The sequence below is a fragment of the Marinococcus sp. LNSP9103-4 genome (genome assembly GCF_056034345.1).
Window position 1 is genome coordinate 1 of the sequence record NZ_JBQLIA010000022.1, and the last position, 54809, is coordinate 54809.

At 44.9% G+C, this 54809-nt stretch carries 50 protein-coding genes and 2 pseudogenes; 9 read left to right on the plus strand and 43 right to left on the minus strand.

Going from position 1 to position 54809, the window contains the following annotated elements:
* Positions 1 to 79: 79 nt before the first annotated feature.
* The 3 genes and pseudogenes from istB (ACTRXG_RS13355) to istB (ACTRXG_RS13365) form a co-directional block, all read left to right on the plus strand.
* Positions 80 to 319: pseudogene (gene istB / locus ACTRXG_RS13355) on the plus strand (IS21-like element IS643 family helper ATPase IstB); the annotation flags it as partial.
* A gap of 108 nt (positions 320 to 427) precedes the next feature.
* Complete coding sequence (locus tag ACTRXG_RS13360) at positions 428 to 949, plus strand: hypothetical protein (protein WP_474285406.1); 522 nt, start codon at positions 428 to 430, stop codon at positions 947 to 949.
* Positions 946 to 1683, plus strand: a complete 738-nt coding sequence (gene istB, locus ACTRXG_RS13365) for an IS21-like element helper ATPase IstB (protein WP_474285408.1) — start codon at positions 946 to 948, stop codon at positions 1681 to 1683. Before ACTRXG_RS13360 ends, istB (ACTRXG_RS13365) begins: the two co-directional genes overlap by 4 nt.
* A gap of 110 nt (positions 1684 to 1793) precedes the next feature.
* Here the strand turns inward: istB (ACTRXG_RS13365) and ACTRXG_RS13370 are convergent, their stop codons facing one another.
* The 14 genes and pseudogenes from ACTRXG_RS13370 to ACTRXG_RS13435 all read right to left on the minus strand — a co-directional run bounded on the left by ACTRXG_RS13370 (position 1794) and on the right by ACTRXG_RS13435 (position 17431).
* Positions 1794 to 3353 (minus strand): ISL3 family transposase, encoded by a 1560-nt coding sequence (locus tag ACTRXG_RS13370; RefSeq protein ID WP_474285409.1) that lies wholly within the window; start codon positions 3351 to 3353, stop codon positions 1794 to 1796.
* A 278-nt stretch (positions 3354 to 3631) separates the two neighbouring features.
* Positions 3632 to 4378: a YveK family protein gene (locus tag ACTRXG_RS13375; protein WP_474285410.1), complete on the minus strand. Its 747-nt coding sequence runs from the start codon at positions 4376 to 4378 to the stop codon at positions 3632 to 3634.
* A gap of 90 nt (positions 4379 to 4468) precedes the next feature.
* A pseudogene (locus tag ACTRXG_RS13380) lies at positions 4469 to 4603 on the minus strand (DapH/DapD/GlmU-related protein); the annotation flags it as partial.
* 469 nt (positions 4604 to 5072) lie between these two features.
* On the minus strand, positions 5073 to 6629 hold the full coding sequence (gene murJ / locus ACTRXG_RS13385) for a murein biosynthesis integral membrane protein MurJ (protein ID WP_474285412.1): 1557 nt from the start codon (positions 6627 to 6629) through the stop codon (positions 5073 to 5075).
* Between the two features lie 36 nt (positions 6630 to 6665).
* Complete coding sequence (locus ACTRXG_RS13390) at positions 6666 to 7091, minus strand: FAD synthase family protein (RefSeq protein WP_474285413.1); 426 nt, start codon at positions 7089 to 7091, stop codon at positions 6666 to 6668.
* Between the two features lie 5 nt (positions 7092 to 7096).
* Positions 7097 to 8278, minus strand: coding sequence for a CDP-glycerol glycerophosphotransferase family protein (locus ACTRXG_RS13395; protein ID WP_474285414.1), 1182 nt, complete (start codon positions 8276 to 8278; stop codon positions 7097 to 7099).
* A 12-nt stretch (positions 8279 to 8290) separates the two neighbouring features.
* Positions 8291 to 9484: an O-antigen ligase family protein gene (locus tag ACTRXG_RS13400; protein WP_474285416.1), complete on the minus strand. Its 1194-nt coding sequence runs from the start codon at positions 9482 to 9484 to the stop codon at positions 8291 to 8293.
* 74 nt (positions 9485 to 9558) lie between these two features.
* On the minus strand, positions 9559 to 10623 hold the full coding sequence (locus ACTRXG_RS13405) for a glycosyltransferase family 4 protein (RefSeq protein ID WP_474285418.1): 1065 nt from the start codon (positions 10621 to 10623) through the stop codon (positions 9559 to 9561).
* Complete coding sequence (locus ACTRXG_RS13410) at positions 10613 to 11740, minus strand: glycosyltransferase family 4 protein (RefSeq protein ID WP_474285420.1); 1128 nt, start codon at positions 11738 to 11740, stop codon at positions 10613 to 10615. The genes ACTRXG_RS13405 and ACTRXG_RS13410 overlap by 11 nt, the downstream gene beginning before the upstream one ends.
* 34 nt (positions 11741 to 11774) lie before the next feature.
* Entirely contained in the window at positions 11775 to 12371 is a 597-nt protein-coding gene (locus tag ACTRXG_RS13415) for a sugar transferase (RefSeq protein ID WP_474285422.1), read from the minus strand.
* Between the two features lie 24 nt (positions 12372 to 12395).
* Positions 12396 to 13592, minus strand: coding sequence for an ATP-grasp domain-containing protein (locus tag ACTRXG_RS13420; RefSeq protein WP_474285424.1), 1197 nt, complete (start codon positions 13590 to 13592; stop codon positions 12396 to 12398).
* Between the two features lie 11 nt (positions 13593 to 13603).
* On the minus strand, positions 13604 to 14293 hold the full coding sequence (locus ACTRXG_RS13425; protein WP_474285426.1) for a formyltransferase family protein: 690 nt from the start codon (positions 14291 to 14293) through the stop codon (positions 13604 to 13606).
* Positions 14286 to 15563: a DegT/DnrJ/EryC1/StrS family aminotransferase gene (locus tag ACTRXG_RS13430; RefSeq protein WP_474285428.1), complete on the minus strand. Its 1278-nt coding sequence runs from the start codon at positions 15561 to 15563 to the stop codon at positions 14286 to 14288. Before ACTRXG_RS13430 ends, ACTRXG_RS13425 begins: the two co-directional genes overlap by 8 nt.
* A gap of 56 nt (positions 15564 to 15619) precedes the next feature.
* Positions 15620 to 17431, minus strand: a complete 1812-nt coding sequence (locus tag ACTRXG_RS13435; RefSeq protein WP_474285429.1) for a polysaccharide biosynthesis protein — start codon at positions 17429 to 17431, stop codon at positions 15620 to 15622.
* A gap of 477 nt (positions 17432 to 17908) precedes the next feature.
* On the opposite strand from ACTRXG_RS13435, the gene ACTRXG_RS13440 reads away from it, so the two are divergent.
* On the plus strand, positions 17909 to 18955 hold the full coding sequence (locus ACTRXG_RS13440) for an NAD-dependent epimerase (RefSeq protein ID WP_474285430.1): 1047 nt from the start codon (positions 17909 to 17911) through the stop codon (positions 18953 to 18955).
* A 261-nt stretch (positions 18956 to 19216) separates the two neighbouring features.
* Here ACTRXG_RS13440 and ACTRXG_RS13445 read toward each other — a convergent pair whose 3' ends face one another.
* Positions 19217 to 20272 (minus strand): sugar-transfer associated ATP-grasp domain-containing protein, encoded by a 1056-nt coding sequence (locus ACTRXG_RS13445; protein ID WP_474285432.1) that lies wholly within the window; start codon positions 20270 to 20272, stop codon positions 19217 to 19219.
* Positions 20273 to 20346: 74 nt separating this feature from the next.
* Positions 20347 to 21243 carry a glycosyltransferase family 2 protein gene (locus ACTRXG_RS13450; RefSeq protein WP_474285433.1) on the minus strand — a complete coding sequence of 299 codons (897 nt, stop codon included), beginning with the start codon at positions 21241 to 21243 and terminating at the stop codon, positions 20347 to 20349.
* A gap of 215 nt (positions 21244 to 21458) precedes the next feature.
* Here ACTRXG_RS13450 and ACTRXG_RS13455 point away from each other — a divergent pair, with 215 nt between their 5' ends.
* Both ACTRXG_RS13455 and ACTRXG_RS13460 read left to right on the plus strand, forming a co-directional pair.
* Positions 21459 to 22760 (plus strand): TolB family protein, encoded by a 1302-nt coding sequence (locus tag ACTRXG_RS13455; protein ID WP_474285435.1) that lies wholly within the window; start codon positions 21459 to 21461, stop codon positions 22758 to 22760.
* 51 nt (positions 22761 to 22811) lie between these two features.
* Complete coding sequence (locus ACTRXG_RS13460; RefSeq protein ID WP_474285436.1) at positions 22812 to 23858, plus strand: NAD-dependent epimerase; 1047 nt, start codon at positions 22812 to 22814, stop codon at positions 23856 to 23858.
* Positions 23859 to 23930: 72 nt separating this feature from the next.
* On the opposite strand, the gene ACTRXG_RS13465 is transcribed toward ACTRXG_RS13460, so the two are convergent.
* The 16 genes from ACTRXG_RS13465 to ACTRXG_RS13540 form a co-directional block, all read right to left on the minus strand.
* A complete protein-coding gene (locus tag ACTRXG_RS13465; protein WP_474285437.1) occupies positions 23931 to 24449 on the minus strand; it encodes a winged helix-turn-helix domain-containing protein in 519 nt (172 codons plus the stop codon).
* Between the two features lie 232 nt (positions 24450 to 24681).
* On the minus strand, positions 24682 to 25449 hold the full coding sequence (locus ACTRXG_RS13470; protein WP_474285439.1) for a YveK family protein: 768 nt from the start codon (positions 25447 to 25449) through the stop codon (positions 24682 to 24684).
* Entirely contained in the window at positions 25434 to 26600 is a 1167-nt protein-coding gene (locus ACTRXG_RS13475; RefSeq protein WP_474285441.1) for a glycosyltransferase family 4 protein, read from the minus strand. Before ACTRXG_RS13475 ends, ACTRXG_RS13470 begins: the two co-directional genes overlap by 16 nt.
* Positions 26601 to 26630: 30 nt before the next feature.
* Complete coding sequence (locus ACTRXG_RS13480) at positions 26631 to 27308, minus strand: sugar transferase (protein ID WP_474285442.1); 678 nt, start codon at positions 27306 to 27308, stop codon at positions 26631 to 26633.
* Positions 27309 to 27335: 27 nt separating this feature from the next.
* Positions 27336 to 28613, minus strand: a complete 1278-nt coding sequence (locus tag ACTRXG_RS13485; RefSeq protein WP_474285444.1) for a glycosyltransferase family 4 protein — start codon at positions 28611 to 28613, stop codon at positions 27336 to 27338.
* Positions 28610 to 29716, minus strand: a complete 1107-nt coding sequence (locus tag ACTRXG_RS13490; protein WP_474285445.1) for a glycosyltransferase family 4 protein — start codon at positions 29714 to 29716, stop codon at positions 28610 to 28612. The genes ACTRXG_RS13485 and ACTRXG_RS13490 overlap by 4 nt, the downstream gene beginning before the upstream one ends.
* A complete protein-coding gene (locus ACTRXG_RS13495; RefSeq protein ID WP_474285446.1) occupies positions 29616 to 31031 on the minus strand; it encodes a hypothetical protein in 1416 nt (471 codons plus the stop codon). Before ACTRXG_RS13495 ends, ACTRXG_RS13490 begins: the two co-directional genes overlap by 101 nt.
* 13 nt (positions 31032 to 31044) lie before the next feature.
* Entirely contained in the window at positions 31045 to 31950 is a 906-nt protein-coding gene (locus ACTRXG_RS13500) for a glycosyltransferase family 2 protein (RefSeq protein ID WP_474285447.1), read from the minus strand.
* Positions 31951 to 33252 carry a lipopolysaccharide biosynthesis protein gene (locus tag ACTRXG_RS13505; protein ID WP_474285449.1) on the minus strand — a complete coding sequence of 434 codons (1302 nt, stop codon included), beginning with the start codon at positions 33250 to 33252 and terminating at the stop codon, positions 31951 to 31953.
* Entirely contained in the window at positions 33206 to 34204 is a 999-nt protein-coding gene (gmd, locus tag ACTRXG_RS13510) for a GDP-mannose 4,6-dehydratase (protein ID WP_474285450.1), read from the minus strand. Before gmd ends, ACTRXG_RS13505 begins: the two co-directional genes overlap by 47 nt.
* On the minus strand, positions 34201 to 35157 hold the full coding sequence (locus tag ACTRXG_RS13515) for a GDP-L-fucose synthase family protein (RefSeq protein ID WP_474285452.1): 957 nt from the start codon (positions 35155 to 35157) through the stop codon (positions 34201 to 34203). The genes gmd and ACTRXG_RS13515 overlap by 4 nt, the downstream gene beginning before the upstream one ends.
* A 273-nt stretch (positions 35158 to 35430) precedes the next feature.
* Positions 35431 to 36819 carry a sugar phosphate nucleotidyltransferase gene (locus ACTRXG_RS13520; protein ID WP_474285453.1) on the minus strand — a complete coding sequence of 463 codons (1389 nt, stop codon included), beginning with the start codon at positions 36817 to 36819 and terminating at the stop codon, positions 35431 to 35433.
* 42 nt (positions 36820 to 36861) lie between these two features.
* On the minus strand, positions 36862 to 37620 hold the full coding sequence (locus ACTRXG_RS13525) for a tyrosine-protein phosphatase (protein WP_474278411.1): 759 nt from the start codon (positions 37618 to 37620) through the stop codon (positions 36862 to 36864).
* 51 nt (positions 37621 to 37671) lie between these two features.
* Positions 37672 to 38595 carry an NAD-dependent epimerase/dehydratase family protein gene (locus tag ACTRXG_RS13530; RefSeq protein WP_474278409.1) on the minus strand — a complete coding sequence of 308 codons (924 nt, stop codon included), beginning with the start codon at positions 38593 to 38595 and terminating at the stop codon, positions 37672 to 37674.
* Positions 38596 to 38610: 15 nt separating this feature from the next.
* Positions 38611 to 39105, minus strand: a complete 495-nt coding sequence (locus ACTRXG_RS13535; RefSeq protein ID WP_474285454.1) for a winged helix-turn-helix domain-containing protein — start codon at positions 39103 to 39105, stop codon at positions 38611 to 38613.
* 26 nt (positions 39106 to 39131) lie between these two features.
* Positions 39132 to 39872, minus strand: a complete 741-nt coding sequence (locus ACTRXG_RS13540; RefSeq protein ID WP_474285455.1) for a tyrosine-protein phosphatase — start codon at positions 39870 to 39872, stop codon at positions 39132 to 39134.
* 219 nt (positions 39873 to 40091) lie between these two features.
* Here ACTRXG_RS13540 and ACTRXG_RS13545 point away from each other — a divergent pair, with 219 nt between their 5' ends.
* Complete coding sequence (locus tag ACTRXG_RS13545; protein ID WP_474285457.1) at positions 40092 to 41264, plus strand: sensor histidine kinase; 1173 nt, start codon at positions 40092 to 40094, stop codon at positions 41262 to 41264.
* A gap of 60 nt (positions 41265 to 41324) precedes the next feature.
* Complete coding sequence (locus tag ACTRXG_RS13550; protein WP_474285459.1) at positions 41325 to 41996, plus strand: response regulator; 672 nt, start codon at positions 41325 to 41327, stop codon at positions 41994 to 41996.
* 318 nt (positions 41997 to 42314) lie between these two features.
* Here the strand turns inward: ACTRXG_RS13550 and ACTRXG_RS13555 are convergent, their stop codons facing one another.
* The 5 genes from ACTRXG_RS13555 to rpiB are packed head-to-tail and all read right to left on the minus strand — an operon-like array spanning position 42315 to position 46230.
* On the minus strand, positions 42315 to 43205 hold the full coding sequence (locus ACTRXG_RS13555) for an NAD(P)-binding domain-containing protein (protein WP_474285461.1): 891 nt from the start codon (positions 43203 to 43205) through the stop codon (positions 42315 to 42317).
* Positions 43206 to 43260: 55 nt separating this feature from the next.
* Positions 43261 to 44085: a sugar phosphate isomerase/epimerase family protein gene (locus ACTRXG_RS13560; RefSeq protein WP_474285462.1), complete on the minus strand. Its 825-nt coding sequence runs from the start codon at positions 44083 to 44085 to the stop codon at positions 43261 to 43263.
* A 2-nt stretch (positions 44086 to 44087) separates the two neighbouring features.
* Positions 44088 to 44735, minus strand: a complete 648-nt coding sequence (dhaL, locus tag ACTRXG_RS13565) for a dihydroxyacetone kinase subunit DhaL (RefSeq protein ID WP_474285463.1) — start codon at positions 44733 to 44735, stop codon at positions 44088 to 44090.
* A gap of 18 nt (positions 44736 to 44753) precedes the next feature.
* A complete protein-coding gene (locus tag ACTRXG_RS13570; protein WP_474285464.1) occupies positions 44754 to 45758 on the minus strand; it encodes a dihydroxyacetone kinase subunit DhaK in 1005 nt (334 codons plus the stop codon).
* 19 nt (positions 45759 to 45777) lie between these two features.
* Positions 45778 to 46230 (minus strand): ribose 5-phosphate isomerase B, encoded by a 453-nt coding sequence (rpiB, locus tag ACTRXG_RS13575; RefSeq protein ID WP_474280979.1) that lies wholly within the window; start codon positions 46228 to 46230, stop codon positions 45778 to 45780.
* 233 nt (positions 46231 to 46463) lie between these two features.
* On the opposite strand from rpiB, the gene ACTRXG_RS13580 reads away from it, so the two are divergent.
* A complete protein-coding gene (locus ACTRXG_RS13580; protein WP_474285467.1) occupies positions 46464 to 47255 on the plus strand; it encodes a DeoR/GlpR family DNA-binding transcription regulator in 792 nt (263 codons plus the stop codon).
* 78 nt (positions 47256 to 47333) lie between these two features.
* Here the strand turns inward: ACTRXG_RS13580 and ACTRXG_RS13585 are convergent, their stop codons facing one another.
* From ACTRXG_RS13585 to ACTRXG_RS13610, 6 genes are all read right to left on the minus strand, one after another.
* Positions 47334 to 48026, minus strand: a complete 693-nt coding sequence (locus tag ACTRXG_RS13585) for a CpsD/CapB family tyrosine-protein kinase (RefSeq protein WP_474285469.1) — start codon at positions 48024 to 48026, stop codon at positions 47334 to 47336.
* A gap of 125 nt (positions 48027 to 48151) precedes the next feature.
* Positions 48152 to 48940, minus strand: a complete 789-nt coding sequence (locus ACTRXG_RS13590) for a hypothetical protein (RefSeq protein ID WP_474285471.1) — start codon at positions 48938 to 48940, stop codon at positions 48152 to 48154.
* Between the two features lie 115 nt (positions 48941 to 49055).
* Positions 49056 to 49886 carry a glycosyltransferase gene (locus ACTRXG_RS13595; RefSeq protein ID WP_474285473.1) on the minus strand — a complete coding sequence of 277 codons (831 nt, stop codon included), beginning with the start codon at positions 49884 to 49886 and terminating at the stop codon, positions 49056 to 49058.
* 128 nt (positions 49887 to 50014) lie between these two features.
* Positions 50015 to 51793 carry an SLC13 family permease gene (locus tag ACTRXG_RS13600; protein WP_474285475.1) on the minus strand — a complete coding sequence of 593 codons (1779 nt, stop codon included), beginning with the start codon at positions 51791 to 51793 and terminating at the stop codon, positions 50015 to 50017.
* 84 nt (positions 51794 to 51877) lie between these two features.
* Positions 51878 to 52687, minus strand: coding sequence for a 3'(2'),5'-bisphosphate nucleotidase CysQ (gene cysQ, locus ACTRXG_RS13605; protein ID WP_474285477.1), 810 nt, complete (start codon positions 52685 to 52687; stop codon positions 51878 to 51880).
* Between the two features lie 230 nt (positions 52688 to 52917).
* Positions 52918 to 54809, minus strand: a 1892-nt coding sequence (locus ACTRXG_RS13610; protein ID WP_474285478.1) for an N-acetylmuramoyl-L-alanine amidase, incomplete at its 5' end; no start/stop codon positions are given.

The window sequence follows — 54809 nt, forward strand, 5'->3', positions numbered from 1 at the left end:
CAAGTGGTCTATCTTAATTGGTGAACGTTGATCTATCTTATTTGGGAGAAAGTGATCTATTCTACTTGACGGTTACACCATGGATCAGCGAGAGGCCAATTTATTCTTTCATTTGGTGAATCATTTATACGAACGAAGTTCGATTATCCTTACATCCAACAAGAGTCCTGAGGAATGGGGCCATTTAATTGGGGACCAAGGAATTACGACGGCTATTTTGGATCGATTACTTCACCGTGTGGAAGTCATTCATGGCGGGGAGAACGAAGAAAGCCACCGGATGAAAAACCGGCAGCGAATATTTTCAGCAGAAGTGTAAACGGCAAATGAGCAAAAAGTGTAAAATTCGACTTGACGTCTACATGCCGATTATTACGGGTTTATTCCGAAGGCCTGCCGGCCCTACCGGGCCCAGACGAAAGGCAAGGTGGAACGATCGATTCAATACCTGCAGAACCATTTTCTTCAGGGCCGACCGATCACGTCCCTGGATCAGACGAACCTGGAGCTTTTACGATGGCTGGATCAGACCGGCAATCGAAAGATCCATCAAACAACGGGGATTTCGCCGCAGGAACGCTGGGCCGAGGAACAGCTGCAGCCGATACATACCGTGAAACGGTACGATACCAGTTACCATACGTACCGAAAATCGCACTGGGACAGCACGTTGTCTTACCGGGGAGAGAAATGGATGCTTCCCTCCGCCTACGCGGGCAAAGATATTTTGATTAAAGAAACGCTTCATGGCGACCTGTCGATGTTTTGTCAGGGCTCACCGGTTTCCTTTCAACGATTCGGCCCGTCGGCTTCCCGATGGGAAGACCACAGCAAAAAGAAACAGACGGCCCCGGCTGACCACCGGCCATCTGTTTCCCTATCTTCGCTGGATGTCGACACGCGTTCGTTAACGTTTTATGATCGGTTCTCGTTGGGAGAACAATCATGAACAAGCGTCTTGAAGCCATGTGCCGCACCTTGAACCTGCCGGTCACGGCGGACCGATGGTCCGCCATGGCCCAACAGGCTTCCACCGATAATATAGCCTATTCGACGTTTTTATACAACCTCCTGGAAGAAGAAGTGGCAGCCAAACATGCCCGGTCGGTGCAGACTCTCCTCAAGTTTGCCCGCCTGCCATTTCGAAAGACCCTGGATGATTTTGATTTTCCGGCCCAGCCCTCGGTGGATCACCGGCGTATGCAGGAATGTGCCACATTGTCCTTTATCGAGGCGAACGAAAATCTGATTTTCCTTGGCCCTCCGGGCATCGGAAAAACGCATCTCGCTGTTTCGCTGGGGCTGGAAGCCATCGCTCATGGCTACAAAACGTATTTTGTGACAGCGCACGAGCTCGTCCTTCAGTGCCAAAAGGCAGACGCCGAAGGCCGGCTGGAGAAAAAGATCCGCAGCCTGATCAAACCATCGGTACTCATTATTGATGAAATGGGCTATATGAAGCTCGATCCAGGCAGTGCTCATTATCTGTTTCAGGTGATTGCCCGTCGATACGAACGCGGACCAATTCTCCTCACGTCGAATAAAGCCTTTGGCGAATGGGGAGAAATCATGGGCGATTCCATCATCGCGACAGCGATGCTTGACCGGCTGCTTCACCACTCCCATATCTTCAACATGAAAGGGGAAAGTTACCGAATGAAAGAAAAACAGAAGGAAGACTGAGCTTCCTTCTGGGGAATTTTATTCCGTCGTTTTTGGGGAAAGATCGGGTTCTCCCGATCTTTTGGTGAGGGAAAACGTGAGCGTATGTAAGATCAGAGATTATTTTTTCGCTATACCTTGGGCCAGGTGTAGAGGACTTTCTGACGCAACAGATCGACATTGGCCCGACCATACATTTGTCGTTTCATCACTTTAATACGGTTCACATGGCCTTCCACCAGCCCGTTACTCCAGGGGAAATGATAGGCATTGGCCACGGCCTTCCAGTCCGAAATCAAATAGGTGCTGACGTTTTGCATTTCGGGAATGGAACTTTGAGCCGCCTGCTGGACCCAGGCTTCAAAGGACGGCCAGTCGGTGCGATGCTGCATTCGCTGCTGAAAGGTTGCCACCAGAACTTTCACTTCCCGGAGGGAAGGATGTTGGTCCTCCAATACCTTGACGGCAGCTGCTTCCTGCGACGAAAGCGCTGACGGGGACCAAAGATACGTATGGAGACGATTGCGCGACAGAGGAAACACATAGGGAGAGGCGGAGCCGGCCGGACTAGCGCGTACACGAGCGAGAAAATCCTTCAAGGTCGAGAAGGATTTTTGGTAGCCTCGGGCTTGAATGACCGTGAAAATATGGGTAGCAGAAACTCCCTTCTTGACTAAGGGAAGGATGACCGATCGATACGGTTCTACGCTATGGGACCGGTGACGTTCGTGGCTCATCGGGGTTCGGAGCGAACAGTATTTCCGGACCGTCTTTCGATCCAGAGACAAATTCCGACTGATGCGGGAGATCGAAATGCCCTGGCGGTGCTGGGCCTGCACCTGTTGGATCACCTGCCATTTTTGTTTTTCCTTTTCGGTCAACGGGCGCGAGGTTGGGTCGCTGGCTGTGGATGTGGAGGAAGCGATCGAGACCGAAATGGTCCCCTTTCCGGGAAAGACTCGTTTCAGCCAGTGATCGACCGACCGGTTCACATGATGAAAAAGGTGCCACCGGTCCGTGATTTGAAGGGCCTCGGGACGAGCTTCCGCAATGGCTTTGGCGTATTCCCGGGAGCCGTCCCTGGTAACCATGCGAATCGAAGGATAAGGAGCCAGCCATGCTTTCACGGATTCCGTCGTTCGTCCGGCAAAAAGACCGATCGGTCTTTTGGTTTCCAAATCACAAACCAGGGTGCCATACTGATGCCCTTTTTTCATCGCCCAATCATCCAGGCCAATCACAGTAGGAGCCTGAAAGGCACGAAGGGGCTCGCTTCGCACCAAAGCTAAAAAGGTATCCGCACTTACTCGAACGCCATAAAAAGGAGCCAACCGGCTAGCGGCTTCGGCAGCCAGGGAAAAAGCCAGTTTGGTGAGGAAGGATCGAAGTCGATCGGTTTTTCGGGCGTACGGACGACACCAGGCCGGATGCCGTTCCGTAAATATACGCTGGCTGCAGGCCTGCTGACGGCAAAAGAATTTTCGGCACCGAAGGTGAAGAATTACCGCACGCTCGCCCATTGGCGTATCAGTTAGGGTTCGCCAATAATAGCTGTGAATACGTTCCGATGCATGGCTGCAAGACGGGCAGACACCGTCAAGGCTCGGCCTTTGGAGGTAGACATTCATTTGGCTCAACGACAGACCAACATGTAAACAGTCCCAACCAGGATATAAGCAGGACACGTTCATCCAACCGCCTCCTCTTCCTTGTGATACTATTCCTATTCCCCGAAAACATCTTCACCAAAAGATCGGGAGAACCAAAGATCGACCGGCCTTGACAAAGTCTTATTTACATTTTCTTTTCAACTTAATTTAAATAGTAATCATTCAATAGTCTTTGAGTATTTTATTTTTTCAAAATAAAAAGTGTTGTAATTCTAAATGAACTACAACACTCTGTTTCTTAATTTTGTCAATTTTAACTTTTAAGCCCTTACAATTGAATTTTTTAGTACAAGTGTAATTTAAGAAGGTTTCCTACCACTTTCTCTACTATCTATACGAGTTGATTTTTGAGCAGTATTTTTGAATTCATTTTCTTGAATAGTTGGCACGGTTCCAAGAATAGGTAAATCAAGTTCTTTCTCGATGTCTTGTTCGCTTTTCAAAGATTTATCTAGGAACTCTAATATAAAAGCAATAGCTAAACCAATTATACTGCCTATTACTAAGCCCATTATTAGATTTAAAAAAGGTTGTGGTGATACGGGGCTATTACTATCCCCCAATTCCGCTTCTGATAATATACTAACATTATCTACATCCATAATCTCTGTAACTTGTTGCTCAAATGTATTTGCAATTTCGTTAGATAAAGCAACAGCTACTTCAGGGCTGGAATCTCTAACGGTAACATTTGCTACTTGCGATTCTTCTTCAGTCGAAACACTCACTTGCTCACGTAATTCATTTATAGATTTATTATATTCTGTTTCTTCAACCACTGATTCGAGAATGATAGGGCTTGTCATGATCACGCTGTATGTATTTATTATTTCTCTATTTGACTCTAGTTCTCCAGAAGTAATTGGTTCATCACCATTTTGAGCTTGATTTACTAAAACTTGCGTAGAAGCCTCGTATTGAGGAGTTATTATAAAAAAAGTTATTATAGAACTTAAAATTAAAGCAATCAATGAAACTATAAAAATTAAATTTAATCTTTTTTTAACTGTTTGAATAATTTGTTTAACAGTAATTGATTCTTCCATATTAACCTCCAACGTTTATTATTTAAGCTGATAAGAAATTTTGCTACGCTAAACTCAAATAAGATTAGTATAACTTTTCAATTGTTTAGAAGGATTACCACCATTTAAAGTATACGGTTCTACATTTTTAGTAACGACACTTCCTGCTCCTATTACACTACCTTCTCCAATTGTTACACCGGGGAGAATTAAAGAGTTGGCCCCTATCCAAACATTGTCTTTTATATTTACTGGATTAGTTTTTGTTGATGTTTTTAACCTTTTAGAAGGGTCCTCAAAAGAGAGTTCGTGCCTATTAGTATCAACAATTTGACAGTTAGCAGCAACCAAACAATTCTTTCCTATGGTAATTCTATTATAAGCATGAATGCAAGTCCCATGTATTCGAGTATTTTCTCCTATAGAAACAATTGCGTTTGGAGCACTAGTACACAATTTCATTGGAGAATGCATGTTTATAAAATAATAAGTATTTTTCGAGTTCAAAGTTACATTTTTATTTATAACTATTCTTCCTTGATTAGCATTAATAATTGGAATACCTTTAATTTTAACTTTTTCTTTTAAAATTAAATTTTTTTGCCTTTTAATAAAAATTTGTATGTATATTTGTTCAATAAATATTTTTAGCCTTCGAAACACCTTTAACAAAAACATTTTCAAATCTCCTATTAAATATTTTTTAGCTACAATATCAACTTTTATTTTTAAACTTTTTTATTAATAAATTTAAGAACCATTCAAATTCTTCAATTCTTAAAAAATAAATAATTATCGCGTATACTAAGCCCCCAATCAACGAAACTAAGAATAAGGAAGAATATTCTTTTAAAACTAACCAATTTAGGTCTATTGCTATATTATAATAAAGGAGGTATATACAAATTCCCATAATTACAGAAGCTAGTAAGGATTTAGTTGTACAACTTATAATTTTTTTAATTTCTAAGGCACCTATTTTCTTTTTTAAACCGATTAATAATAATATAGCTGTTAGAGTAGCAGAAATTGAGGTAGCTAATGCTAATCCCCTATGATCCATAAACTGCACTAATATGAAATTTAAAATAATATTAGTAGAAACAGCTATAAAACCATTTTTCATCGGAGTAGTAGTATCTTGTAAAGAAAAATAAACTTGGTTTAAAAAAGTTCTAATAGACATTCCAACTAAACCTAAAGAATAAAAAAGCACTGCACCTGAAGTCATAAAAGTAGCATTAGAATTAAAAGCTCCTCTTTCGAATATAACACTTACTATTGGTTCTGCAAGCACCATCATCACTACCGTAGCTGGGATAGTAATAATTAAAACAACGTTTATTCCCTTTATAGTTAACTTTTTTAATTCTCCATAATTATTTTTATTAGCTGCTTTCGAAAGCATAGGATATATTATAGTAGCAATAACAGTAATAAAAATCCCCAATACCAAATCTTTTAATCTCTCAGCGTAGTTTAAAGCTGAGACACTTCCTTCTTTTAAAGTGGAAGCTAAGGATTTATCTACTATTTTATTTAAATCATTTATAGCAACAGTTAACAAAATAGGGGGCACAAGATATGAAACCTTTTTTATGTATTTGTCTTTAATATTCAATATAGGCTTATATTTATAACCGTTCTTTTTTACTGCTGGAGCTTGAACTAAAATTTGAGAACCAACGGCAAGAACACTCGCCACCATAAGACCTTGAATACCAAAAGCACTTGACATAAATAATAAGAAAAAAATGTACACCAAATTATAAGGTAATTGAGAAATGGCAGATTCATTGAATCTTGATTCACTTTGCAAATAGCCTCTCAACACTCCAACAATTCCTGCGAAAAACAATGTTGGTAGCCCTATTCTTAATAATTTTACAGCTAATTCAAATTGTTGCCCCTCAAATCCGTAAGCCAAAACTTTTATAAATAAGGGAGCTATAAGCCACCCCACTATAATCATCAAAACAGAAACTAAAATAACTAAGTTCATGAGATTATTTGTGAAAGGATCTTTTGATGATTTTCCTTCTTTTGCTTCTATTTCTGACAAGACAGGAATCATAGAAACTTTAATCGCATGACTTAATAGTAACATCAATAAAGTAATGGCGGTAAAAGCTATAAAAAATGTATCAGCCGCGCTTCCAGTTCCAAATTTTGCTGCAATCAATACTTCTCTCATTAGTCCGAACACTTTACTAAGAATAGCAAATATAAACAATAGAAAGAAGGACTTTATTGCATTATTAGATTTAGTCAAATTTAATTCCTCCAAATAAATAAGCTATTTGCTTATTTATCCGATTACTTTACTCAACACTTCACGCAACTGAGTTGAAGAGGTTCCTTTGGTATAAGGGAAATATTCAACTTTAACGCCCCTTTTAGCAAATTCTTTTTCATACTTTATCCATTGAGGAGACCCTTTCCAATCATCTCCTTTAAAAATCACATCAAATTTATGTTCTTCCCATGCCAATAGCTTATCAGTATTATTTTCGGCAACTGTAAAATCAACGTATTCAAGCGATTCTACTATTTGAATCCTTTCTTCAAAAGGTATTATTGGCATTTTGTTTTTTTTTCGAAATACCTCTTCATCTGTGGTAACACCTACTATTAAATATTCACATTTTTCTTTAGCCTTCTTTAGTATGTTTAAGTGGCCTATGTGGAATAGATCATAAACTCCCGTGGTATAGCCTATCTTATATTTTTCCATTTTTTTCACTCCTTAATTTTTGTTTTAGAAATAATATAATTAACGACACTTCTAGAGGCTTCGCCATTTTCATAAACTCCATAAAAATTCATTATATCTTCACAATTTTTTTTAGCGACACCTTTATTTAAAATCAAGAAATTTTTTATTAATTCTTCTTGATTTTCAGCAGTATAAAAAGGCGATTCACTTATATTAAACGAAAACTCTCTTTCTTTAGACTTATATTCTTCTTTATCTGGTTGATACAAAATTATTGGTCTTTTAGTTAGTATAAAATCTCCTGCTGAGGAAGAGTAATCTGTAACAAAGAAGTCCGCTACTAATAACAGCTCTGACATATCTTCAAAATCAGTAACATCGATAATTAAACTAGAAGTCTCCCCAAACTCCAAACCTTTAGAAAGACTATGAGCCCTCACTAAACACACCCAATTCTCCTCAGTTTCTTTATTTAATTTTTTTATAGTTTCCTTTAAATTGAGATTATTTAAGCTTTGCTTATCATTCTTTTCTTCACTTCTAAATGTAGGAGCGAACAAAAAAATTTTTTCATTTTTGTTAAGCCCTAGATCTATTTTTATTTTATTTTTTTTTCTTTCACTATTCTCAATCAATAAATCATTTCTCGGAGAACCATTCTTGAGGAACTCACCTTTGAAACCAAATGCGCTTCTTAATTTTTTTTCACCAAATACAGACCCTACTGTCATTACATCACAATTATCTTCTTCAAAAAGTTTACCTTCTAAATAACTCCCTCCGGTTGGTGATAGCGTCCAGTGATTGTATAATATTTTTTTAAAACCTCTATCTCCATGCCAAGTTTGAATATAAAATTGATCTTTCTTTTTTTTCGTAGCTATAGTTTTTTGTTTATTGTCTATCCAAAATTTTGAGGATACTAACATTTTCAGGGCTTCAAAAGAACGATGTTTTACTTTCTTCACATAGGGAGGAACCAAGTGCTCTTTAGCATCAGGATTATTGAACAACCAAACTATTTCGAAATCAGGATCTACAAAGTGGAGCATTTCTGAAATCGCTCTCGGATTACACGAGTAAGATGCCCCACTCCAACTACTGAAAACTGCTTTTTTTTTCTTTGTTTTAAAAATAACCCCTAAAATTGTAAACGACGTTTTCAATAAATATTTTTTGAAGTTTTTCTTTAATATTTTTAACATCTACTCAGCTCCTTAAACGTTCACTTCTTCCTTTTTAATTACAAATAATGCAGCATAAGCTGTAGCTAGTATTACTTGATACATTTCAATATAATACGTTACCTGCCCAAACTCCATAACAAATATACCTATAATTAATGCCAAGAATAGTATTGCGTATCTATTCTTTTTTAATTCAAGTAATAACCTAGAGACTAAATAAAAATACATGCTATAAAATATAATAGTTCCTAACAAACCGACCCCTACTAAAAGCTCTATGAAATTATTATGAGCATATGAGTAGCTAGTCAATACGCCACCATAATTATCTACACCATACCCTAACAAAGGTCTTTCTTTAAATAACTCTATCCCTATTTCAATCATATTGATTCTAGTTGTAGTACTGTTATCTACTTCTCCTTGACCTAATATTCCATTTATCATTAATTGCATACGTTGCCCTAGAACATTATACAATTCTGGAACACTCATAATTAGCTGCCAAGAGGTAAAAATTAATATTGCCAACAAGGGTAAAGCAAATACTATCCAAATTTTGTTTTTCAAATTCAATGTATACATTAATATTAGCGCAAGGGCAATCATAAAAATGGCTTTTCTTGAGCCAGTCATCACAGTTACAAAAGTGAATAAAAAAGCTAAAAGAAAAAAGAGCATTTTCTTCTTTTGTTGACCAAAATATAAAGCAATGACAGATGATATAGCCATCTTCAGTGCCAAGTCATTTTCGTTTAAATTTATGCTTTCGCCTAATCTTTCTGTACCCAAAGTACTAATAGGTGTGTTCATTAACAACAAAAATGAAGTGTAAACAGCGCTAATAATTATTGAATATAATACAAAATTCAGCTTTTTATTTTCATAGCTAATAAATAATATTATTGAATTACCTATCAAAAGCACTTTAAGTACATTGAAAATTTGTTGAGCTGCTACACTTTGATCTATCGCAACAATGTACGATAATAGACATACCATAAAAAAGAGACCTGACCACAAGGCATAAATACCAACTTTTTTATTCTCTTTAAAAGTCAATAATCCAATCAATACGATGTATAAAATCTCAAAAGGATAAAGTATTAATTGTTCATTTTTATAAGTGAATATAAGTAATATTAATAAAAAAGTAGATCCATAGTAAATTAGATCTCCAAAACTCAAATTACTTTCTTTATTATTTTCTAAATTTTTTTCCATGGCCATCCCCTTAAAATAAGCCCAAACCTATAGTGAATTCAGTTAAATATATTATACTAATGAATGGAACAAAACTAGTCTTCTTTTAAAATAGCATGCTCCCACATTGGTATTATATTTTCCATCTTTAATTGTTCTACAGTTTTTTTCCCTTGTTCTCCAAGTTCTTTTGCTTTATTTTTATTTTCGATTAACTCAATCATTACTTCAGCCAAATCTTCAACATTTTCTTTTTCTACTAATCGCCCATTGACTCCATCAATTATAAACTCTTCCGAACCAGCGCAATTCGTAGATATACACGGCACCCCCATCATCATAGCCTCTAGCAAGGCATTTGATAGACCTTCATAATTTGAGGAGAGAACAAACATCTCACTATCGATCATTTTTTCATGAATATTGGATATATTTCCTGGAAGAAAAACTACTTTATCAAGATTCAAACTGTATATTTCGTTTGTTAGTTTTTCTCTTAAATTACCCTCTCCATATATATATAGTTTATAATCGGGGAAATACTTATGTATTTTATAAAAAGATTGTATTAACATATGATGGTTTTTTTGCTCTAGTAATCTACCTACTGCTATTATTTTATTTTGTTGAAAAGTGCTAACTTCATTATCGACATAAATAGGATTAGGAATTACTGAACTTTTTTTTCTTATTATTTTTGGGAAACAAGACTTAGCCCAATTAGTTTGAAAAATCACTCGTTTAGTCAATGGATACAACAAATAAGTAGCAAGCTTTACAAATATTGACCGACCGTCCTTACTCGGATCGTTCCTTTCGGATACAACAATATTTGTTTTCAATCCTAAACTTGCAATTATGGCAATAATATTTATTCGAGCAATAAACGATACCACAACATCAGGTTTATTATTTAATATTTTTTTTCTGATAGAATAAATCCAATTAGGTAATTGAGTCCATTTAAATTTGCTTTTGTTGTTTATTGGGGTCACGACTATATTTTTGTCTAAATTGTAATCACAACGGCTATTTAATAAGGTTATGATTTCTATATCCCAATTTTTTTTTGCATAATGATTAGCTAAAATAGATACGACTCTTTCAGCGCCTCCTCTGCCCATACTCCCTAATAAAAAAATTATTTTTTTATTTTCCATTTACTAATACCTCTTTGTATATATTTTTCATTTCAGTTTGAATATTACTAGTGTCAAATTTCTGTGCCTTTTGAAAATTATATAATCCCATTTTCTTTTTTAAAAAAATATCATTTTTCAAAATTTCTATAGCTTTTTCAAAGTCTTTTACGCTGTTAGGATCACATAGAAGACCGCCATTACTATCAATTAAGTCAACGTTACCTCTAATGTTTGAAACTATACAGGGCATACCAACACTCATTGCTTCCATTATAGAGCGCGAAAGTCCTTCTCTATAAGATGAAAGAATAAATATGTCGCTAGAATTTAAAATTTCCGGAGTATCGTTCCGGTAACCAAGAAAATGAATGTTCTTTTCCAAATTATATTTCTTTATTAAATATTCGAGTTCATTTTTCTGATTTCCTATTCCACATATAAGATAATGAATATTTAAATCTTTAATATTTTTAATAGCTTCGATTACTATTTTAATGTTTTTGTTATGATTTAATTCCCCTACAGAAACAAGCAAAACAGAACCTTCATGTGCTCCTATTTCATTCATGATTTTTCTTCTATTGTTGGCAGCCATTTTAAACTTTGAAGTATCAATACCTACTCCTGGAAGATAATAGACTTTGCCATTTTTTTTTAGACTAAATTCATTAGCGGCATAATAATCTTCTTCATTAATTGTAATTATTGCATCAGTATATAAAGCCATAAATTTTTCAATGTATTTGAATACTAAATTACTAAATTTAGAACCTCCTCTATAAAAATGAAAACCATGAGCAGTATAAATTATTGTTGGAACCTTAGTTAAACTACCACATATCCTTCCCAACAATCCCCCAACTGGAGTATTACAATGTATTACATCAAAATTTTCTTGTTTTAATAATTTCCCTATTTGCATAAAAGCTTTAATATTTTTTAAGTTCAGTGGGTTTCTAGCTAAATCAATATGGTGTGTTTCAATTTTGTATTTATCTGCTTCCTCATCATTAAATCCTGAAAGATTAGCTGCTAAATGAAATTCATAGCCTAGTTCTTGCGCGGCTACAATTGAAGGATAAGAAAAATTGCTAATGTTATTTGTAATATTACTGATGAATAATATTTTTTTCATGTCTCTAGCCCCTAATAATTTATGTCTGCTTTTCCTAAAGATTTTTATTCGTATAAAGTCCTTCTTTTTTGACTACAGTAATTATCGTTCTAGCCAATATTTTGAAGTCTAATTTAAAGCTTACATTATTAGCATACCAAGCATCATAAAGCCGCTTCTCTCTATTAGATAAATCATTTCTAAAGTATGCTTGCGTATATCCAGTAATGCCCGGCCTTACTCTCATTTTATCTACTTCGTCTTCTTGATAAGTATGAAGTACCGTCGCCAAGCTAGCCCTTGGCCCAATAATACTCATGTCACCTTTTAGCACATTTAGTATTTGAGGCGCTTCATCTAAACTAGCTTCTCTCAAAAACTTACCTGTCTTTGTAACTCTTGGGTCTTCTTCACCATTATAAGTACTCCCATCCTCATTCAATAAAATTGGAGAATTGACTTTCATTGAACGATATTTATACATCTTGAAAAGTTGACTATCCTTGCCTATTCTTTCACCTTTGTAAAATACCGGACCTTTATCTTCGCCTTTTATTGCTAAACTAGCAAAAATATGTATTAACGAAAAAACAGGCAAAAAAATTATACATATTATTATATCTATTGGCCGTTTGAAAATGGTTCTATACATAGCGCCCTCCAGTTATTTATACTCTTAGCTTTGGCTTTCTCTAATAATACTTTCATCTATTATGTTTTTAACTTCAGACACTTTCCGTTCACTTTCTTTATGATCTTTCTCTACTGAAACCACATACCCTTTTCCATCTAAGTTATTTCGATAATTGTTTATAGTATCTCCAACTTCCATCAATGGGTAAATATTTACTCTATAATTATTTTTTATTTCTTCGAAATTAGGTAAGTCCTGTATTACACCTGACTCCAAAGCCAAAAGTCGCGTAGAAACATTTGTCTTTGGATTACTTGTTTCAAATTTAATTAAATCATTTACAGAAGCTTTGATGATTGAACCCATATAATCTATCCCAGTACTATTAGGTATAAGGTGTGACCCTATGAGATTACCTCCCATTCTAGCCCCTACATCAATAATACATATCTTATTATCTGCAGTGATCAATACATCCATATTAACTGCTCCAAAATTTATGCCTAACGACTTAATAGCTTTTTTTGCCACTTCTTCAACCTGTTCTTCTATTGATAGTTGGCTAGGCATAAAGTGACCTAATTCTGCATAAACAGGTGGAGGGGTCATGTGCTTCCCTATTACCCCTAGAATATTAATTTTTCCATCATGAACAAAAGCTTCAACTCCATATTCTTTTCCTTCAATAAAATCTTCTATTAAAGCTTTTCCTGCTATAGAGTTTTTTATTGCTTCGTTACAAGCTTCCATTAACTCAAATTGAGTCTCAACTTTTTTTGCAGCTTTGCTTCCTGAACCATCACATGGTTTTACCATCACTGGAAAATTTATTGAAGCATTAACAGTGTTAACTTCTTCTACGCTTTTAACTTCGTAATACTGAGAAACATCATCGATATTATTTTCGAACAAATTACGTCGAACTAGATATTTGTTTTTAATTACTTGAGCAGTCTCGTACTTCAAACCTGGAATTTTCATTTCCTGTGCAATGTATGAAGTTGACAAAACCCCATAGTCTGTAGCTGCAGTCACGACTCCATCTATTTTTTTTGTTTCAGCATATGCTAAGCAAGCTGCTTGATCAACTATATCTACTGCTTCAAACTCATCAGCATATTTAAAACCCATAGAGCTTAAATTTTTGTCTATTGCATAAGTATAATAACCTAGTTCTTTAGCTTTTTTTATAATGAAAGATTGTAAAAAACCTGCACCAATTATTAAGATTTTTTTCATTTTATCTCCTTCTAATCCAAAACTTTGTGTGGTGTTAGTTTTTTTGAGCCATTACTACTTTTCTCGTTGATTTCTCTGTATTGTTCAAATTCTTCTGGAGATCTTTTATAAAAATAACGCTTTTTACCTTGTATTTGTTTCCCAACGTCACCTTCATAAACTAGTTTTATTGCCTGAGGCAATAAATAAGCGCATAATTCTGCTGTTCTGCAGTGTAGGACTGAAGGAGTTTCTACCATAAATTGTTTTAATTTACCTTGAATTAGTACATTACCATCATCAAATTTTTCATTCATATAATGAATAGTAGCACCGTAGTATTCTTCACAATTAGCCCAATAATGCATATAAGCTCTGCTTCCTCTGTAATCTGGTAAAATAGAGCCGTGACAATTAATTGGTGTATATTTAAAGGATTCCAGAAAGGAAGAAGGGATTTTATTTGGCCAACCAGCACTTATAAGAAGATCAAATTTTCTATTTTGAACAAAAGCTATGCTTTCTATGTCATCAAGCTTCTTGTTATTAAATACTACCACTTCGACTCCGTATTCCTTGCATAGATCCACACACTTCCCTTCACTTTCTTCAGTGAAAAAGAGCAGTTTTACGTCCTTAATTAATTTCATTTCCAAAATGTTTTCAATTATTATTTTTGGCTTTAAAGCGCCAGATGACCCTATTATTGCAATTTCATTCATAATTATTGTCACCTCTGTAATAAGATTCTATTTTTTTTATTGTTTTTTTGAAAGTGGAAAAAACACGAGATATATCTTCTTCATTAAGTAAGGAATTTAAAGGAAGAGTCAGTTCATTTTTATACATATTATAGGCGTTAGGGAAGTCGATAATATTAAAGCCCATTTTTTTATAAGCTGTATGCATCGGCAGGGGCTTATAATGAACATTAACAGCTATTCCTTCATCAGCCATTTCTTTGATCATTTTGTTTCTAAAGCTTTCATCTTTATTACTAATTTTTAAAATATACAAGTGACCACTGGAAGAAAATGTTTCACCAAAATGCTGTAAGACTTCTACATTTTCTTCTGAAAACATTTTATTGTATTTATCAATTATTTGTTTTCTTTTTTCAAGAAGCTTTGGGTACCTTCTCAATTGTCCTATCCCTAAGGAAGCTGCTATATCAGTCATATTAGATTTGTAATTAGGAGCTACAATATCGTACTCCCAAGACCCGACTTCTGACTTCGCAAGAGCGTCTTTTGATTGCCCATGTAAAGAAAGTAACATAAATTCTTTATAAATTTTTTCGTTATCTATGCCTGGATTTTCTTTCCAAGTAACTGCTCCGCCTTCACCAGTAGTCAAATTTTTCACAGCATGAAAAGAAAAGCAAGTAAAGTCTGCTGCTTCCCCGCTTCTCATTCCATTATATTCAGCACCAAAAGAATGAGCTCCATCTGCAAGAATAATTACTCTATTGAATTTTTTTTGTAAATCATTAGAAGGGTTAAAAATACTTGCTTTTTGTTTAACTACCTCAAATATTTTATCGTAATCACACATAACCCCTCCGATATCAACAGGCATAATCGCTTTTGTCTTTGGGGTAATGGCTTCCGCTAGTTGCTCATAATCTAAATGAAATGAATTTTCTGCTGTATCTACAAGAATTATATTGGCCCCTACATGCTCAATGACACTGGCTGTAGCAGTATAGGTATAAGCGGTAGTAATTACTTCGTCCCCTTCTCCAATTCCTAATAACCTTAAAGTTAATTCCATTGCGGCGGTAGCAGAATTTAAACATACTGCTGTGGAAGTATTGCAAAAAGCAGCTATCTCTTTTTCAAATTGCTTAGTTTTAGGTCCTGTTGTGATCCATCCAGACCTTAAAGTTGCAACAACTTCATTTATTTCTTCTTCTGAAATATCTGGCGGAGAAAAAGGTATATTCTTTTGAGACTCAGTATTTCTATCTTGTGAATAATTTGAAGCTTTCAAATAAACACCGCTTTCCTATTTGATATTTCATTTCAATAACATAATTATTTAATACATTAATCCACTAAACTATAACTTTCCCGAATTTCATTGTTAGCTAAGGATAAAACGTAAATTTTAAGTTCTTCTTTGTCGATAGTTAAATGATTTTCTAACAAATTCCCAATAGCTTTTTGATTAATAGTTCTTGGCTTACCTACATAAATTTTTGGATATACCTGGTCCTCATTCACTTCTTCTTTCCCAAGTAGTTCTTCATACATTTTTTCCCCTGGACGTATGCCGCTGTATTTTATCCCTATTTCATCTACTGTATAGCCTGATAATTTAATAAGGTTTTTCGCTAAATCAACTATTTTTACTGGTGCCCCCATATCTAACACAAAAATTTCTCCACCTTTTGCAAGAGCCCCGGCTTGTATTACGAGTCTCGAAGCTTCAGGAATAGTCATGAAATAACGAACCATTTCTGGATCTGTAACAGTGACAGGACCACCATTTTGAATTTGTTTTTTGAATAAGGGAATTACGCTTCCTCGACTTCCAAGAACATTACCAAATCGCACTGCTACGAATTTCGTTTTACTTGCTTTATCCATGTTTTGGACAACCATCTCAGCAATTCTTTTCGTTGCGCCCATTACGCTAGTAGGGCTGACTGCTTTGTCAGAGGAAACCATTACAAATGTATTAACTCCTGCCTTATCAGAAGCTTCTGATACAAATTTCGTTCCTATCACATTATTCTTAACAGCCTCTTCCGGATTACGTTCCATAAGTGGCACATGTTTATGCGCAGCGGCATGAAATACTATGTGAGGCCTTCTTTCTGTAAATATATGTAATATTTTATTTCGATCTTGGATATCTGCAATTTCTGTTGCAACATTTAATTGAGGCAAATTGTTCTTAAGTTCCATTTCGATAGTATAAATACTATTCTCTCCATGTCCTAGTAATATGATTTCTTTCGGAGAAAAACGGGCTATCTGTCGGCATATTTCAGACCCAATAGACCCCCCAGCTCCTGTAACCAACACACGTTTATTGGATATAGAATCTGCTATTCCTTCCACATCAAGCTCTACAGGTTCTCTTCCTAATAAATCCTCCACATCCACGTCTTTAAATTGAGTAACTTCTACTTTTCCAAGCATAATATCTTCCATACGTGGCAGTGTTTGAGTTTTAACTTTCGTTTCTGCACATGCATTTACGATTTGATTTAATTCTTCGCTTTCCAATGAAGGGACAGCGATAATAATATGCTCTATATTCAAATTTTCGACTATTTTTTTTACGTCTTTAATACTTCCAACTACAGTTAAACCCATAATTTCTAATCCTTGTTTCGATTTACTATCATCTAAAAAAGCAATAGGTAGAAGCCCTGAATTAGCTTCTTGCTTTAATTGTCTGGCTACCATCGTACCGGCTGACCCAGCTCCAACGATTAGTGTTTTTTTTCCCTCTTTATTATTCACTTGACTATCTCTATATAATCGCCAAGCCATCCGAGATCCGCCAATAAGAATTACATGAGTCATCCAAGTCATAATCAGAGTGCGAACATAAAATTCTTGAAATAAAACAATTTGGGCTAAAATAGTAACAACTATTGAGATTGTGACTGCATAAACAATAGTTTTAATTTCACTCGCGCTCGCATACTCCCAGGCTTTTTTGTATAGTTTAAAATAGTAAGCACATAAATGATGAACTATTAATAAAATGATTGCACTGGTTACTAGTACTTGATCAATTGGACGAAAACCACCCGCTAGTATAAAACTGCATATAAAAATAGAAAAAACTACGATAGCTGAATCTAAGCAAATCAAGGCTATCAGCCTTTGTTTTAACCCCATGATGTTCTCTACCCCTTCGTTTAAGTAATAATTAATCCCCTGAATTGGCTCAGTACTTTTAATAGAATTAAAGTCCGACCTTTTTATGTATATAATGAATAACATTCATTTACAATCTTGCTATTTTAAATTAATCCACTAAATTATTATACATTAATTATTTCATTATGTAATTCAGGTGCATATTTTATAAAATCGAAAATATAATTAACATCTTAATATAAAGCTATTTTCCTCTTAATTGGCAATAATTTCAACCGTAGAATTCAATTTTTTAGGAAAAAACTCCTAAATTATAACTTTGTAACGCTTCTTTTATCTCGTGCTAACTTCGTGATGCGTAACATAATTTTCCTCTGTTCATTTCACAATAGGATTCATTTGTTATATGATAGATATGTTTTCTTAACTTGTAAAATATTAAAATGATAAAGTGCTTAAATAAAGTTCAACAGATAATAACGGGGGTATATATAAATGATATTGGTAACAGGAAGTAATGGCTTTGTAGGCATGCATACAGCGGAACGTCTGCTGGAAGAAGGCTATGAAGTCGTCGGGGTGGATAACAATAACGATTACTATGACGTGAATTTAAAGTATAGCAGACAGGAGAGGCTGGAAAAACACGACGAATTTCACTTTCATGAAATAGACCTGGCTGACGCTGCCGCGCTTCAGGATATTTTTCTTACATATACGATCACAGCCGTTATCAACCTGGCCGCGCAGGCAGGCGTCCGCTACAGCCTGGATCGTCCGGATAAGTACCTTCAGTCCAATATTGTCGGATTCTCCAACATTCTGGAAATGTGCCGTCATCATCAGGTGGAGCATCTGATTTATGCATCTTCCAGTTCCGTGTACGGAGCGAATAAAAAAATGCCATTCTCCCCGGAGGACGGCGTGAATCATCCTATTAGCCTGTATGCGGCGACGAAAAAGTCGAACGAGCTGCTCGCGCACACGTACAGTCACCTGTATGACCTGCCAACAACCGGCCTGCGGTTCTTTACCGTGTACGGAACGTTTGGACGCCCGGATATGGCGTATTTCAAATTTGCGAATAAAATCGTAAACGGCGAACCGATCCAGGTGTACAACAACGGCGACATGATGAGAGACTTCACCTATATTGATGATATCGTGGAGGGGATTGTGCGCCTAATCCCGGCGGCTCCGGGTGGGGACAGCGACTGGGACGCGGAAAACTCGGATCCATCGACCAGCTATGCACCCTACAGAGTACACAACATTGGGAACAACCAGCCGGTATCCCTGATGGCGTTTATCGAAACACTCGAAAAGCATCTCGGCATGGAAGCCCGGAAAGAATACCTGCCGATGCAGCCGGGCGACGTCCAGGCCACATACGCGAACATCGACAGCCTGCAGAAGGCGGTTGGTTTCAAGCCGGTCACCTTCCTTGACGAAGGCATCGGCAAATTCGCGGGATGGTATAAAAACTATTACCCGGAGTATTTCTCTGTGCAGTCCACTTCGGAAAACAAATCCAATCATTAAACAATATAAAGAAGCCGGGCGACAAACATTTGTCGCCCGGCTTCTTTATATTCTATGTGCTTTTATTATTTAAACTGCAGCTCAATGCTTCAGACACATACATTTTTTAGCAAAAACGCTACTGTAATAACTATTCCTTCAGAATAGCAGTGCCTGACAAGAAAATAGCTACATTTTAATGAAAGCTTTTTAAAAATTTTAAAACCAGCAAATCACCTATTTATAACGCTACTAAACCATAACTGGTGTTTATTAAAAACACTAAATTGAAAACTTATTAGCATTGGCGCTTTGGTAGAGCGTTTCTGTCAAATCACCAAACAAGGGTCCGTTATAAACCTGATGACGATTTATATCCGGGCATTGAGCATTGCTTTCTATAAGCCAGATCTTGTCTTGCTCTACGGCTAAATCCCATCCCATTAGACCTACTTGAGGGGCTTTCTGATGAAGAGATAATGCAAAGTTTATTGCTTTCTCCCAGTTTGGAATTCTAAGCTCAGAAAACTTGACTCCGGTATCAGGATGATATTCGTATTCATTAAAGTCATCGTCACAGGCTTTTTCATGCGGGGTGCCATCCTTTTTCAATACCAATGCCAGTCCTCCGGCATGTGTATTATCCAGCTTAGATCCCCCAACGCCAAAACGTGCTAAAGAAGAAAGGTAATGGATCTGGCCATTATAATTATATGTAAGTATCCGGAGCGTATTAAGACTTTCAGGGTGATATGCAGATAACTCTTTGCATTGATATATCATTTTTTGAATACATAAGCTTTCTATTGAATCCATGTGTGCTAAAGCTTCCTCTTTTTCCTGTAACTCATAAAACTTCACGGATCTTCCCCGGTAGGAGTGGGCGTCCTTCACTACGATCGTCTGCCCTTCCTCTAATGCGGAAAGGGCCAGCCCATGAGCCTGCTCCTTATCGATTTCTTTTTGTTCCGAAAACCATTGCCCCTCCACCTTTGTTAATAACGTTGGTGACGCTTCTGGGAAATTTATATCCAGCAACGACTTATCCCCAAGAACATTGGCATGTTTTCTTGGATTAATATGAGGCACTAATTTCCACTGATAAACATTATTTGGTATAAAATACATTGATTTTTTGTTATGCAAATAGCTGTATCTCTGGTTTATAAAGCTTCCGGTAAAGCCCCAATTTCTTATCGATTTAATTTTTTCCGTAAAACTGTAATCCAGTTCTTTCTTTTTAGGAGCTTTACTAAATGGTGTTTTTTTACGGTATTTCTTGAGTGATCTTAATTCAAAAACGATTAAATTATTTTTTATAACACTTTTTAATGTCATTATTAGTTCCATCCTTTTAGGTCTCCGCTGCACTTTTTTAAATTAACTTTACATATTTTTGTATACGATGTAATTTAAGCGAGCCTTCCGATTAATTTATTTAAAACGACAGGAGGCAGAAGTAAAGCGAGAAGTTTGATCTGCGGATATTGGAGCAGGCCTTTGATCGTCCAGGCTGTTGCAGTCTTGTAGCTGACGCCATGCGTTTTTCTTGCTACATAATGATACCAGTCACTTTTAATGCGCCTCTTCTCAAGCGAAGAAAACGACTCGATTTCACTGTGGTACTTATTAAGAAGGTAGTGAATAGCTTTTCCGTGCAGGTCGCTGCGGCTGCTTATCTGCTTGCCTTTTTGCTTGGAGACTGTATACCTCACGTTGCAGCCTATATCATAATCAACCTCAGTAACCCGAACAAGCCTTATCCAAAGGTCATAGTCCTGCCTTGCAACTGCAGAAGTATCAAAGCCGCCCACCTGTTCAAACAGGTCTTTTCTGACAGCTACTCCGGAGGTCACGCCGATAAAATTATTAAACAAGATGTCCGGCCAGCCGTTACCCCGTTTTTTGGGTTCAATTCTACGCAGTACGACGTCGCGGTCCTCGGCATCAACGATTTTCCGGCCTGTATAAACAAGCCCTACATCCGGCTGGTGCTCGAAAATAGTTATTTGGTCTTCAATTTTTTGAGGCTCCCACGTGTCATCGTCATCCAGAAACATAAGTATATCTCCAGTGGCTTTAGCAGCTCCTTCGTTTCTTCTGGCCGCTCCCCCGAGGCTTTCTTCATGGTAAAAGTATTGGACAGACGACAAAAACCCGCTGTCTGATGTTTGGGATAAATCATAGGAAGACCCGTCATCCATCACGATAATTTCAGCCGGCTGGCGGCTCTGAGCCAGAACACTTTGGATTGCGGCCTGAAGTTCCTTTTGTCTGTTTTTTGTAGTAATAATTACAGAGGCTTTCACATAGACACCGCCTTAAAATTAATATGTATTATCTGCCATAGTATAACACGGGAAATGGTAAGAGAGGCGATCAGAAATTAGAAAGAAAAGGTATATTATCCAGTAGTGCTAATTCATCTATCCATCTATGCTGAAATTCGTTAAAATGATATGTACAGTAAAGTTTTTATTTCTCTCCCTGCTTCTTTAAAATAAACGAAAAGAAAGGAACAATTATGGCCCAATATAGTTTTATTGAAAAGCGACTGGCACGATTGATCGAATCCAACCCGAAAATCAAAAAAACGGCTAAATTTTTGTATCAGCGCGTGCAATACGTGCTTCACCGAAAGAAGAATTTTACATATGAAACGCATCCGCAAGCAAAGCTCGAAAATCCTTATGAACATCTAGGGTTGGAAGCTTCCAGTGCTCCATTATTTTTTGGGTATTACGACAGAAAGCCCTGGAATCCTTCGCAGACACGTCTCGCTTATCATCGTTTAAACGCAGCATCCAACTGGGAGATTGTAGCGCTCGACGGAGAAAAGCAGCAGGAAATCACCGCAGAAACTACGACAGCTTTTAATTTTCAGCAGGGCTCTATGACCTGCTGGCTCGATGAAGAACGCCTTTTATACAACAATTTTGCAGATGGAAATCTTGTGGCCCGCAAGTTTAATGTAAAATCGGAACAGGTGGAAGCCACATATCCCATGCCTCTGCAAACACTTCATCCAGGTGAAAATGCATTTTTATCCATTAATTTTAAAAACTTAACCCGGCTGAACCCTGAATACGGATATGAAGGCGAATCCATGAATCTTCATCCATTTCTTCCAAGAGAAGAAGACGGAATATGGAAAGTGAACATGGATACGCAGAAAACCGAACTTCTTATTACTATCAAACAATTAATTCAGCATAAATTCAGACCGGAAATGGAAGGGGCCGAGCATAAAGTCAACCATGTGATGTATTCTCCTTCCGGTAAACAGTTTATCTTCATGCACCGCTGGATCGGAAAGCAGGGGCGCTACACAAGGTTATATGCCGCATCGGCAGACGGCAGCAACCTGCGTCTGCTTCTGGACGATCGCATGGTCTCTCACTGCTGCTGGTATAACGACGATGAAGTTATCGCCTGGGCGCGGACAGAAGCTCATGGGGATCATTACTACTGGTTGAACACAAATACTTCGGATATTTCTATTTTAGGAGAAGGAGTCTTGGACCAGTACGGGGACGGGCACCCTTCGATATCGCCGGATCAGAATTGGCTGGTCACAGATACGTATCCAGACAAATCCCGGATTCGTCATCTCTTTCTGTATAATTTAAACTCCGGGGAAATTGTGGAGGCAGGACAGTTTTTTGCCCCGTGGGCCTTTGATTTGAGTAAACGAGCAGATCTGCACCCAAGATGGAGTCCGGACGGAAAATACATTTCGATTGATTCTTCGCATCAAGGGGTAAGAAAATCATATATACTCGACGTGTCGTCGCTTATTGGTAAAAAGGGAAAAACGGCTGAATAGAATAATAATACCAGGCAAGCAGAGCTTGCTGATGACTAACGGAGGAACGTAATGATACTAGTAACTGGAAGCAGTGGTTTTATAGGAATGTATGCAGCAGAGCGATTGCTGCAGGAAGAAAAAGAAGTCGTTGGTATCGATAACCATAACGACTATTATGACATTAATTTAAAAAAGGCAAGGCAGGAACGGCTGGCTTCATACGAGAACTTTTATTTTCACGAAATCGATTTGGCCGATACCTCCGCCATGGAAAAAGTATTTTCTGAGCATGAAATAAAAGTAGTTATTAATTTGGGTGCCCAGGCAGGCGTTCGCTACAGCCTGGATCGTCCGGATAAGTACATCCAGTCCAATATTGTCGGATTCTCGAACATTCTGGAAATGTGCCGGCACCATCAGGTGGAGCATCTGATTTACGCGTCTTCGAGCTCCGTGTACGGAGCAAATAAAAAAATGCCGTTTTCCCCGGAGGACGGGGTGAATCATCCGGTCAGCCTGTACGCGGCAACAAAGAAGTCCAACGAGCTGCTTGCCCACACATACAGCCACCTGTATAATCTGCCGACCACCGGCCTGCGGTTCTTTACGGTTTATGGTCCGCTCGGGCGCCCGGATATGGCTTATTTCAAATTTGCGAATAAAATCGTAAACGGCGAACCGATTCAGGTGTATAACAACGGGGACATGATGAGAGACTTTACGTATATCGATGATATCGTGGAGGGCATTGTGCGTTTGATCCCGGCGGCTCCGGGTGGGGACAGCGACTGGGACGCGGAAAACCCGGATCCATCGACCAGCTATGCACCCTACAGAGTACACAACATTGGCAACAACCAGCCAGTATCCTTGATGGCGTTTATCGAAACGCTCGAAAAGCATCTCGGCATGGAAGCCCGGAAAGAATACCTGCCGATGCAGCCGGGCGATGTCCAGGCCACATACGCCAACATCGACAGCCTGCAGAAGGCGGTTGGTTTCAAGCCGGTCACCTCCCTTGACGAAGGCATCGGCAAATTCGTGGAATGGTATAAAAACTATTACCCGGAATATTTCTCTGTGGAAGCCGCTTCGAAAAATAAATCCAACCATTAAACACAATAAACCAGCCTGCCGACGATTGTCGGCAGGCTGGTTTTTGTTCTATGTAATACTTAATAGGTAAACCTATGACAACTGCGGCCTGGCGTTAGCTCTTCCAGGATCAAATCGGTGTACCATAATCAGTGTCTGCTCCATCGCACGTACCGTATCTGGAGTCACGAAGGTAACTTTCATACTGTCCCCGAGCAGCACCTGCTTGCCTGCATCCGGGGAGCCTTCTTTGACTTCGACAATATATTCCAGCCCGTGCGGCGGCTGTTCTTCCGAGGCCATATATACATTCTGCCATTCAGTTTCTGCGAGCAGCTCCTGCATTTGATCCCACTGCACGTAGTTGCGGATGAGCCGGTTCATGTCCTCATACATGTAATGGTCTTTATTCACCTGGTAGTAGCGCCGGTTCTGTACCGGGCGGCCGGTAATAAGCTCCATCTCGCTCAGCCGCTTTAATTCCACGCGTATCGCATTAGCCGAATCGTTGAACTCGCGGACAATTCTCCGCAGATACGTTTCCTCCTCGTATAAAAAAAACTTCACGATTAACCGTAATCTAGTTTTTGATGTCACTAATTGATGCAGCAACGATTTTCCTCCTCCAGCGGCGATAATTTCGTCATACCTATTATTATTCCTCTTCATTAAGCTTACACTCGATTTTGTTCCTATTTAATCCATCGGCTGTTTTCACAGGATTCTGAAGGTCATTTGCAAAGTAATTTCAAAAATCCCTTTTGTTATGTTCTTTTCTTCATGCAGAAAAAAGCGTTGCGTGGTCGCACTACGCAACGCTTTTTTCCCATGTAGAACTATTTCTTTATGAAGTCTTTTGTTTGGAAGCCGTCATGCCTTTACCTTCAGGTTGCGTGATTTCTTCTAATTCAATCACTTCTTCGGACCTGTCTTGTTTTTGATCGGCAATAAAAGTGATAATACCGAGAACCGGGAGGCCCAGTTCGTTTTCAATATCCTCTTCCTCTTTAATCGACCGGTCAAAGTATTCGCGCACAAACGCAAATCCGATACCGATCATCGCTCCAATCAAGAGAGCAAGTGCTATATTAAAAAGCGGCTGCGGAGAGACCGGTTTTTCCACTTCCGAAGCCTTTGCCGGTGCCAACATGCTGACATTGTCCACGCTCATAATCTGCGGCACTTCGCGTTCAAACACCCGGGCGGTTGTATTGGCAATCGTGACCGCCGTTTTCGCGTCCGTGTTCTCCACCGTAATCGAGGCCACCTGCGATTCATTTTCTCCCGCTACGGTAATCTGTGACTGCAGCTCTTCCACGGTTTGATTCAGGCCGGCCTCCTGGATCACCTGCTCGAGAATCGGCGCGCTCATGATAATGACGTTGTACGTGTTGATATATGCCAGGTTTGCTTCCAGTCCGGTGCCGGGAGCTGCGTCCTCCTCCGGCTCCTGATTGATGAGAATTTGTGCCCGGGCTTCATACACCGGCGTAATGAACAAATACGTGTACGCTGCTCCAATCGTTCCTCCAATGATAACGAAGGCCGCGATTGCCAGAGCGTATTTTTTCAGGACACTCAACACCTTTGCTGCGCTCATGGTTTTTTCCATACGACCCTCCTGGGCGTTTGACTTGGAGTGAGATGCGTTTTACGTACGTATTCAAGCAGCTCTGTGAAGGATGCCCGTGACCCGGTAAAGCTCCACTGCTCCGTCAGCCGCCGGGCTTCTTCGGCAGCTCTTTTGCGTTCCAGCTCCGTGAAAGTCTTTTCTATCGCACTGGCTATTTGCCTGCTGTCATCGGGATGGACGGTGTAGCCGTTCACGCCCTCCTTCACGAGATCGTGCGCGCATCCGCAGTTTTCTGACACTATAACCGGCAGACCCGCAGCCAGCGCTTCGTTAACGACCAGCCCCCACGGCTCTATGAGGGAGGGAAGAATAAACGCATCTCCGAGCATATAATGCTGGAACACATCCTCCTGCCGGGACAGAAATCCGGTAATAATAAGCTTCACCCCGGCTTGCCGGGCCTGCTTTTGCAGCTCCTCCTCCTGTTCGCCGCCCCCGATAACGAACACAGTCACTGGTTTTTTCATTTTGCTGACCGCTTCGATCACCTTTGACATGTTTTTAATCGCGATCAGCCGGCCGGAATATACGAGCACCTGCTCCTCCGGCGTGAGGCCGTATTTGTTTCGCAGCTTTTCACGGTAGTAATCGCGATGATGAGCGAGTTCCTGAATCGAAACGCCATCCACTGAGAGGTACTGGTTGTAGATACGTGCTTCCGGATAGCCGAACACGTCGGCAAAGTAGCGTCGGCTCGCCTCCCCGTTCCCAAAAATGGCAGCGGAATGCTCGACCACGAGTGCTTTCAGCTTATGCTTGTAGCCACCGGGCTCCTCCTGCAGCCTTGGGATGCTGATCCCGTCATACAAAAGCACGTACGGCTTCCGGTACATCCGGCACAGGAGACTGAGCGCAATATAGGTTGGCTTTTCATACCCGCCGATCACTATCAGATCATGGGTGCTCACAATATGGTGCAGTCCGGCGTTCATCCTTCCCGCTTTGCCGAGCTGAACGCCGGGAAGATCAATTTCCTTGTACCCTTCAGCCGCAGTCATCTTCCAGGCCCGGTTTTTACTTGGCCGGTCAGTGTAATACACCGTGATTTCAGTATCCGGAATACGGGCAAACTCGTTCCACTGCAGCGTCCGGTACGGTGCACGCAAGTTTGTAACAAAGGCAATTTTCATCTGGCTGCTCCTTTCTATGAGTCTCCCGCTTCAGCTTGCGTTTCTTTTTAATACCATGTTCAGGCAGGTCCAGACGATAATTTTCATATCAAGCACCGTGCTGCGCGTTTGAATGTACAGGAGATCGAGCTGCACCATCTCTTCAAATCCGACACTGTTACGGGCGGTCGCCTGCCAAAGACCGCTGCATCCTGGCTTCACATTCAGTCGCTGCATATGATACTCGCTGTAGTATTTGACCTCCCGTGGAAGCGGCGGACGCGGGCCGACCAGACTCATGTCGCCTTTGACCACGTTCCACAGCTGGGGAAGCTCGTCGATGCTCGTTTTTCGGATCCACCGGCCGACTTTGGTAACGCGAGGGTCCTCGGCCATCTTAAACATCAGACCGCTTACTTCGTTTTGATCCTGCAACGCTTCCCACCGTGCTTCGGCGTCTGTCGCCATCGAGCGGAACTTATACATCGTAAACGGCGTGCCGTCTTTTCCGCAGCGGGTCTGTTTAAAAAATACCGGGCCTTTCGGATCTTCGAGCTTAATCAGCAGCGCAGTTAACGCAAACAGCCAGCCAAGCAGGATGATTCCGGCAGCGGCCAATACAAGATCGGCCAGGCGCTTCGTTGCCCCGTAATACCGCTTCGTCTGTATGGGCTCCAGAGACGGGTGGGCTTCCTTCACAATGCCATCGGCCTGTCGTTTTGTTTCCATCAGCATATTCCCCTTCCGGTTAGATTTTTATGAAGGTTTTGCCTTTGTCCCCGGCATCACGGCTGCCTGCTTCTCGCGCGTCAGATCCTCAAACAGCGTGCGGTACTTTCCGATTGATGCCTCCTTCGTTAATTGCTGGTCCAGATATGACCGTCCGGCTAGCCCCATCACTCTCCGGTCTTCGGCGTCCATGTGATATAAGGCTGCGATCGCTTCTTCCACCGCTTCGTAATCACTCGGCTCTGCCACCAAACCGGAGTGGCTCACCCGCAGCAGTTTTTCCGCTTCGCTGCCCGCTTCAAGCACCCCGATAGCAGGCTTTCCGGCAGCCATGACGCCGTATATTTTGCTTGGTACCGACACGCCCTTGATCCCTTTTTGGTTCACGATTAAATGCACGTCCGCTGCGTTTAACGAGTATTTGATGAATTCGAACGGCTGATATGGCAGAAAAATTACGTTGGTGAGATGATGCTTGTTTACAAATTCCTGCATTTCCGCTTTTTTCGCCCCTTCGCCGATAAATACGAACATCATATCCGGGTAGCGATAAAATTTTTCGGTCAGCCGGATCAGGTTTTCCAGATCATAATACAGGCCGAGGTTGCCGGAATACATGACGATAAATTTGTTCTCCAGGCCGTGAGTGTGCAGAAATTTTCGGACCGCCGGGTGCGTTTTGTCGAGTGGGACAATTTCTTTTTCGTTCGTCCAGTTGTTGATTACGCTGTGCAACGGAGGCTTTCGTTTACCGAACCGTCGGCGGAGCGTCGTCCGCATGTCTTCACCGACAACGACCACATGATCGGCAAAGGCGCAGTTGACGGTATCGACTGCCTTTGCCAGCCGGAGCACCGTCTGGTTTTTTACATAGCCGGCCGCTTCGGCCTGTTCGGGGTTAAAATCCTGGATGTTGTACACGTGCTTGGCCCGTTTGATGAATTTTCCGATGGTGCCGAGCAGACCGCCGAGCACCGGCGGCTGCGAGATCGTGTACACAAGATCCACGTCCTTTTCCCGCCGCAGGGCACGCAGCGCCCGCATAAAGTACAGCGCCACGTATTTGGCCCGGCTCGTCTTCGAGTTTTTATTAACCGGCGGGAGCGGCACGCGAACCACTTTAATCGAACCATGATAATCGACCCCTGAAGGCCCCTGCGCAGAGGCTCCTGCGTATCCGGGCTGCGCAGCGATGACGGTAATGTGAAAGTCCTCAGCCAGCTCCTCGCACAGCTCGGTCATCAGCTGGCCGGTGGAAGCAAGGTCAGGGTAAAAGTAGTTGATTACAAACACCAGTTTTTTCATCCAAGCTTCTCCTTTACTGAAGATTCGGCTGCTTCCGGCGGCGCTGCTTCCGGGACGGCCCTCTGAAATATCTTGTGAATCCGATCGGTATAGTCTGTTTCTTTAAACGAGTGCAGGGCATACGTCCGGTTGACCCGGGCTGTGTTCTGCAGGTCATGGATGCTGATGTCCTGGAGCAGCCGGGCAATGGCGTGCGGCGCCTGCTTGGGGACAAAATAGCCGTTTTCTTCTTTCACAATATCCGGAATGCCAGCATGCTTTGTCGTAACGACCGAGAGCCCATTCGCCATCGCTTCGATGACCGAAATTGGCTGGCCTTCATTCGGGTAGTAGGTTGGAAGTATAAACACATTGCACGTGCGCAGCAGTTCTTTTTTCGCTTCGCCGCCCACCACGCCGTGAAAGACGACGTTGGTTAACTTGTGCTCTTCAACCATCGCCTTGAACCGCTTTTCTTCCTTTGGATCAAAAAAAGCACCCGCAAAATGAAATGTCATTTCCGGGTGATCCTTTGACAGGCTCGCTGCCTTTAGCACGTCCAGATAGCCCTTGGATGCAATAAAGTTACTTAAAAACAGCACGTGCTTGCCGTTCATCGCCTGTATTTTCGTATCCAGCTCCTCCTCGGTGAGCAGTGCTTCCTTTTCCACAAAGTTTTCGCAGATGACAAGCTTTTCATTTGGGATAATCGGCTGAAATAATGCCTTTAAGCTCTCGCTCAGCACGACCACGCAGCTCGCTTTGGGAAGCAGCTGTTCGTTCAGCTTTCGCTGCAGCGGATTCATCTCGCCGAGCAGCTGTTTAAAGTAGCCCCCGTGATAGTGAATAATGACCGGGCGCCTTTTCCCCAGCATGATCGCAAGCAGCAGAAGGTCCCGGGCATTGCCGCCCTTCGAGTGGGAAATCGTGAAGTAAAAAAAATCGCAGTTGGAAGTGGCAAGCTTTCGTATTGTCGAAAAAATACGCTTGTTATTGGTAAGATTGATCTTCTGCATATCGTAATCAGCCTGAAGCTCTTTTGCGTCGGCTATCTTGAAGAGAGCCTTTGACAAACCGTGTACCGGCGGGGGAAACTGGCCGACGAGCGCCGCTTTCGTGCGCATATGCTCTCACCTCCTTGGGGTTTACCAGAAACGGCCGCTTTCGGAGCGGCTTTTCAGCCATAAGCTCGTGAACGAAGAAATACAGGACGGCGGTAATGACCATATAAAACGACATTTTAAACATCGTAATCGGGTCATACGCGAGCCAGCGGGGGAATGTGGTGAGAATGATGATGCCGACGAAAATAAACAGCGGGTGTCGGGCATCCGCCAGTCTGTTCAGGATCACTGCGATCACTGCCGCAATCGCGACGATCCCGCCAAAGCCGAAAAAGTAAAAAAAGTAGCTGGCGATAAATCCGCCGCCCCCGGCCGGCGATATTTCCGACAGGTAATTACTCAGCTCTGCCTGTTCAAACGGAATGCGGCTCGTCGGAAGAAAGATCCGCATCACAAACGCTGCAGCTGCGGCCATCCGGTCACCGGCACCAAGCAGGCCGTCCTGCAGCAGCCCCGAAAACAGAGTGGAGTTGTACAGTACTTCGCCGGCATTGCTCGGCATGTAGCTGCCCTCCGAGTAGCTGCTGAGGCCGAAGTTAATGCTTTCCGGATTTTGCAGATAAAACGAAATATCCGCCCGGATGCGGCCGAACACCATAAACACGTAATAGATGAGACCGCCGCCGGCAAGCATCATCACGGGGGAGAGCCGTTTTTCCCAGAACAGAATAAATAGCAGCATTCCGACCTGGAGCGCTTCGATCCGGCCGCCGAACAAAATCATTTTTGCGATATACAAAAACGACAGCCCGAGCAGCAGGACATTCGCGTAAGGAATGTTTTTCGAGTAGTAGTAGCCGAGTATTATAAACAGCACCACGTACTCCGAAATCGCGAGACTCCCGAAGGTTGCCTGTGAATTCATCCCGTACCCGCCGGACTCCAGAATGTTTTCACCCGATTTCCCGAGCACAATTATGACCGTAATCGCGGCAAGGCTCACAAGGTACAGGGCCCAGTTGGACTTCCGCTCCAGCCGGTCAGCGATATAGACCGGAGCCGCCGGCTTCCGGGTAAACAAATAAAGCACGAGCAGAAACAGCGACATGATCAGAAGCGTTTTATCATAATACATCGGATAAAAGTAATCGTCGTAGTACGTCGTTTTGTACCCACCGTAGTACACGTAGGCGAAGTTCATATAGTACGTGCTCATAAATACCACTAAGAGCATGACGGCCTTAAACCTTCGCAGGTGGTAAATAAAATGAACGATGATCAGCAGATTGGACGCCACCGCGAGAGCGGGGCTGCCGTTAATCAGCAGCAGAAGCGCGATAATCTGCACACATACGAGAACGTATTTCGTAAACATCGGCGTACCTCACTTATCTGCCATGGGTTTTCTGGTACTCCAAATACTTGACTCCTAGCAGGCCGGCCAGGTTACCGGCACCCATATACACATACTGCAGGGCTTTCACCCGCTCGTGCTCCCAGCGGAAAGCGGCCGGCACGTACAGGAGAAGCCCCTGGATGATTCGGCCGCTCCCGACGAGGGCCCGGCTGGCTTTTGCCCTTCGTGCATTCGCTTTTGCCCCGGTGCAAAGGGCAAGCGTGTTGCCGGAGCGGTAGGCCCGCTGCAGCACCCACTGTCTGGTTGTGCGTGTAGCTGGAATCCGGTCAAAAACGATGGCTTCCTCCGCGCAGATCATCGTATACGACTCCTGCTCCAGCTCGGTGAATAAAAACGTGTCGGATCCGCCCGTAAGCGCGAGCGCTTCGTTAAACCGGTAGCGGTCAAAAATACTCTTTCGCATCAGCAGGTTGTTGGTTGCCGCCCGCCGGATCGGATCCCCGGTACGCCGCTCCAGACCGCTAAAAAAGCCGCCACGGATCACCCAATCGGGCGCCTCCTGTTCAAACACGCTCACGACCTTGCCTTCCACCACGTCTGCGTCGTACACGTGACGGGCGACAAGCAGCTGCTCGAGCCAGTCGGACGCCGGCGTTTCGTCATCATCCACAAACACGACAAAATCCGCGTCCCCGGCCAGGCGGACCGACGTGTTTCGCGCCGCCGGTATCCCTCTTTTCGGTTCTACCTCGTAGATGAGCGGATACGGGTAGTTGAGTGGAAGCGTTGCAGATGCGCTCCCTTCGGCGTCGTTATCCACAACGACCACTTTTAATTCGGGGTGGTGCTGGTCCCATTTCTGTGCGGCAATGCCTTCCAAAAGCGCCTGTAATCCTTCCGGACGTTGATACGTAATAATACATACCGCAAGCTTCATTTATTCCTCCCTCTTTTCCACGACGGGAATGTCTGCTTTCATTTTCAGCAGCAGAATAATGCTGAACAGCAGCTCACTAAGCATAAGCCCGATGAGCGCTCCCGCTTCCCCGAACGCCTGGACCGTTACGGCGGTCATGCCTACCGTAATGACGGCAACAGTCATGCCTGATTTGGCGAGCATTTTAAAAAACAGTGCCGACTGAAAATAATTGGAGTAGTTGACGCGAATGAGCTGAAACAAAAATACGAGCATCCATAAAAGCACATATTCCTGAATGCCCTGGTACGCTTCCGGAAACGCTCCGGAGGGCACGACGGAAAGAGCGGCCATCAAAACGAGCGTATACACGAGCAGAATAGCGACCGAAGCTCCCATCCCCTGATACATTAGCGTCTCAGCCCGACCCGGCCGTTCGCGCACCATCGCCTTGCTGAGGAGTGGTCTCATTACGTTGCTCCAGCTCGAGATAATGAGCACAATCGGCGTCATAAGCAGCTTGGCCGCCGCAATATAGGCGACTTCGGTAACACCGAGCATCAGAAAAAGCAGCAGCAGGTAGGTGTTTCCCTGCAGCCAGCTGCTCGTTGCCCCGAACAGGCTCCACTGCGACAGCTTCCACGTGTCACGGAATTTCTTCCGGATTACCTGCTTCGGCGGTAGATGCACTGTGAACTGGTACATTTTTTTAACTGAAACGAGCAGCGAAGCCACACCGGTGATTAAAAACATGAGCGATACGTACACAATATCTGTATACACAGCCGCGCCGATCGCTACGAGTGCTGCCACAGCATAGACGCTATCCCGTTTGAGCGCTTTCTGGGGCAGCAGCTGCGCGTACTCTTCGGTGCGGAAATATTCCCGAAGCAGCAGCAGGCAGACCGCGAGCGGCAGCACCCAGAGGGCCGCTCCGTCCATACTTATCACACCGCTGAAATACGTAATGATCATCATCGAAAGAAATACGACAACTAAAAACAGCAGAAGCACCGCAAACAGGCTGCGCCGGAGCAGCACGGCGTCCTTTTCTTCAAGCTTCGGAGAAAGCACAATCATCGGTGTATTAATCAGCGCGTTCTGTACGCTTAAAAACAAAAAGAAAATGCCCATAAACATCGTATAAAATCCGTAATTTTCCGGAGAGCTGAAATACACAAAGGCGAGACCGATCGTAAAGTTCACGCCGCTCAGCGCCGCCTGGTCCAGAACGGTGTAGAAGGCTTTGCCGGAAATGTTTCCGGCAAGCACTTTCTTAAGAAGTTTCACGATAGATTGGCCGTATGTTTTGGCGGCTTCCATAATGGTTCAAATCGCTCTCCACCATCATTTCCACCAGCTCCCGGAATCCGACCTCAAGCTCCCAGCCGAGCTTTTCCTTCGCCTTCGTGCAATCGCCGAGCAGAAGGTCCACCTCCGCCGGCCGTACAAATTTCGGGTCGGTCACGACGTAGTCGCGCCAGTCGAGGCCGACGTACTCGAACGCAATCTCCACTAGCTCCTCCACCGTATGCGTCTCCCCGGTGGATATCACGTAGTCATCGGGTTCATCGCTCTGCAGCATGAGCCACATTGCCTTCACGTAGTCGCCGGCGTAGCCCCAGTCGCGTTTGGCGTCGAGATTGCCCATTCGAAGCTCACTCTGGAGGCCAAGCTTGATACGGGCAGCGGCGTCGGTTACCTTGCGGGTGACAAATTCCATGCCGCGCCGTGGCGATTCGTGGTTAAATAAAATACCGGCGCAGGCGAACATATCAAAGCTTTCCCGGTAGTTGACGGTAATCCAGTGGCCGTACGTTTTCGCCACCCCGTACGGACTGCGCGGCCAGAACGGCGTCGTTTCCGTCTGCGGTGTCTCAAGCACCTTGCCGAACATCTCCGAGCTTGAGGCCTGGTAAAAACGGGCGTCCGGCTTGGCAATGCGCACCGCTTCCAGCATGTTTACCACGCCGACGGCGGTAATCTGGCTCGTCGCTATCGGCTGCGGCCAGGATGTGGCTACAAACGACTGGGCGGCCAGGTTGTACACCTCATCCGGCTGCGCCTGCTGCACGGCGCTGATAAGAGAGGACAAATCGGTCAGGTCGCCGTCAATCCATTCAATCTGGTCCTTTACATGTTCAATGTTTTCAAAGTTCGGTGTGCTCGTCCGGCGCCGGAGGCCGTAGACCGCGTAGCCTTTGTCGAGCAGAAATTCCGCCAGATATGAGCCGTCCTGGCCGGTCACCCCGGTAATGAGTGCTGATTTTGTCATAGAGAAGCAGCTCCTTTGTTTGGTTGTGCCGCCTGGCCGGTGTACCAGTCGTAGGTTGTCTGCAGCCCTTCGGAAAGCGAAGTTTTCGCCTCCCAGCCGAGACTGTTCAGACGGGTGACATCGGTGCGTTTCCGGAAGGTGCCGTCGGGCTTCGTCGTGTTAAACGTAAAATCCCCCTCGAAGCCGGTGACACGTTTGAGCGTCTCGGCAAGCTCCCGGATGGAGAGATCCTGGCCGGTGCCGATATTCACCATGCCGGTGCCACCATACTCGTTCATCAGAAAGACGCACGCATCGGCCAGGTCGTCTGCGTACAGAAATTCCCGGCGCGGCTCGCCCGTCCCCCATATTTCCACCGTGGGCTCCCCATTGATTTTCGCTTCGTGGCATTTTCGCATCAGTGCCGGCAGCACGTGCGACGTTTCCAAATCGAAATTATCGTTTTTTCCGTACAGGTTCGTTGGCATCGCGGCGATAAAACGGGTGCCGTACTGGCGGTTGTAAGCTTCGCACATCTTCAGGCCGGCAATTTTGGCCACAGCGTACGGTTCATTCGTCGGTTCAAGCGCGCCGGTCAGGAGCGCATTCTCCTGAATCGGCTGCTGGGCATGTTTTGGATAAATGCACGTACTGCCTAAAAACAACAGCTTTTTCACGTTGTACTGATAGGCTGCATCGATAACATTCGTCTGAATATACAGGTTATCGCGGATAAAATCTGCCGGATAATCGTTGTTGGCAGTAATGCCGCCAACCTTCGCGGCTGCTAAAAACACGTAATCTATCGAAGAGGACTGAAAAAAAGCGTCTACATCATTTCGGTTTCGCAAGTCAAGCTCGCTGCTCGTCCGGTACACCAGGTTGGTATATCCTTCCTCCTGCAGCTTCCGCACAATTGCAGAGCCTGCCAGCCCCCGGTGCCCGGCTACATATATACACGCATGTTTTTCCACTGGTGATCCTCTTTTCCTGTAAGATTTTGGCGTTTTGTAATACCTGCATCTATTCAAAACAGATGACTGAAGTCGGAATGCCAATGGTCTGTCTTTTCATCTGCAGCAGCGTTGTATGCGCAGCTGCCGCAGTTAAACCGGAGGCATTGAACCTCTCCTCACGCAGCGCTGTTGACGATGAACGTCTAAGGCTTTCAAAAAAGCCCTTAGCACTGCCGAGTGCCTCCACGTGCTAACGGTGCAGGAGACATAACCGAATATTTTTGAAAAAAGTTATTTAATGAATTTGGCGGCGGAGCCGTTGTGGGCGCGCAGCACGTCATCCCATGTGTCATGAATCCGGACCGTGTCTTCGTCGCTGATATCAATGCCGGTCTGCACCTCTACAATCTCCAGATCAATGGTGGCCCGGAGCGCGTGCTTTGTGCCAGCCGGCAGGTGGACGACATCCCCCGCTTTGATGCGGTACATATGATTGTCGACCGCGATCTCCCCCTCCCCGCGCACCACCGTCCATACTTCATCGCGGTTGTGATGGTAGTGAAGCGTCGAATTTTTTCCCGACTCCAGCAGAATCCGTTTTGTAATCATCATCTGGCCGTCCGGGTACTTGGCGTAGTCGAGCACCCGCGACCAGCCCCACAGCCGCTCCTCGTACATCTGCGGGTAGCGGAAGTCCTTGATAAGCTCTTTAATCTGCGAGCTCGACTCCTTGTTGGCGACGATGATGCCGTCGGGACTCGACACAATCACCATGTTGCTCGCATCGATAACCGCGACCGGGATATCGAGCTCGTTGAAGAGGTGTGTGTTAACCGAGCTTTTGGAAATAATGCCTTTCCCGGTCTGGTTGGAGGCCATTTCCTCAGTGAGTGTGTTCCAGGTGCCAAGGTCCTTCCAGTCACCTTCATATTTTAAAACGGTGATCTTTTCCGCCTTCTCCACGACCCGGTAGTCAAAGCTGATCTCAGGGATCGTGTGGTACTGGCTTTTAAGCAGCTCGTACTCAAACGGCAGCTTTTCCTCCTCCAGAATCCGGAGCAGGTATCCCATCGTAAAGCCGAAGACGCCGCAGTTCCACAGCGCCTGACTTTCAATGAGTTGCTCCGCCGTCGCTTCGTCCGGCTTTTCCGTGAAGGCTTTGACGGTAAAGGCTTTGGTGTCTTCGTTCCACCCGTCCGGAACGATATAGCCGTATTTGGTGGACGGATAGATGGGCTGGACTCCCATCAGGGCCATATCGCTCGAGCCTTCATGAATTAGCTGCTCCAAAAGTTCAAAATTTTCAAAAAAAGTAGTGTCTACGAATGCGTCTACCGGAAGCATTACAATCACTTCCTCCGGAAACGCTTTTTCCACAGAAAACAGGTAGCTCGCTGCAAGCGCCACAGCGGCGAATGTATCCCGGCGCTCCGGCTCCATGACGAGCGGAACGTTTTCCCCAATTTGGCGTTTAATCAGGTCCTTCTGTGATTCTGAAGTGGCAATCACCGCCGAGGAAGCCAGGCCGCATGCTTCCAGCTGTCTCCACACCCGCTGGACCATCGACTCCTTTTCGCCGTCCGGCCCGTCTAGCACCTTTAAAAACTGTTTGGATCTCGTGTCGTTGGACAATGGCCACAGCCGTTTTCCCGAACCTCCGGATAACAGGACTAATCGCATCTGCATTCCTCCTTGTTTCCTGAAATTTTGGACAGAATTTCCTTACATTCGTTTAAAAAAAGCACGCTTCTTGTGCAGTGGCCTGGGCGGGTCGACAAACGCCGGTGAACCGACGAGAAGACGCTTCGTATTTTCCTGCAGCTCCCGGGCCTTTTTCAGGCCGAGAACTGCTGCTGTCTGTTCGTAGGCAGGCTTCAGGCGAAAAGGCACACTGTCTGCCTGCGAGGCGATGAAATGAGCCAGGTTTTTCCGCAGGAGCTTCAGGGCGAACCTTTGTCTTTTCCACCCCTGTCTCCCAGCCACCGCCTCAGCGCTTACCTGCGCGAGCGCCCCGTGGGATACAAAATAATAAAGCGGTTCATCCGTTTCTTCGCTGCTCTGCAGCCGCTCCGGATGTGTCATGATCGGAATATAGCCCTCGAGCTGCATCGAGTGAAACAGCGCTTTGATTTGCATGAAGGTGTCGCTGGTCTGCATTTCCACGAGGACGTAGTTGGTATCTTCGAGCGGCAGCAGCTGCCCGGATAAAAGGTCATCTACCATCTCCTTATACAGCGTAATTTCGTGGCCGCTTTTTACGTGCAGTGGAATACTTTCGGCCCGGAGCTGCATATTAAAATCAAGCACGGCTTCTTTAACCGCCAGGCCGTCGTTGTCATAGACACCCGGCCGGTAATGCGGAGTCGCAAAGACCGTCTGAATATTGTTGGCGGCTGCTTCTTTGGCAATGGCGATGCTTTCACTTACCGCCTCTGGCCCGTGGTCAAGGCCGGGCAGTATGTGCGTGTGTATATCGATCATACGGCGTTCCCCCAGGTATTTGTTTCGATTCGTTACTTGCGGGGATCGCCTTTACGCCCGGCCGGCGCGGTCCCTCTCTGTTTCCCATTGATACAGAGCCTGCAGCCCCTTGGCAATCGATACCTCCGGGTACCAGCCATACCGGTTGATTTTTGACGTATCGAGCGTTTTTCTCCTTAATCCCCCGGAGCCAGAGCCTGTGAAAAACACGGCGCCCCTGTAGCCGGTAATCCGCTTGATCAGCATAACGAGCTCCTTCGCGCTGACTTCGCGCTCCGTGCCGATATTGACCGGTCCCTTTTCGTTGTAATGGTTCATCACAAACACACAGCCGGACGCCAGATCTTCGCCATAGATAAGCTCCTGGAAGGCGGGTTCTTTTTCCGGAATCTCCACCTTCGCCTGCCACTGGTCCCGGGCCTGGATGCACCGCTGCATGGCATCGGCCACCATGCCGGACCGCCTGTTCATATCCTCCACCGCGTACATCCGCGGAGCCACCGCAATGTGAAAATTCGTGTTGGACGCCCGGTTGTAGGCCCGGCAGAGAGCGATGCCTTCCCTGGTTACCTGCGTCTGTTCAGCGTATACCTCGTCAATGATGCCCCGCTGCAGAAACGTTTCCTTCAGCGGCTGCGGGGTGTATTTCGGGTACACGTGAATATCACCGACGTACAGCAGCTTTTTCACGTTGTAGCGGGCGGAGGCTTCAAGTACGTTCGCCTGCTGCCAGCGCCTCGCCTGCAGTCCCACTTTTGTATTTGACTCTGCGTATTCATAGCCGTCAGTCATGAACACATATTCAATATTTTCCTCGGCAAAAAACGTATTGACGGCCCGGATACTCTCCATGCCCGTATCGACCCCGCTGCGCACGACCACGTTTTCGTACCCCTGCTTTAATAGGTAGTGATAAATGGCGCTGCCTGCCCGCTCCTGATGATTGGTTACGTAAATCTTCGCCTGTTTATCCAACCCGGCTTCCTCCTTTTATGATACTTTTTCTTTTTGTCTGCCTACGCTGATCAGTACCTGCTCAATATGATTCAGCATTGAAGTCGTCGCGAATGTCACCGTCGTCCCCTCCCCGAGGTAGAACTGCTTGCCCCAGTGCGGAGAGTTTTCCTCCACTTCAATCACATATTCCACCGGCGAGCTCCTTTTCGGATCGGGCGTAATATAGATGGTTTTCCAATCGATGCCCTTCAGCCGCTCGTGCAGTTCGTCCCAGTATAAGTACTGTTTAATGAGGGACTCCATCTCCCCGTGCAAATAGTAATCTTTATTGATTTTGTAGTAGCGCCGGTTTTTGACCCAGCGGTCGGTAATTAAATTCATGTCATACAGCCTCCGCAGTTCGAGGCGGATAGCATTTGTTGACTCCTTGCATTCGCGCACGAGCTCACGCAGATACGTTTCTTCCTCTGTCAGATAAAATTTCATTACGAGTCGCAGTCTTGTTTTGGATGTTACTAATTGATGCAAAATTATCTCCCCCTCCATTCCTTCATCTATATCAATGATTGCTTTGCCGGCGGTGTGATCCTCCCCCCGTTCAGCAGCAAATGCGTATTTTTCTGCATTCGCTCCCACTCCTCCAGCCGCTGCATTCGGACAAACTGCCAGTATGCCTGATCCAGGCAGAACGGCTGGTCATAAGCACTGCAAGCGTTCGAGGCCACAAAGTGCACGAGCCGCTTTTTTAAAAAATATTTTGCCCAGCGCCTGTCGCCTCTTCCATCGCGGCCGAGCAGCGCTCCGGCGCTGATCTGCACGGCTGCTCCTTCATTCACGAGCGTCTCAAGGCCCCCATGCCTTTTCTGAAACATCTGCAGCCGCTCCGGCGATGAAAGAATGGGAATAAACCCGCGATTGTACAGTTTTCTGAGCATCTGCCGGACGTACAAAAAGCTGTGGGTTTCATTCATATGAACGAGTACATAATTGGTATGCTCCAGTGGCAGAATCCTTTTTCTTTCCAAATCGGTTTCCATTCCGTCATACAGGGTGACTTCCTGACCCGAGCGGACGCGGACCGGAATCCGGGCTTTCAGGAGCTGAAAATTCAGAAATTTCACCGCCTCCGTAACGAAAACGGCATCAAAATCGTACGAAGGATACCGGTACCTCGGCGTTGCGTAAATAATGCTGACACCGGCCGCTGCTGCCTGCCTGGCCATTTCCAGGCTTTCGTTCATCGTGTTTGGTCCGTGATCAAAGCCGGGAAGAATATGGGCATGCATCTCAATCATGTACTCACCTCTTTCCTATCGAGTAAGGCAAATGTCCTATTTGATATTTTTTAGAATATTTTGCCTGTTGCCGTTTCTTTTATATTAATAGTCCAGTATAATTATTAATAGTAATTACCTAGTCATTAATAATCACACAAATGTTAATAGTCATATGACCTTTTCTAGGAAGATGGGACCCCGCGCGGGATTACCCCCGCCGAAAGGGAGTGGACCTGAATGAACCGCCGCCAGCGAATTTTCATGTATACGATCCAATTCATAGCCATCATCGCAGCCGGACTGTTCGTATACATGGAGTCGCCGGACGAGCGGTGGCTTGCCGCAGGCCTCTGCTGGGTATTTGGTATTATCCAGATGACCCGGCTCGTCCTTTTATCCATACCGCTTGCCCGCTTTTCCTCGGTAATGGTCATCAGCCTCCAGTTCATCATTGCCTGGACAGTTCAGGCGATTGTCGGGGGATTTGTGCCGCAGACGCTCTTTTTCGTCCTGATTGCCGAGCTCGGATACCGGGCGCCTAGGCGCTTCAGCTTTCCGTTTATGCTTTTCTGCTACGCGGGGTTTGTTAGTGCTACAGCCTTTCACGAAGAGTTTCCGGCGACTGCCGGTATTGCCTTTGTGCTTCCACGCTTTATCGAATACGTCCTGTTCTGGGGATTCAGCTATTTGGCCAAACGCTCTACCGAGCAGCGCAATGAGCTGCAACGGGCCTACGACCGGCTCCGCCTGTATCACCGGGAGATGGAGGACAAATCCATCATGCAGGAGCGGCTGAAGCTCTCCCGGGACATTCATGACAGCGCCGGTCATTATTTAACCACCTCCATGATGGCGCTTGAAACAGCCAAACGGCTGCTCGAAAAAGGCGAAGTCGAAAAAGCCCGCACCCAGCTGCAGACGTCCAAGCACCAGGTGCAGGAAACGATGAAAGAAATCCGGAAAACGGCTCATTCCATGGCGCATACCGATGGCTTCATCGACCTTTCGGCTGCACTTGAGGGACTTCTCGTTTCCACACGCGATACGTCGGATGTACGGGTGGAGTGGCAGTTTGACGAACCGCTGCCCCTGCTCCGGGCGGAGCAGGAAATGCTTTTGTACCGGATGCTCCAGGAGGGGCTCACCAACGGCCTCCGCCACGGCGGATGCACATTCTTTTCGTATACATTGTCCACGAAGGTCCCCGGCCAGCTGATTGCCCGGCTTGAAGACAACGGACGCACTGTCACGAAAAACGTAAGCTACGGCTTCGGCCTGCGCGGGCTTTCCGCCCGGGCGGAAGAACTCGGCGGTCTTCTGCGCTTTGAAGCCATTGCGGAAGACAGAAACGGCATGGCGCTCGAGCTGCGCCTGCCGGTCAAGGACCGGAGCCCTTACACCCCGTCATAATATGAGCTGACTTTTTATATGCATAAATCTCAGGATAAGTATCAGAAGGAGGATCTGCAGATGGAAACCGTTCGGATAGGGATTGTCGATGATCATGCTATTGTCCGGGACGGACTGGCGATGATCATGGAGCTTGAAGAGGATTTGGAAGTGGTCGGTATTGCGAGAAACGGGGCGGAAGCAGAAATGATGCTTACGAACGAGCTTCCGGACGTAGTGATGCTTGATGTGTACTTAGAGGGCAATAACGGCATCGAATGGCTGCCGGATTTTCAGCTGACATCGCCGCAGACGAAGTTTATTATGCTCAGCTCCTACGTGGACGCTGAAAACGTCATCCAGGCGCTTGCCAACGGGGCGAAGGGATTTCTTCTGAAGGACTGGGAAAGCGAGGAGCTCGTCCGCTGCGTGCGCCAGGTGGCCCGCGGCCAGATGGTGCTTCCGACATCGGTCTCGGAGACGCTGAGCGACCAGCTCGCTGCCCGCAACCGGAAGGACGGGGCCCCGCATTTTCAGGAAACCGAGGACACCACCGGGCTGTCTCTGCAGGACCGGCGGATCATGGATCTGCTGCTCGCCGGCTACTCCAACCAGGAGATCGCGGATACGCTGTTTTTAACGCTCGGCACCGTCAAAAATTACCTGACCGCTATCTACAGGAAAATCGGTGTCCACAACCGCCGCGAAGCCATTGCCTATTTCCAAAAAAGACACAAACAAACCGGCTCCTGAATGGCAGGAGCCGGTTCGAGCTGGGTGGAATATGAGGATGAAGAAATTTTGGATCATTAATATACTTATGGTTTTTCTCTTTTCACTCACAAATACTATTTTATATTTATTTTTCGATTTATATCGTTCAGCTTCAAATATTGCCGTTTTAACTATAGTTGCCATCGCTTTAAGCATCCTCAGCCAATGGAACTACCGGAAACACTATAAACATACAACACGTCCATGATTTGTTTAAGGCCACATCCATGCGTAAACCTGCCAGCTGGATAAACTAGCAGTGACCTAAGTTTTTAGAAGACCTTTATTAAACGCGGTTCAGCCACCTTTTGGAGTCTGGCAGTTCCCCATCCTCTCAAAGAAATTAATAATGTGGGAATGGTCCCTTTTCCCGTTTCCGTTCACAATTTCAGAGTGAAAAATTTCTTTCACCAGGTTCGTGACAGGAAGCGGCACCCCAATCGCGTTCGCTGAGGACTGAATGTTCTTTAAATCTTTGTAATTCGTTTCAATGCGGCCCCCCGGCTCAAAGTTCCGGTCGATAATCTGCGGCATTTTCGCCTCCATGACAGCACTGCCTGCCAGGCCGCCGTGGATGGCTTCAAATAGTTTATTTAAATCAATGCCTGCCTGGCTCGCATACACGCAGGCTTCGGATAAAGCGGCGAGATTTCCGCTGACAATAATCTGATTTGCCAGCTTTGCTGCAGAACCGGTCCCATTCGCCCCGCAATGGACAATATTCTCTCCCATTGCTTCCAATACGGGCAGTACCTTATTAAAGTGGTCTTCGTTCCCGCCTGCCATAATGGAAAGCCTGCCTTCAACCGCCATTGGCTCTCCGCCGCTGACAGGAGCGTCGATAAAATGAATATTCATTGCTTCCAGTTTACTGGAAAACAATCTCGATTCCTCTGTTGATACCGAGCTCATATCAACGATAATGGTTCCTGGCTTACTTGCTGCAGCCAGCCCTTTTTCTGCAAATAACACCTCGGACACGTGTTTTCCTTCCGGGAGCATCGTGATGATGACATCGCTGTTTTCCGCTGCCTCCTGGCCTGTTTTACACGCCTGGCCGCCTAAAGCTGCCAGTTCGTTGACCGCCTCCGTGTTTAAATCAAAAAGGTACGTCTCAAATCCCTTACTGATAAGATGCCCGGCCATCGGTTTGCCCATAATGCCTAAGCCAATAAATCCAACCTTCATACGACACGCCTCCATGCAACAGTATTTGAATAAATTCCGGTAATGCTAAATGCTCTCAGCTTCCCTGAATGACCGGGTGGAGGTGTTTATTGACGTAGCTGCCAAGCTCTTTAATGACTTTACCGGTATCCGGCTCCGCTGCTCCTGTTTCCTCTTCGAGCATCACCCAGCCGTCGTAGCCCCCGTCCTTCAGCACCTGCATGCACCCAACAAAATCAATGTCACCTTCACCCATTTTCTTCCATTCATGATTTTTGGAAGCTTCTTTAAAGTGCACGTGTTTAATTAACGGCAACGCTTCCCGGAAAATGTCCACCGGATCCATATCGCCGAACATGATATGACCGGCATCCGGCGTATAGCCCATGTATCTTTCATCGAGGCCATCGAAGAGGACTTCATAATCCTCCCGGGATTTCCAGTAGGAGGTTTTATAGGAAATCGGATGAAGTGAGGTCACAATGCCGTGCTCCTCCCGTGCACGCTTTCCCAGTTCATTAGCACCCCTGATAATCTCCTGCTGTCGCTGCCGTACATTGTCCCGGCTGGCCCCGACTCTGGACGGTACGTTCATCACAGCTTCCGGAAAGTGCTTTAAGTATTCAAAATAGTAATTTTCTAATTCTTTTTCCTGCTCTGAAGGTTCTCCCCCTTCAAACGCATGCGGAATTGTCAGTGCAGCCAATTGAAGTCCTCTTTTATCAAGCTCTTCCTTGAAGCGCTCCGGCTTATCCCTATACTTTCCAAGCAAAGAAATCTGCATATCCAGGCCTGTCAGCCCTCCATTTTTTACATCATCCATGATCTGGTCCATCATGTCTGCCTCTACATCATAATCCAGCACCCATGTGGAACCCTGGCACCCAAATTTCATGACCATTTTTAATGCTCCCCTTTAGTAATTTTTAAATTTAAGGCTTCGGTGACAAAAGTGGAGAATAGAAGCTGCATCGAGGTCGCCCCCGGGTCCTGGTGTCCTATGGAGCGCTCGCCCAGCCGGCTCGATCTGCCTTTTTTGGAGCTCATCTCTTTGGTGGCCTCCATTCCATTTTTCGCCGCCACTGCTGCTTGTTCAAATTTTTGTTCCACCGTTCCCTCTTCACTCTCGAGGACTGCCTGAACAGGATATAAAACATCCATCATCGTTTTATCTCCCGGCTCCGCCTGGCTTCTTTCCTGCACGCCGCGGATAAATTCAATCCAAAACTGCCTCATATCTTCCATGGAAAGCTCGGTTTTATTTTTAATTGCCTTCGCCCCGGCCATAAAGCCGGACGCATAGAGCGGACCTACCGATGATCCCACCGCGCTTAAAAAGGAGCGCCCTGCTGTCATGGCGATTTTGCCGCAATCCGTTTCGTCCGCCAGCGTTGAATGAATAGACTCCTGCACGGCTTTCCAGCCGATACTCATCGTGATACCGTGATCGCCGTCTCCAAGCGCCCGGTCCAGTTCACATAAATAGGTTTTGTTTTCTTCCATTACGCTGTGAGCACTCTCAAAATAATTTTTCCAGTCCTCTGTCCTCATGCCGTCATCTCCTCCTGCTTAACTCTGTGTATACATCGGGCACTGGGCCGGAGCATCAATGAATGGTTTTAATTCCTCATCCATTTTTAGAAGCGTGATGGAGCATCCTCCCATTTCCAGGGACGTACAGTAATCTCCTACGTAGGACGTGTAAATGTTTATTCCTTTTTCATGAAGAAGGCTTTCGACCCTGTCATACATGATGTAAAGCTCCATCCTGGTCGTGGACCCGAGACCGTTAATAAGTACAGATACTTCATCCGTGGATTCAATATCCATTTCATCAATAATGTTGTTTAAGATCCGTTCGGTGACCACGTTTGAAGTAGCCAGCTTGCTTTTTTCCACGCCCGGCTCCCCGTGGTGGCCAAGGCCGATTTCCATCTCATCCTCTTCGAGATTAAAGCTTGGCTGTCCGGTTTGCGGAAGTGAGCACGGAGAGAGGCCGACGCCCATGGAGCCTACATTCTGGTTCGCCTTTTCGGTTATTCGGTACACCTCGTCGAGCGAAAGACCTTCCTCCGCTGCCGCCCCGGCTACCTTCGTCACAAAGAATTCCCCGGCGATGCCCCTTCGTTTTTCCGCTTCTTCCCTTGGCGCTGAAGCTATATCATCCTTTACGATGACCTGCTTTACTTCTATGTTTTCCTCCATGTCTGCAATATCCGCTGCCATTCCAAAGTTCATAATATCTCCCTGATAGTTCCCGTATAAAAGCAGGGCGCCCTGGTTGGTGTTCGTTGCTTTTATTGCCTCTACGATTGGATCCGGAGGCGGAGAGGAAAAGATATTGCCCACCGCGACGCCGTCAGCCATTCCTTTCCCTACATAACCCATAAAAGCTGGTTCATGGCCGGAGCCTCCTCCAATAATTAAACTGACCTTCTCCTTCAGCCCGGCTTCCGTGCGGACAATCGTTCTCGGATGGGCCTCTACCCCCTTCACATGTTGAGAATGCGCTTTCAAATAACCGTTCAGCATTTCTTCGACGACGACGTCCGGATCATTAATTAACTTTTTCACCGTTAAGCCTCCCTATTTATCATTTTTTCATAAATTCTTTTTCTTTTTCCGAAATCTTATTAACCTTCCGCTCTGAATTGCCTCCCTGAAATTCTACGCTTAAATACGTCTCCACAATTTTTTTAGCGTGCTCTGCACCGATGACCTGGGCGCCCATCGTAATAATCTGGGCATTGTTACTTAATTGGGCCCGTTCAGCAGAGTAGGCGTCATGACATTGCGCAGCTCGAATGCCCGGAACTTTGTTAGCTGAGATAGCTACCCCGATACCGGTGCCGCAGATCAAAATACCCCGGTCAGCTTTATTATCGTTAATATCCTCCGCTACTTCAAATGCAACATCCGGATAATCCACTTCTGTACAGTTATAGCACCCATAATCTATGACCTCGTGATTCAGTTCTTCCACGTGTTTTTTTATCGTTTCTTTCAAGTCGTAAGCGACATGGTCACTTCCAATAGCTATTTTCACTATTTCCACTCCTCGTTTCTGTTAATATTTGATTAAATTTTCGCACTTTTATTTTTGTTTGTCAATTTTTATTTTTATTTACTTTCGAAAATTGTCGTTTATACTAAAATTAATAAATCATATTAGATATAACAAAACAAAACGAAATACTATAAAGGAATTTAAATTAAATATTTTGCTAAAAGTGAATTTTTCTTCTACTATGAGGAAGAGAATATGACTCGAAGGGTGAAATGATGACTAAATTATTTGTAGCGGAACGCCGGCAGAAAATCCTCGAATACTTAAACGTTGACCGCCGCGTTACTGTCCGCGGCCTGGCAGAGAAAATGAACGTATCAGAAGTAACACTCCGCTCCGATTTGAAGGATATGGAAAATGAAGGGCTGCTTCGCAGAACTCATGGCGGAGCTGTTTTACCTGAGACAGAAGAAAACGAAATTAATTTTTCATCAAGAGAAAAGAAAAATAAAACAGAAAAAATAACGATCGCCCATATGGCGGTGTCGTTAATTGAAGATGGCCAATGCATTCTTTTGGATGCCAGTTCGACAGCGCTTGAGTTTGCCCGGCTGCTGAAGGAAAGTCATATGCGCCTTACCGTCGTTACCAGCGGTATTTACACCGCCCTGGAATTAAGGGAAAATCCTAATTTAACAGTGATTCTTTTAGGAGGAGTCGTCCGGCATGGGTCCAGCTCGTTGGAGGGGGTTCTGGGGGCTGATATGTTAAATAAAATCCATGTTGATTTTATGCTTACTTCCGCCAGCGGTTTTACTGTTAACACAGGGCTTACGGACTTTAATGTATACGAAGTTGATTTAAAAAAACAGATGGTAGCCAAAGCCAGTAAAGTCGTCGCCCTTATCGATCATTCAAAAATTAACAAAAGCTCTATTTCTTCCTTTGCCTCTCTCCATGAAATTGATTATTTTATTTCAGACGAGCCGGTTTCCGAGGATATCCTTACGGAGCTTGAGAAGCATAATATTCAAACTCTTTTTTCCCTTGTAGACTACAGCTGATTTTCTTTGCTTAAAAACTAATTCTTCTGTAAAGGCAAACAAACCGGCTCCTGGATTACAGGAACCGGTTTGTTTTGTTTATCCGTAATAGTAGTAATAGCTCTGATCCATCCCTTTTTTCTGGTTCAGAATACAACCGAGGATCGGCACACCGCTCACTTCCAGCAGATCTTTAGCCTTCCGGGCGGCATCGTTTTCGGTTTCTCCGGCTTTGACGACGAGAATGCTTCCGTCGCAGTGGCGGGAGATAACCTGCACGTCCGTCACCGCGAGCACCGGCGGCGCATCAAATAAAATTACGTCGTACTGCTCGCGGGCGAGCTCCACGAGGTGCGCCATCGAACGGCTACCGAGAATCTCGGACGGGTTCGGCGGGATCGGGCCGCTTGGCAGAATATCGAGGTTCGGTACTTCGGTTTCCTGGACGTACGCTGCGTACTCTCCGTGATTGGTCAGGGCATTAATCAGCCCGTGGGTATTCATGCGGCGGAACGTGTAGTGCACAGTCGGCTTACGCAGGTCGGCATCCACGAGGAGCACCTTTTTTTCCTGCTGGGCCATCGTTACTGCCAGGTTCGCCACCGTGGTGGATTTTCCTTCTCCCGGCCCTGCTGATGTAACCACCATCGTCTGCATCTCTTTATCCACCGAGGAATATTGAATATTAGTACGAATCGTGCGGTACTGCTCGGAAACCGGGGATTTACTGTTCAGCCAGGTGATGAGCTTCCGCTGATTCGTGTTCGTCTCTTGCTTCTTTTTTCGTGCCAAACGCGCACACTCCTTTTGATTTCTGTTCATCACTCATTATATCGGCCGGGTGCTTCATTCATTATAGGCGTAGTATAGCATATTCGGGCAGACACCGGTCCATTTTTCCAAAAAGCAGGACCTTTTTATGACCCGTTCTCCGTCCATTGCTGCCAGATGCCGTCCGTCCAGGCCGTGTGCCCCTGTTCGGTCGGAACCGGCTTATCCTCGCCGACGTAGTCAGTCAGTTCTTCATCATCCACCGCCGGCCAGGCGCTCCAGTGATTCAGGTAGGTAACGCTGGCCTCATCCGCATATTCTTCAACCGCGCCGAGCTGTTCCAAATAATATTGCGCTTCATACCAAGGCTGCGGCGCGCTGATATAGTACGCGCTGTCGTTTTCCTGCACCGCTTCCGTCACTTCACGGGTGGCGTAAATGGTATCGTCGCTGCTGACCGTGCCATTATCACTCACCGCAAACGGCACAAAGATAAACAAATCAGCATCGGCTCCGGCCATTTCCTCCGGCCCGCCTTCGTTCAGTACCTCAAGTGACGTGCTGTCATCATATGTAATCGTTTCTACTTCCGTGTTAACCCCGTTCCAGTTCTCCTCGATCCGGTCAGCCAGCTGCTGCGGAAAGCTATTGTTACCTTCCGAGGTCACTGCTCCCGAACCCGCCACGACAAGACGCAGCGGTTCCCCGGACTGCTCAGCTTCTTCCAGCTGGTTCTGCAGGCCGGCGTTGAGCCCTTCACCACTGATGCCGCTCTCTGATTCGCCTTCGGAGGAAGCACCGCTTTCGCCGTTCTGCTGTCCGCTTCCTCCAGCGCCTCCTGCATTATCGATGCGGTCCTGGTAGTACAGCCAGCCCGCGATCAGCACCACAGCCGTAATCAGGACGAGGATAAATAACCCAATTGATCGTTTCATGAGATCTCCCCCGCTCATTATTCCATTTCTTAAGTATTACGAAAATTTTCCAGGTTGTAAAGACGAAATCCGAAAAATTCCAGCTGTTATTTTACGGACTCTTCCATTTTGTTATTTAAAACTTGGAATACCTCGGATCGATGTGTTCTTTCAGCTTCATCATTGTCGGCTTTAAAAAAGAAGGCATTCCAAGCATCACTGCAGAAACGGTTAAAGAAACCAGTTTTGTTCGTCTCGTGCTTCCGATAAGCTTCGTGCCTCTCCACCTTGTTTTAGCATCAAGCCACCGGTGCCGTATATTTCTTTTTTTCACATGGTGCGCTTCCATGCGGTAGTACAACAGCGTTTCCGGAATATTATGAAAGCCACTTCCGTTACCCATGAGCCGGAACCATAAATCATAGTCCTGCGCCACAGGATACGTTTCATTATAGCCGCCCACCGACTCTAAAGCGCTGCGCCTGATCATCGCAGAAGGATGAATAACCGGGCTTGCCAGCGGAATGGTCTTTTTAACATCTTTATGGTAAACAGGCACTTTCCGGATATCTATTGGTTCGCTGTCTTTATTAATATTCATGGCGTACGATCCTACTACGTCAAGTCCTTCGTGTTTCTCGAGAAGCTGCACCTGTTTTTCCAGGCGTTCCTCATGCATCACGTCATCGGCATCCATTCGCGCCACGTATTTTGTTTCTGCCATTTTCCACAACTCGTTCAATGTAGGGGTCAATCCCCGGTTTTGTTTATGTATATCAATCAGTTGGAACCGTTTATCATTTTTGATGAATTCCTGTAATTTATCTGCAGTATTATCGATGGAAGCATCATCAATCATATAAACGGTAAAATCCGGATACGTCTGGGCAACAATGCTTTGCAGGCATTCCTCAATATAACCTTCGGCATTGTGTGTAGACATAATAATCGTCACTAAAGGATTCATTTTCTATGCTCCTAACTATGTATCTTTATTTTTATATGCCTGGCGGCCGATTGGGCCGCCTTTTTTAGTGTATCACAGCCACCCATTGGTTTGGAGGAACTACTCCAAACCGCTTTCATATCCATCCGTTAAAAGTAAAGATAAGAAACGACCCCGACCGTCACAAGCATTGAAATCAGCGTAAGCGGCATTCCTACTTTTAGATAGTCGGAAAACTTATACCCACCCGGCCCGTAGACAATTAAGTTGGTCTGATAGCCGATAGGAGTAATAAAGCTTGCTGAAGCAGCAATGGCAATAGTTACCGCTAAAGCCATCGGCTCCACATTTAAACTGTCCGCGATACTTAAACCAATAGGGATCATCAGCACTGCTGCCGCGCTGTTAGTAATCAACTCGGTGAATATATTGGTTAAGGCGTAAATTAGAAACAGTACAGCAATTATCCCAAGGGGTTCTCCAAAAGACAGCAGACCCCCGGCCATCCAGGCAGCAAGCCCCGTTTCCGTCATCGCGTTTCCTACACCAAAAGCACTGGCAATGAGCAGCAGCACCTGAAACTGTACATTCCGCTTCGCTTCTTCAGGCGTAATAATACGTGCAACAAGAAAAATAAGCACCGCCAGAGCCATTGCCTGAAACATACTGAGCCATCCGATGGTTACTACTGCAATCATAACCATCAGTACAGCCAGAGAAAACCATCCTTTCGCCGGCGGTTCCTTGATCGTGTCAGGAGTATTCAGCGCTGAAACGACATAAAAATCTGTAGAGCTGCGGTATTTTTGCAAGAAATCTGATCCTGCCAGCAGCAGAAGGGAATCTCCGGGCCGAAGGCGAATATCGCCAATCTTGCTCTGGATGCGTTCATTGTTTCTATGCACCGCGACTACCCCGGCATCATAAGCCGAGCGAAATTGTGCTTGTTTAATGGATTTAGACTGCAGGGAGGACTGATGGGAAACGACGGCTTCCACTAGTTGGTTCGTATTATCCCGGAGATCATCCAGGCTCAGATCCGTGCCAGTTTTTAACGTCAGCCCCGGAGAGCGTTGTAAATCCGCCATTTTCTCTATTACACCGGTAAATATTAAACGGTCTCCCGCCTGCACAATGGTATTTGAACTCACGGGAGAAATCCGCTCATCTTTGCGGATAATTTCAATCAGAAACATGCCCTGTAAATCCCGCAGTCCTGCTTCCTGTACTGTTTTCCGTATAAACGGAAACGAAGGCTCCACCTTCATCTCACATAAGTATTCCTTCGCTTCTTCTTCCAGCTGCTTTTGTACATTTTCATACGCAGGCAGCAGCCGGTAACCAACTGTGAACAAATACAAAAGCCCAACCGCTGTTAACGGCAGGCCTACGACTGCCAGCTGGAACATGCTGAACCCCGTTTCGCCATAGTCAAGCAGCATCCCGTGGACCACTAGATTGGTGGACGTTCCTATAAGAGTAATTGTCCCTCCCATAATGGTTGCGTAGGAAAGGGGAATCAAAAATTTGGAAGGTGAGTATCCCCGTTCTTCACACCATTTTTTGATAACCGGCGTGAAAGCAACGACAATCGGTGTATTGTTTAAAAACGCCGACATTCCTGAAATGGGAATAAAGGTCCTCACCATAGAAGAAACAGGACCGCGGCTCTTTTGCAGCCATCTGGTCATAAATCTCTCCACAATTCCGCTTTTCTGCACAGCCCCGGCAACAATAAACAATAAAGCAATTGTCAGCATACCTTCATTTGAAAAACCGCTTAATGCCTGTTCAGTCGAAAGAATTCCTGTCAGCATCAGCACGACAAGAACAGAAAAAACTATCATGTCCGGCCGAGCCAGTTCAAAAAAAAGAGCCAGAAGCATGCCTGCAATTAATACCATGACAAAAACCATCTCGATGGTCATCTATGTATCCCTCAATTTCCAAGTAACCTGATATGTTTAATTATACAGCAAAAGAGACTCTAGCAAAGAGCCCCTTTTAAAATATTATTTTACCGTTTGCACAAGAAACCATCCGTTGCGCTGCTCTTCCCGGTTGTAGTCAAAGCGCCGGCCATCCTCGTGCCGCACCACTTCTCCGCCGGCCGCTTCCACGATGGCCTGCCCGGCGCCCGTGTCCCACTCCATTGTCGGAGCGTAGCGGGGATAAAAATGGGCTTGCCCTTCCGCCACCAGACAGAATTTCAGTGAGCTGCCGGCAGATACCACGTCAACAGTTGAATAGGTTTCTTTCAAATTAGTGATAAACGCTTCCGTTTCCTCCGACATGTGAGAGCGGCTGGCGACAACATGGGCAGTTGTTTCCGGTACAGAGGCATTCAGTTTCACACCATGCTGCTTTAATGCTTCCTCTCCAATAGGCTCGAGAGTGGATGCCTTTTCCACTTTATACGCTCCTATCGAGGCACCGCCAATATATAACGTGTCCTGCGCAGGTACGTAAATAATACCAAAAACGGGGTAGCGGTCTTCGATTCTAGCAATATTCACCGTGAATTCATCATTTTTCTTAATAAATTCCTTGGTGCCGTCAAGCGGGTCTACGAGCCAGAAAGACGCCCACTGTTTTCTTTCTTCATAAGGGAAAGCATTGCCTTCCTCACTAATAACCGGTGTTTCAGGGTCTGCTTCTGCCAGGCCCCGGGCAATAATGTTATGAGCGCGTTTATCCGCTTCAGTTAAAGGAGAATCATCCTCTTTTTGTTCGACCGAAAAATCGCGCCTGTATACGTCCATAATTTCGCGTCCGGCATCAATAGCAATTTTTATAACAGCACTTGTAATATTTGTTGGCATCCCTAATACTCCTTCAAAATATTTTTTCTAATCCATCAACGCATCTCAAAATTTTATTATACGCTTTTTTCTATTTCCTTAAAAGCCAGTGAAAGTTTTCTAAAAAGAACGGTCTCATAACTCATATATCAAATAGGCCGTTCGTATAATATAAAAATCAATAAAAAAAGCCTTCCATATAAACAGATTTGTTTGTCTGTTTATACAGAAGACTAAACTATATTAAAAATTTAATTTTTGCTGAAGTAAGAATTCGTTCCTTGATAAATCCCTTCAGCAAGCTTTTCTCTGTAGGAGCTTTGCTTCAGGTAGGAAGCTTCTGTGGAATTATCGATGAAACCAAGTTCCACCAATACGGATGGTACTTGTGTTTCCCGGATCACGTGGAAGTTCCCTTGTTTTACACCACGGTCACGGCCGGAGGTTGCCCGGATCATTCCTGCCTGAATTTCTTCAGCGAGTTCTTTGCTTTCAGCACGTTCGTACTTACTGTACCAGTATGTTTCGATACCATTACCGCCGCCTGCGTTTGTGTGAACGCTGATAAAGGCGTCTGCATTGGCTCTGTTTCCGATAGAAGAGCGCTGGGAAAGCGTCAAATACTTATCGGATTCGCGTGTCATAACTATATTGGCACCGGCTGCACGTAATTTGCTTGCAAGGTATTTTGTTGTTTCGAGGTTGATGTCTTTTTCTCTTAATCCATTTGCAGTTGCGCCTGGATCACTGCCGCCATGCCCTGCGTCCAAAACGATTGTTTTGCCGGATACTGCGGATTCAGATGGATACGTTTCTTCTACATTTAAGGCTGCACGAAGAGCTTTCATCGTGTTCGGACCGGCTACACCGTCGACCGCAAGATTTTCAGAACGCTGGAAATCTTTTACTGCCTGATCGGTGGCGGAATCGAACTGGTTGGATGGATTGCTTACATTCATGAAACCAAGCGCTTCAAGATCAAGCTTTAGCTGAACCACGCCGTCATGAGTTGTACCTACCTTCATGATCGAAATCGAGCCGTAGTTTCCTGGATCACCGACGTTGCTTGAACCATCGTCACTCCCTTTAGTGCTGAGAACTTCGCTGATTTTCGCTAGTGTCTTTGGACCGGCTACACCGTCTACGTACAAACCATGATCTCGCTGGAATTCTTTCACCGCGGCTTCCGTCTGTGGACCGAATTTTCCATTCGGACTCGAGATGTCCAGGTAGCCGAGCGTATACAGGTCTTTTTTCATTGCCTGGGCTGCCGGGCTATCCACGCCATCCTTCAACAAGCCGCTGTCATTCGAGCTGCTGTCATCGCTGCTGTTGTCATTATTAGTATCATCATCTGAAGACGGGCTCAAAACTTCGCTGATTTTTGCCAGCGTGTTTGGTCCTGCGATGCCGTCTACGTACAAATCATGATCGCGCTGGAATTCTTTCACGGCAGCTTCGGTCTGAGGCCCGAATTTTTCATTCGGATTAGCGATATCCAGATACCCAAGGGTATAAAGATCTTCTTTCATCGCCTGAGCAGCTGGACTGGTTACTCCGTTTTTCAAGGTACTGCTGTCACTGTCCCCGCTGCTGTCGTCGTTCGACGGCGGGTTCTTCATCACCTCGCTGAGTTTGGCGAGCGTGTTTGGTCCCGCAACGCCGTCCACGGTCAGCCCGTGGTCGCGCTGGAATTCCTTCACGGCGGCTTCGGTCTGGGAGCCGAAGTTTTCGTTCGGCTCGGCGATATCGAGGTAGCCGAGCGTGTACAGCTTCTCCTTCATCGCTTGGGCTTCAGGACTCCGCACGCCGTTTTTGAGGACGCTGCTGTCACTGTCATCGCTGCTGTCGTCGTTCGACGGCGGGTTCTTCATCACCTCGCTGAGTTTGGCGAGTGTCTTCGGCCCGGCCACCCCATCCACGGTCAGCCCGTGGTCGCGCTGGAATTCCTTCACGGCGGCTTCGGTCTGGGAGCCGAAGTTTTCGTTCGGCTCGGCGATGTCAAGATAGCCGAGCGTGTACAGCTTCTCCTTCATCGCTTGGGCTTCAGGACTCCGCACGCCGTCTTTGAGGACGCTGCTGTCACTGTCATCGCTGCTGTCGTCGTTCGACGGCGGGTTCTTCATCACCTCGCTGAGTTTGG

What these genes read in the sequence shown, in the direction of transcription:
- istB (WP_474285408.1), top strand. Translation starts at nt 946, where the DNA reads ATGAACAAGCGTCTTGAAGCCATGTGCCGCACCTTGAACCTGCCGGTC.
- ACTRXG_RS13370 (WP_474285409.1), bottom strand. Translation starts at nt 3,353, where the DNA reads ATGAACGTGTCCTGCTTATATCCTGGTTGGGACTGTTTACATGTTGGT.
- ACTRXG_RS13375 (WP_474285410.1), bottom strand. Translation starts at nt 4,378, where the DNA reads ATGGAAGAATCAATTACTGTTAAACAAATTATTCAAACAGTTAAAAAA.
- ACTRXG_RS13390 (WP_474285413.1), bottom strand. Translation starts at nt 7,091, where the DNA reads ATGGAAAAATATAAGATAGGCTATACCACGGGAGTTTATGATCTATTC.
- ACTRXG_RS13395 (WP_474285414.1), bottom strand. Translation starts at nt 8,278, where the DNA reads ATGTTAAAAATATTAAAGAAAAACTTCAAAAAATATTTATTGAAAACG.
- ACTRXG_RS13400 (WP_474285416.1), bottom strand. Translation starts at nt 9,484, where the DNA reads ATGGAAAAAAATTTAGAAAATAATAAAGAAAGTAATTTGAGTTTTGGA.
- ACTRXG_RS13405 (WP_474285418.1), bottom strand. Translation starts at nt 10,623, where the DNA reads ATGGAAAATAAAAAAATAATTTTTTTATTAGGGAGTATGGGCAGAGGA.
- ACTRXG_RS13410 (WP_474285420.1), bottom strand. Translation starts at nt 11,740, where the DNA reads ATGAAAAAAATATTATTCATCAGTAATATTACAAATAACATTAGCAAT.
- ACTRXG_RS13415 (WP_474285422.1), bottom strand. Translation starts at nt 12,371, where the DNA reads ATGTATAGAACCATTTTCAAACGGCCAATAGATATAATAATATGTATA.
- ACTRXG_RS13420 (WP_474285424.1), bottom strand. Translation starts at nt 13,592, where the DNA reads ATGAAAAAAATCTTAATAATTGGTGCAGGTTTTTTACAATCTTTCATT.
- ACTRXG_RS13425 (WP_474285426.1), bottom strand. Translation starts at nt 14,293, where the DNA reads ATGAATGAAATTGCAATAATAGGGTCATCTGGCGCTTTAAAGCCAAAA.
- ACTRXG_RS13435 (WP_474285429.1), bottom strand. Translation starts at nt 17,431, where the DNA reads ATGGGGTTAAAACAAAGGCTGATAGCCTTGATTTGCTTAGATTCAGCT.
- ACTRXG_RS13440 (WP_474285430.1), top strand. Translation starts at nt 17,909, where the DNA reads ATGATATTGGTAACAGGAAGTAATGGCTTTGTAGGCATGCATACAGCG.
- ACTRXG_RS13445 (WP_474285432.1), bottom strand. Translation starts at nt 20,272, where the DNA reads ATGACATTAAAAAGTGTTATAAAAAATAATTTAATCGTTTTTGAATTA.
- ACTRXG_RS13455 (WP_474285435.1), top strand. Translation starts at nt 21,459, where the DNA reads ATGGCCCAATATAGTTTTATTGAAAAGCGACTGGCACGATTGATCGAA.
- ACTRXG_RS13460 (WP_474285436.1), top strand. Translation starts at nt 22,812, where the DNA reads ATGATACTAGTAACTGGAAGCAGTGGTTTTATAGGAATGTATGCAGCA.
- ACTRXG_RS13470 (WP_474285439.1), bottom strand. Translation starts at nt 25,449, where the DNA reads ATGGAAAAAACCATGAGCGCAGCAAAGGTGTTGAGTGTCCTGAAAAAA.
- ACTRXG_RS13475 (WP_474285441.1), bottom strand. Translation starts at nt 26,600, where the DNA reads ATGAAAATTGCCTTTGTTACAAACTTGCGTGCACCGTACCGGACGCTG.
- ACTRXG_RS13480 (WP_474285442.1), bottom strand. Translation starts at nt 27,308, where the DNA reads ATGGAAACAAAACGACAGGCCGATGGCATTGTGAAGGAAGCCCACCCG.
- ACTRXG_RS13485 (WP_474285444.1), bottom strand. Translation starts at nt 28,613, where the DNA reads ATGAAAAAACTGGTGTTTGTAATCAACTACTTTTACCCTGACCTTGCT.
- ACTRXG_RS13490 (WP_474285445.1), bottom strand. Translation starts at nt 29,716, where the DNA reads ATGCGCACGAAAGCGGCGCTCGTCGGCCAGTTTCCCCCGCCGGTACAC.
- ACTRXG_RS13495 (WP_474285446.1), bottom strand. Translation starts at nt 31,031, where the DNA reads ATGTTTACGAAATACGTTCTCGTATGTGTGCAGATTATCGCGCTTCTG.
- ACTRXG_RS13500 (WP_474285447.1), bottom strand. Translation starts at nt 31,950, where the DNA reads ATGAAGCTTGCGGTATGTATTATTACGTATCAACGTCCGGAAGGATTA.
- ACTRXG_RS13505 (WP_474285449.1), bottom strand. Translation starts at nt 33,252, where the DNA reads ATGGAAGCCGCCAAAACATACGGCCAATCTATCGTGAAACTTCTTAAG.
- gmd (WP_474285450.1), bottom strand. Translation starts at nt 34,204, where the DNA reads ATGACAAAATCAGCACTCATTACCGGGGTGACCGGCCAGGACGGCTCA.
- ACTRXG_RS13520 (WP_474285453.1), bottom strand. Translation starts at nt 36,819, where the DNA reads ATGCGATTAGTCCTGTTATCCGGAGGTTCGGGAAAACGGCTGTGGCCA.
- ACTRXG_RS13525 (WP_474278411.1), bottom strand. Translation starts at nt 37,620, where the DNA reads ATGATCGATATACACACGCACATACTGCCCGGCCTTGACCACGGGCCA.
- ACTRXG_RS13540 (WP_474285455.1), bottom strand. Translation starts at nt 39,872, where the DNA reads ATGATTGAGATGCATGCCCATATTCTTCCCGGCTTTGATCACGGACCA.
- ACTRXG_RS13545 (WP_474285457.1), top strand. Translation starts at nt 40,092, where the DNA reads ATGAACCGCCGCCAGCGAATTTTCATGTATACGATCCAATTCATAGCC.
- ACTRXG_RS13550 (WP_474285459.1), top strand. Translation starts at nt 41,325, where the DNA reads ATGGAAACCGTTCGGATAGGGATTGTCGATGATCATGCTATTGTCCGG.
- ACTRXG_RS13555 (WP_474285461.1), bottom strand. Translation starts at nt 43,205, where the DNA reads ATGAAGGTTGGATTTATTGGCTTAGGCATTATGGGCAAACCGATGGCC.
- ACTRXG_RS13560 (WP_474285462.1), bottom strand. Translation starts at nt 44,085, where the DNA reads ATGGTCATGAAATTTGGGTGCCAGGGTTCCACATGGGTGCTGGATTAT.
- dhaL (WP_474285463.1), bottom strand. Translation starts at nt 44,735, where the DNA reads ATGAGGACAGAGGACTGGAAAAATTATTTTGAGAGTGCTCACAGCGTA.
- ACTRXG_RS13580 (WP_474285467.1), top strand. Translation starts at nt 46,464, where the DNA reads ATGATGACTAAATTATTTGTAGCGGAACGCCGGCAGAAAATCCTCGAA.
- ACTRXG_RS13590 (WP_474285471.1), bottom strand. Translation starts at nt 48,940, where the DNA reads ATGAAACGATCAATTGGGTTATTTATCCTCGTCCTGATTACGGCTGTG.
- ACTRXG_RS13595 (WP_474285473.1), bottom strand. Translation starts at nt 49,886, where the DNA reads ATGAATCCTTTAGTGACGATTATTATGTCTACACACAATGCCGAAGGT.
- ACTRXG_RS13600 (WP_474285475.1), bottom strand. Translation starts at nt 51,793, where the DNA reads ATGACCATCGAGATGGTTTTTGTCATGGTATTAATTGCAGGCATGCTT.
- cysQ (WP_474285477.1), bottom strand. Translation starts at nt 52,687, where the DNA reads ATGCCAACAAATATTACAAGTGCTGTTATAAAAATTGCTATTGATGCC.